Consider the following 49778-nt stretch of genomic DNA (forward strand, 5'->3'; position numbering starts at 1 on the left):
TAACTACTCCATCAGCGGCCGTCAGGAGACGTTGACCATCGGTCGGTATGGCAGTGGCGGTATCACACTGGCGGAAGCGCGGGAACTGCTGAGCGAAGCAAAGAAAATGATTGCAGCCGGCAAATCCCCGGCCAGAGAGAAAGCGCGCGACAAATCGCGGGTGAAGGATGCCGAAACATTCGGGGCGTGGGCTGAAAAATGGTTGCGCGGTTATCAGATGGCTGACTCGACACGCGACATGCGTAAATCGGTCTACAACCGTGAATTGAAAAAGCGCTTCGGCAATCAGAAATTATCTGAAATCACACATGAGGATCTCCGGGCAGTAACCGATGCCATCGTGGAAAGAGGAGCGCCAGCAACAGCCGTCCACGCCCGAGAAGTGGTATTGCAGGTTTATCGGTGGGCGATCGAGCGCGGACAGAAAGTTGAAAACCCCGCTGAAATGGTTCGCCCCAACAGTATCGCCAGATTCGAACCCCGAGACCGGGCCTTGAGTCCTGCCGAAATTGGTCTGATGTATCGGTACATGGATCGAATCGGGACCTCGCCACAATATAGAGCCGCAATCAAGCTGCTGTTATTGACCATGGTCAGAAAATCCGAGCTGTCGAACGCCACCTGGGCAGAGATCAATTTTAGCGAGGCGCTCTGGACGATCCCGAAACAGCGTATGAAGCGACGAAATCCGCATTTGGTGTTTCTGTCTCGCCAGGCACTGGACATCTTTATCGCACTGAAGACCTTTGCCGGTGGTTCTGAATTCGTGCTTCCCTCGCGGTATGATTCGGACTTGCCTATGAGTGCAGCGACTTTGAATCGCGTTCTTGCCCTGACGTATCAGGCTGCACAAAAGGATGGTGAACAGCTTGGTAAATTTGGTCCGCACGATCTGCGTCGCACAGCCAGCACCTTATTGCATGAAGCAGGCTACAACACTGATTGGATTGAAAAGTGTCTTGCCCATGAGCAGAAAGGAGTAAGGGCAATTTACAATAAAGCCGAATACCGGGAGCAACGGGCGGCGATGTTGCAAGACTGGGCTGACATGATTGACGAGTGGACTAGCGTGAAACGTTAATGGGGATTCCTGGCCGGATAGGTTGATCTTCAGACTCTTTGCGGGATTCGATCCACTTTTCCACCTCGGCCAAGTCCCAGGCGACATTGCGGCTTGTCAGCACGATTCTGCGCGGAAAGTCACCTCGTTTCTCCATATTGAAGATGGCGCGATCTGAAAGCGGAATCATAGCCAGTAATGTTTTTCGATTGATTAAAGTCTTTCTTGGTCGAGTAGGGTGTCCGTCATCCATTGCTTCTCACTCTCGCTCCGGACCGCACGTGTCAGAGTCTTAGGCTTGCCAAAAACTAAACGTTAGCACCGTGCAAATCATTTTGGCAAAAGAGAATGTTTAGCAATGTGATAAACAATTACTGCATCAGGGTGGGGTGACGGACTTAGGAGTGTTGCCGTGACAGCGTCATTCACCATATTTGCGCTGCATGCGGTCACTCGAAATTATTGTTGCTCGTGTCTCTGGGGTCGCTGGGAAAACTCAGACCACCTCCCCCTTGAAGACAATGACTCCACAGATTGTCGCTTCTTCATCCACTTCGATAATGCGATTCGGCCAATCAGGGTTGAGTGCCTTCAGGTACTGCTTGCCCTCTTCAACAATTAACTGCTTGAACGTGGCTTCATTGGATTCATCGAGTCGAACAACCACGTACTTGCCGTGGTCAGGTGAAACATTGGGGTCAACAAAAATCAGGTCGCCCTCATGAAATTTGGGTTCCATACTGCTGCCGCGAACCCTAAGCACAAAGGATTCAGGACTACAGCACACCGGGCAGGGTAAAAGTTCAGAACCGTAGGCCGGTACGAAACTTTCAGAAATCTCATACCAGTTTCCCGCTTGGACCCAGGATATCAGCGGGTGGAGACTGCGCAAATCCGGGCCGTCGTGGGCGTTGTGTTCCTCTTGTCGTGCCCCGTCCGCATGGGGGGTATCCATCCATCCTTGGTCTTTATTCATGGCCTTTTCCAGTTTTTCCGCCAGCTCATCTCCGATAGAGCGGGGCGTTCCTTTTTTGGTGGGGAGCTGGTTGCGCACCTGGCTGAGGTAGGAGCTATTGGTCCCGGCCGCGCGCGCCAACTTGGCAGCTGAGCCCGCTTCGGCAATCAGAACCTCAAGATTGTGGAGCCGGATCTGGTTAAGTTTTAGCGTCATGCGAAACACTTTAGCATGATTTTTAGCAGAGTGATAAACAAAAAGCGGTGATTGCGCGTTGTTCAATGATTCGCACGGTGCTAATGTTTCTGCGCATGGAGCTAAAGGATTTCCTCAAGATGGCAACCAAGCGGGAGCGGGCCGACGTCGCTGCGGCGTGTGGCGACTCAGTCTCCTACTTGTATCAGATTGCCGGCCAGCATCGATATGCCAGTCCATTGATGGCGACGCAAATCGAGCATTACACACGTACTGTGGCGGACCTTTCGGATGGTCGACTGGAGCCTGTGCCTCGGGCGAGCATGGTTCGACATCCAGAGATTTTCTACGGCGTCGTGCCTGAATCGGGTGCACAAGAAGCAGGTGGTAACGATGACGCCTGAGAGATCGCCATCCGTCCACGAGATCACCCGTGTAGACGTCACTCGTATCCACCATTACTCCCGCAATCCCCGCCGGCAGCAGAACCCGGAATACGATCGAATAAAGGCGTCGATCCAGGCTGAAGGCCTGGATCAACCATTGGTGCTATCACAGGAGCCGGGGGCTGCTGATTATGTGCTCCACAGTGGCGGCAATACACGGCTGAGGATACTGAAGGAGCTTTTGGACGAAACCGGCGATGAGCGATTTCGCTGGATCGATTGCGTCGTCAAGCCCTGGTCGCAGGAGTCCAATGTACTTTTTGCCCACCTCCGGGAAAACGAATTGCGCGGCGGTTTGCCTTTCATCGATAAAGCGTTGGCCGTATTCGAAGCAAAGTCTCTCCTCGAAAGCGAGATGGAGGTTGAGAGCCTGTCTCAGCGCCAACTGGAAGAGCTGTTCAGAGAGCGAGGTTTCGGGCTCAGCCACAGCATGATTTCCAAAATGGGGTATGCCGTTGAGACCTTGTGGCCATTGATGCCAAAAGCCTTAGCTGCCGGATTGGGTCGACCACAGGTGGAAAAGATCCGAGCCCTTGAACGCGCTGCCCGAGCGATCTGGGATCGTCGCCAATTGGGGGATAACACCGTCTTCGATGCGATCTTTGCCGAGTTGTGTCGCCGTCATGATGGCGCCGAATGGGACATTCAGCCACTGCGCGATGCATTGGAAAATGAGATCGCCGTGGAGTCCGAACTGAATCGCCAGGTGATTCATCTGGAGATGGAGGCACAACTATCGGGCCGCGCATTCAGCCTTCCCGCTCATACCGAAGAGGATACAGAGCCGGGGGCGGACAGGGACCCGGAACACCCGGAGCATTCTGATAGTGGGCCGCCATCGAATACGACGACATTGGAAAAGCAGCCCGCTGACATCGATTCACCGGCGAGTGGTCATGACAAAAGCAAAGACCAACCGAACATGCCGGCTGAGTTGACCTCTGCGCCGAATTCCCAAAAAGGTGGTCAGCAAAGAAATCTTGAGGTTTTGCGGAGCCAGTTGTGGGACTGCGCAGTAACCCTGGCGACATCCCACGGACTGCACGAGACAGTCATTCATCTGCCGGATCAGGGCTTGGGCTTTCTGCTGATTGATGTGCCTTCACCGGAGCTGCGGGAATCCCTTGACCAGGACATGCTGGATTTAGTGTCCGCACTCTGGTGGCAGTTGGCTGCGAGCTCAGAGTTGACCGTCGCTCCCACGGACATTGTCCTGGCCTACCTGGATAAAGACTCGCCCCTATACCAGGCCTTGGCATCCCATGATGCCGGTCTGCTCTTTGGCAGTGTCTGGACGCCTGATCCCGGCCATCTCAACAGCCAGCTCTGGCAACAATTGAACCCGCCAGACTGGCAGCGTTTGCTGCAAATGATGGAGTCCTACCGGAGCATTAAACGGTTAGCCTTCGATACCGGGGTCGAGCTTTGGGCGCAACAAGGAGGTGAAAGCGATGTCGTCCAATAAGGAAGCCGACCTCACCACCGCCGTGCTGTTGTACGCCATGCGATGTCTGGCAGAGGGGGATCAGCAGGCATTGCGCGCCATGAATTTTGGCCCCAAAGAACTGGACGCCCTGAAAGAGATGAATCTGGCCGATCTCTATCGGGCCGATGCACTGCGTGTGCACTGTCTGCAGATTGGTCTCAATCGTGATGTTTTTTGGCCGATGCTCGATCAACTGCGTCATCAGCGGGAATCTGAGGATCTGCAGCGAACATTGCTGGTCGCGGACGCACCGTTAGAGATGATGCAGCAGCTGTTTGGTGTGAGTTCTCGGGAGTACACGCGATGGCGCCGATTGTTGACGCTGGCGCCGGCCGTGGGCCGGCCTCCCGAACTGAATGAAACCGATACCCACGCGCTCTGGTATGCCTGGCAGGATAAGGTACAGGCGGATGACAAATCCACATTAACTGCAGAAGACTATCTCGACCTACAGCAACAGACAGGCATTGGATTGCGATCGATTTGGGCGCTGGTGCAGCGTTGGGAAACCTACGGTGAGGGAAGCAGTGCCGCGACATCCGGGCGGGTTGTCGAGAATGGCCCATGATGCGGATGCGCTGCGACCAGAAACTGTTGCTCTCGACGCTTTAATCAAGGCAACTGTTGCCAAGGTTCGTGCCCAGAGTGATCCATCGTTACCGGATGCCATGTTGTTCATGGGGAATTGGCATCAGGCCGTGCCGGCCATGGTCATCCAGGACCCGATGTTGGAACCCGTCGATAAACTGGTATGGATGGTTATCATGCTCCATGCCAGAGAGACTGGAGGACGAACGGCGTTTCCCGATTACGATACCATTGCGGCTAAAACTAACGTTTCCTCAACCTCCACTGTCTCTCGTGCTATTGCCATTCTGCGCTTGACGCGTTGGCTAACGCTGTGTGCCAGAGTGCGTCAAAAAAGCGGCCGTTTCACCGGCAATGTCTACAGTCTTCACGATGAACCCCTGCCTCTGGTCGATGCCCTGTACCTGGATGAGTCCTACATGGCATTCGTTACCCAATCCCAGGAGCATCATCACGCCCGCGTCCGGCGCGTGGCGCAAGCTGTGTTGGAGAGTCTGGATAAGGATATTCAGGAAGGCGAGTCGTTAGGACGGAAGGAGTCAACTATTGAGCGTCGACTGCAGGCCGCCCAACAATTGTCAGATTCCAGCGAAAACCACAGCAAAAGCGGTCGTTATTTTACTTTTCACGCCGCGACCATCGGGAAACTGAAAAATTCGTCCGAGGCCAGCGCATCAGCACAATCCGTCCAGGACCAAAATTCAAAGGCGGAGGCTAAGGAACACTACAGTAGTCGTTGTAGTAGTCATTATAAAAAAACAACTACAACAACCACTACACAAAATACAAACCATGAAGAGAAAACATTTTCTGAATCCAATCCATCAGTCCCGTCGGTGACAGAGCGAGCGCTGATCTATCCGCCGCGCTTGTCGGAGAACCAGAAACACCTGGCGGACAGGTATCTTGCCATGATCGATCTTGATGATCGGCAGTTGGTGCTCGACGAACTTCAGGGTCGTCTGGAGTCTGAGCAAAAAGGCATGAAGCCGGTTTATGACGAGCTGCGATTCTTGCATTCGCTGTGCAAGGCGGCACAACAAGGCGAATTTGTGCCCAACCTCGGGATCAAGGTGGCCGAGGCAAGACAAGATCGGGCACATCACGTACCACCGCCAGAAAACGAAGAACAGAAAACTAAAGCGGCTGAAGAGCGAGCACGAAACCAAGCCTATGGGCGTGAGCAGCTGGCCAAGTTACGAGCATCATTGAATATGGATAAATAGCGCGATCGCCCGTTATCACACACGATGTGATACCCCTCCGTCGTTACTTCCCCGCACTGTTTCCACTGGAACCATCTGATCGCAGCAACGCAAAACACTGCACCAGTCGGATGGATATTCCGTGGTGCCATTTTCCCATTCGTGGATTCATAGCACGTCAGAGTTGATCTTGAAGGGAATGACGCAAATGAATTCAGACGCAGAACAGTCACACGAGAATACAGCTGAAAATCAAAACGAGTCAGTGCCAGGCGCCCTGCAGGGTGAAGTCTGGTTGACGATTCAGACCTATCAGGCTCAGAGCCTGATCCGCGGCCGCCGTGCAGCCGATGGCAAGCCTGCCATTATGGGATTGATCGGTTTTGCAGATCGGCTGAAGTCGCTATGGCAGGCCGTCCGCTTCGACGACCCTTATGCCGACTGGTGGTTGCTCAAAGTGGAAGAGGGCGTTGCCGATATCCGCGCACAGCTGCAGGGATTGCAGCAAAGGATGGACGCCCTTATCACTGAATCCAACAGTGCTCTCGAATTCAGCGTCGCACAATCGAGTCGACCACAGCGCGTATCGTTACAGTTCGCCAATCCCTACGCCTTCCGCGCTGCACAGTTGCTGGGTGAGTACGACCGGTTGATGTGCGCAGACATGACGTTGCATTACTTAGGTCTCGACATGCCCACTGACCTCATTGAGCAGGTGTCGGGTAGTGGGCGATGGGTGCGCCGGGTGTTTGCGTTGCCCCAGGGGTATCACTGCCTGGACGTTCGTCGCTCCGATATCCGGCAAGGAACACCGGCAGCCATCAAAGCGAGAGAGCGGATGGGCGAGATTCCCCAGGACATCCTCAATGGTGAGCGGTTGCCGTCTCTGCGTCCCCTGGCATTTCAACAGCTGAATAACAACGCCATCGCAGATTCTGACGAGGGCTGAACGCCGTGGCCACCAGCACGCTTCAGCAGCTTGTCATCTCGCTCGATACGCGAATTCCACTCGAAGCGATGGTGCTTCAGCGTTTACGCCGCCTGCCTAACAGCAGACAAAACGAGTGGTTGCGGCAGCTGTTGCTGGTGGGATTTCGAAGCGAGTGTCAGGCCATCCGATCTGAGCAAGCGCTGCCGGCACACGCAATGCCTATGAGCCAGCCGTGTACATCCACCCAGATAAACGGAAGTCGCGGAGCGGGTTCCGTCCAGCCGCGAACAACCGAGACGATGCTCGATCACGCTGCGCGGTCACCTGGCAGCTCACACAACAGCGAACGCGCCAGGCTTGCTCCCCCAAACGACACCAGAAAACCCTTTACGCACCTGAGACGAGTGATCGGTGAGTAAAGACGTCTAACCCCGATATCAGGAATCGCACCATGACAGAACTGACCGATGAGAAATTTTCTGACGAAGACAAACCTCCCGTGACCACTCATCCCATGGCGGTTGGGCAGGTGGGCCTCGATGACGGCTATGCCTATACCAAAGTGGCGTTACCGGATGGTCGCCTCCTGGCGGTGCCTTCACGGGCACGCATGGGATCGGCCGGTGTCACCTGGATACGGGATGAGGAACAGAAAATTTTTGAGTACGAAACCGGTGGCAGTGTGTATTCCGTCGGTGCGGTCGATGGTGAGCCCACTCAATTCGATGAATACCCGGGCTCGGCCCTGAATCGGGTGATCGTCCAGCATGCACTGCAACAGGCGGGTTTGTCGGGCCGATCCGTCCATGTGGTGACGGGGTTGCCGGTCTCCGCCTTTTACCGCAACGATGGTCAGCAACGACGACGAGCGATCCAGGCAAAAAGGGAGGGTTTGAAATTGGCGGTTGAGCCTGTTGTTGCCAGAAAAGCATCGCAAAGGGCAGCGCAACAGGGGCTCCTAAAGGTGAGCATCGCCTTTCATGAAGTTATTCCGGAGGCGCTGGCTGCCTGGTACGACTATGTGATTGTTATGACCGATGATGATGGTGTGACGTTGGACGCGGATCGGGTCAACGCGCCCATCGCCATTGTCGATATCGGTGGCCGCACCACGGATTATGTGGTGGTCCAGGACCAGGGCATTGTGCATGGTTCCTCCGGCTCTCTGAATCGCGGCATGCTGAACGTCAAGATTCGCGTGGCGAACCGTATACAGGAACAGTTCGATATCAACGAACTGGGCGAGCAGAGTATCAGTCGGGCCGTCGATACACATCGGTTGCGCCTGCATGGCAAGGATCACGATGTCTCGGCCATGGTGGCGGAAGCAAAACGCGAGTTGGTGGAGCGACTCTATACCGAAACCCGCCGCAAGCTTGGACTCGGTGTGGAGTTGGATCGTGTACTGTTCGTCGGCGGTGGCAGTGCCGCGTTAGCCGCTGATATTGCCAACTGGTTTCCCAATCAAACCATTGCCGACCATGCCGCTTTTGCTAACGCAAGGGGCATGCTCAAGTACCTGCAGTTTGTCTGCGACGCCCCGGTGAGGGAGGGGTAACGACTTTGTACGTGGCCACTGCGGTCTCAGTGGCAAAGAAGATGTCAGCGGATTGTGCAAGTGACATCGCGGTTTTACCGTCAATCCAGTGTCAGGGCTTGCCCTGATTTTACTCACCCTGCCGGGAAATACCTTCCCGCCAGGGAATCGTGTTCTCCGGCTTTCCATTATGTTCAAGGAGAAACTGTTATGACCAGTAGACAATCTACCCCTGAAAAACCGAAGTATTTCGATCTTGATATCCACGGCATTGGTTACCTCAACCGGGTTCGCGAAGTAACACCCGAGAATGGGTTCCCCTTTCTCAGTGTCACCATCGCGGCGCTACGAGGGCCAGCCGATAACGTTCAGCACACGCATTTCGAGTGCGTGGTGGTGGGTGAAGAGGCGAAGGATCTGGTGCGTCAGCTGCTGCCTGCGGTGGAAGCTGACTTTAAAGTGCTGGTGGGTTTTCACCTCAGTGATTTGCAAGCCGAAACCTTCATCTTCAAAAACGGTGATCGAGCCGGTACGACGGGCATCAGCCTGAAGTCCCGGTTACTGCGGTTCCAGTGGATCAAAGTCGAAGGTCAGCCCTTTCCGGCGCCGACGGCTGAGACCCACAACGCCGTAGCCTGACGACCAAATCTGATCGCATCTTGTGATGCGATCAATCTTTCAACCCAGCGAGGGAGATTCTCCCTTGCCGGGCAGGTCTCCTCGACTCTTCAAGGAGACCGCTCATGGCTTCCAAACCATCACCCTCCCGGGTGATTACTAAAAACCGTTTTGCGGCCATTCGCATGGCGTCGTTGAACGATCCTGAAAAGCAATCCCTGCTGCAGCTGGCCTTTGCGATATTGCAGGACCTGCACCAGCCGGGCCTGGAGCTACCGAGCCCCAACCACACCCGTGATTACTTGCGGATGTTGTTGGCTGAACGCAAAGCGGAAGTCTTTGGTTGTGTGTACCTGGATAACCGGCATCGGGTAATCGAAGCCGCAGAGTTGTTCCAGGGAACCATTGATGGCGCCTCGGTGTACCCCCGCGTGGTGGTACAACAGGCGCTGACGCTCAACGCGGCAGCGGTGATGTTTTTTCACAATCACCCGAGTGGTGTCGCCGAGCCCAGTCACGCGGACGAAGCGATTACCCGGCGATTAAAAGATGCGCTGGCACTCGTTGACATCCGTGTACTGGATCACTTTGTGGTCACGGTGGGGGAATCAGTTTCCTTCGCCGAACGCGGATTGCTGTAACGCCATTTACTTAACCCATTGGGGAGTCTTCTTCCCCAATGGGAAGGAGGTGCTCCCTGAATTTCTTAATTCATTTCTCCAGGGAGAAACCTTATGAAAAATTCAGAGCACAAGTCGTTGGAAGATGTCTTCGGTCCTGTTGTCGCAAGTTACAGTCGTGCACAGGCTATCGAAGATGGCGTCCTGATCGATGTCACCGCTATGGCACGTGAGGCTGGCTTCAAATGGCCAGTCGCACTTACCCATACCGCTTGGTGTGATTGCGTCGCCTGGACAGAGCGGGATAACCGCTTTCAAGTGCACCAGGACGAGTCTGGCCGTTTGTGGGACGTGCTGTTTATGGCGTTCTACGCCATTCGAACGGCTACTGCTCCTGGTGATCGGTTGCTGTTCTCGTTGTACCGCGTGCCGAAAGACGGGCATTCGACAGAAGCCGGCGAGGTGAGTTTGAAACTGATGGTTGGCCCTGGTGATGCCGGTGAACCGGTCGTCACGATCATGCTGCCCAACGAAGATTAATGTCGCCGATCGAATCGGCTCCTTGCCCTGGCCACTTGGGATAAAGTGGCACCCCCATTTCATTAAAATGCCGATGCATAGTTCGTTGTTCGTTGAGAACCTTGCCAGTCGCACTTATTCGCTGATCGTGCGCCGACACTGTTTATTCACGACCTTTTCGATCCGTTGCAGCGCGGGATATTTCCCGTACAACGTTTCAAACTTTTCTCTCGTCGGCTGCAGGTGCTCCAACAGACTGACAGCAACATCCTGCACCTGGCCTTGTAGAAACCGAGCACGCAAACCGCATTGTTGCGCCAGGTCATCCCAGTGCTTTGTGGAAACGATGCCTGGATTTCTTTCATTGCCAACGGAAAATGCCAGATGATAGTCAATACGTTCAATGGCCCGAGTGCAAACGAGATCATAAAAAGGGGCTAGCTGTATTTCGCCATTGGCCCGGTATAGCAGCGAAAGGTTTTTGGCATGACCATCTGAATTACCCGCCAGGACATTGAAAATCTGCCATCGCAGTAAATACTGCAGATCGTTGGCGGGATCACTAGAGACATCCTGGACGAGCCGATAGCAATCTGCGAAGGAAGGGCCGCCATCCTCCTGATACTTGCGTTCGTGGCCGAAACCCAGCGCCTGACAGAAATCTTCCTGATGCAGTCTCGCCATCTGACCGCTACCCAACAGGTGCCGATCATAGCGCTCAATCAATGCATAGTGCGTGTCTGCAATGGATCGCAGTTGAATATTGACCACAGGCAAACCGACAGCCTCCGCCAATAGTGTCGTGAACGTCTCGTAGGCGGGCAGGTGGCGGTAATCAGACAGTTCGAACTTGAGGATATGGCTGGAAGGCGATTCTTTTTTAGGCAACCAACAGGCACCATTCTTGATCAACACAGGACACTTGTCTTGCGCTCCGGCCAGAGACAGACGGGGACGTTCGTTTTCAGTCCATGTGTAAACCTGACCACGGCGTGTCACCAGCTTGGCGAGTTCTTGTTCCGAGAGTTCGTAATACGCGTATTGTGTGGAAGGTTTCTGTTCTGCCTGGAGAATCGACAAGGCTCCGGCGCATTCACCGCCAATGGCTCTGAGCAGATCAAAATCGGTATTGGCGATCTTTAGATCGCGGATAACCTGATCACGAGCACCACCTTCCGGCAGGAGGTTGGCGAAGAAGCGGTGGGCGAGTCCCTCTTCCGGCACAAAGTCTTCCTGTCGCAATGGCAACCTATGGGAGATGGCAAATCCGCCTTGGGTAAGCCATTCCTTTTCGTAGCGGAAGCCAATCAGGCCTTGGGTGTTGCGCCACAAATAGCCAACGAGTCGCTGATCATTCCAGACGTTGAGACCATCCGGATCAAGCATGGCCTTCTCCCTCTTGTGAGGACGACGGCTTGGGCACGGCAACCCTGCGCGGCTGGATGACCACCTCCAGTCCCAGGGTGCGCAGCGCTTTTAGCACTTTGCCCAGCTCCGCAGTTTCCTTGCCACGCTCGAATTCGGATAAAAAGCGGGTGCTCAGGTTACCCAGTCCCGAGATCGTTTTCAACGTCAGTTTTCTCTGTTTCCGGTGAGCACGCACCAGCTTGCCGAGATCCTCAGCGGATCGGATTGCACCGTATTGCACCTGATCGTGAGCCATAATCTATCCAAAAAAATGAGCGTACGGTAAAAATTAGCATGCAGACGCAGCTAAATCAACAAATATTTACCGTACGGGATAAATATTAGAGTATTGGCTTGCTTGAGTAAGAATATATCCCGTACGATAAAAATTGTCGGCCGCCAGCGTACAGCCCCATGGTGGTTCCACTGTAACCGTGGGTCGAACAGATTTGTCTGTTCAACTGCCATGACAGGTCGCAGACCTGGCGTGGTGGTTGATTCGAACGAAGCCCTCGTCACTGCTTAGCGAAGCGGGGTAGTGACGAGGGCGGCGGAGCACGGAACGACAACGGATTGCGCTCGGATTGATGTGTTCCCAGCGAGTTCGCTCTAACTATACTAGCGGCCAAGAAACGTAAACAGTTCCATACGCGGCCACGGCGGTAACGTGGATGAGGATTGTCGCCCTCGCCATCAAAAATGGCAAAAACGGCAACGGCGCCAGCCGAGCTACCCTGGCGCACAGCATCAGCTGCAGCTCATCTTCAATATTTCCTCAATAGCAGGACGTTCGTCCTCGCTTCAATCTGGCTAATGCCACCTCAAACCCGGCTTGCAAGTAGCCGACTACCAACGCGCCGTTTCACCGACGGTTTCTTTCAACTCGCGGACCGATGGTTCCGCTCATTTAAAAGGAGGTGAAGTACTCACCATCGCAACTGACTCTTAGAGTCCATTGGTTTACCCGGCACCATCTTCAGCAGAAGAGCAGCCAGGTTGCCTGCGACCAGGCTTATCAGGTCGAAAGGGGAGTAGTGTCCCTTGACCCATCCGCTTCGGCGGACCCAGTCAGGCTACGAGCCTGTGGTTGGTCAGAAACACTTACCAGACTGGAAAGTACACGATGAGAGACCTGAACTACCAATTGAAACAGTTGTGCAAACGCAATCGCGATGGCAGTTACAGTACGCAAGCCAATCGCGCGCGCATACTTAACCAGATTGCCAATCAACTGCAGGAGATGGGGTATCGGCGCATGACTACCCGATCCCTAAAGCCGAAGCACGTGGACGCCCTGGTGAAACGCTGGTTCAGCGAGGGCATGGCGGCCGGTACCATCAAAAACCGTATGAATTGCCTGCGCTGGTGGGCCGCCAAGGTGGATAGGCGCAATGTTATTGCCCGATCGAATGAGTTCTACGGCATTCCCGATCGGCAGTTCGTCAGTCAACACTCCAAGGCGGTGGTTGTCGGTAACGATGCGTTGACCAGCGTTAAAGATGAGCATGTGCGAATGACTCTGGAGTTACAGCGCGCCTTCGGATTGCGCAGGGAGGAGGCGATCAAATTTATCCCAGCTTATGCCGACCAGGGTGATCACGTTCGCCTGAAAGCTACCTGGACGAAAGGGGGCAAGATGCGGATCGTGCCGGTGCTCACCCAGGAACAGCGTGCCGTCTTGAATCGTGCCCACCGACTGGTGGGATCTGGTTCCCTGATTCCACCGCAGAAAACCTACATCCAACAGTTGCGGACCTATGAACGTCATACCACTCAGGCAGGTTTATCGAAACTGCATGGCCTGCGCCATGCGTATGCCCAGTCACGCTATCAGGCGTTGACGGGTTGGGCCTGTCCTGCGGCGGGTGGACCGGTCGCAAACAGTTTGAGCATCGAGCAACGACAGCAGGACCATCAGGCACGACTCACCATCAGTCGCGAATTGGGCCACGCCCGCGAGCAGATCAGCGCTGTTTATTTAGGTCGATGAGTTTTGGCCGAGGCGTCTCATGGATAAGCACGACACTCACCGAGTGGATTAACCATTCACGCCAGAAGATCACTTGGCGATCATGATGCCATTCATCACGATCGAGGCCAAAACATGTCTTCGTTTAAACATCACGGAATCCCTCGTCTCCTAACGATACTGGTGTGCTGTTCTGGTGCTGCCGTCGGGAGCCATTCGGTAGTGGCGGCAGACCAGCCCGTCACAACGATGACCACGCTGATACAAACGGGTCGCTATTCAGTGATGGCCGCTCAGCCGACCACCGGGCAGCGGGATCTGTTATCGGTGACGAGAGCGATCACGATTCCAGGCGACATCGAAAGTGTGGGGGAGGCCTTCCACTGGATGTTGCGAGATTCCGGCTATCGCCTGGCGGCCGATGTTGTGCTGTCGGAGGAGGCGAAAGCCATGCTGGCGCTGCCACTGCCAGCGGTGCATCGTCGCTTTGAGCCCATGCCACTCCAAACCGTGATGGGACTTATGATCGGTCCTGCTTTTCACCTTATCCAGGATCCCGTTCACCGCCTCATTGCGTTCGAGCGTTGCGCGGATATTTCCGCCCCCAATGCGACGGGAGGTGCGCAGTAATGGAAGCCTTTGTCATTGCCATCGTTTTTGTTACCGCATGGTTTTGGGGTGCTGAGTCCAGGCAAGTTGATCCGGAACCGCGTGCTGAAAGCAAGGCAGTTTCGATCAGCGATCAGGTAGAGGATCGAGAATGCTCCGTGCGTATTTGTGATCAGGAGTATCAGCTGATCATTCAGCGCGATCTGACCGTGCCCGTTGATCAAAAGGTCAATGAAGATGACCATTGAGCATCACATGAGAAAACCTGCCATCGCATTAATCGGGTTCTGTCTTTGCATCACGTTGCCTGTTAACGCGGATACCCGGCAGGTAGCCGAATCACCATCTTCGAACACATTGGCGATTGAGCAATCTGCAATAGAACGTATCGACTCTCAAACGTTTCGTGCTGACCAGTGGGGATTAGATGAATCGGAATGGCAGCGTTACCAATCTTTGCTGCAGGGTATCAGGGGCAGCGTGAGTCCTGCGACCTTGTCACCCCTAGAAGTGCTGGGCATCCACGCCCGCAGTGCCGATGAACGTCGGCGCTACGCTGAGCAGTGGGCAGTGATGATGCGTGACGATGCCGAGCGCATCCTGGCGTTTCAGCGGGCTTACGACGACGCCCAGCGGCGCCTGTTCCCCAACGGTTTATTGATCGACCCCGGTGTTGTAGCGTCCACCAAGCCGGATCAAGGTCTGGCGGGAAAATTCGTGTGGCAGTCGTCGGACCGGGTGTTGTTCTTTACCGATACCCAATGCCCGACCTGCGATGCGGTGCTGGAGCGATTGGTCAGCCAGATCAAACAGTTCTCTGGCATCGATCTGTACCTGATCGATGTGTTTGCCGGTGAGGAATCCCGCATACGTGACTGGGCGGCCTCGAAACAGATCAATCCCCAATGGGTGAGCGAGCACAAGATTACCCTGAACATCGACGCCGGTGCGCTAGGTAAGGTCTCCGCACATACGGGCGTACAAGGACACGATTTGCCCGTACTGATACTGCGGCGGGATGATCACTTGATGCCCTTGCCGCTATCACGATTCTAGCGGGCGCCGGTCATGGCTAATTGGCCGATCACACTTTGCCTCATCGGTTTACTGTGGTGGTCGACGGCCGCGCAGTCGCAATCCGTGCCAGTGGGGTATCAGCAAATCGCGAGCGAATACGGCCTGCCTCCGGGTCTGCTCTACGCGGTGGCCTTGACCGAGAGCGGACAAAGCTCGCTCAGCGATGGACAGTTCCGCCCCTGGCCGTGGGCGCTCAATATTGATGGGGAAGGGCACTATTTCCCGTCGCGTCAGAGGGCATGGCTGGCGCTGGAGACGGTATTGACGGAAACCAAAACTTCGGTGGATATCGGGCTGATGCAAATCAGTTGGCGTTACCATCGTTCGGTCCTGGGCTCATCCTGGCAAGCACTGGATCCCTACCACAACCTGCGTGTGGCCGCCGCGATCCTGCGCGACTGCTTCGTCGAGCACAGCCACTGGATTCAAAGCGCCGGCTGCTATCACGCACCCAACGATCCTGCCCGGGCTGATCGATACGGTCAGCGGGTCAAGGCGCACTGGATGCGGTTGACCGATACACCACAGGAGGTTCGCTTTGAGAATCCGTAGACAACGATCGTTGCCAGTCCTCGTGCTCGGGCTGGTCATGAACTCCTCCGTATTGGCTGAGCTGGCGGTGATTTATGACAGTGGTCAGACCCGGCCCTTAGCGCCGTTACTCAGCCCACTTTTGTCAAAGAAGACTCAATCGACCGCCCCGGCTGAATCTAACGACCAGAATCTATCTTCAAAGTCCTTGCTCGGTCCGGCGACTCTCAGCAATTTATTGCCCATACGTTCACCCGGATTGGCCGCCGGCGATACCGCCGATAGCCAACTGAATCCCGAAGCCCTGGGGCGTTTGGCGCAAGGGAATCCACGCCCCTTCTTTCTCATCGGCTCGGATGCGGTGTCAGTGCAATGGCTGGCGACTCACTACGACACTCTCAAAGCCCTGGGTGCGGTGGGCATGCTGGTACAGGCCGATACCGAGGCGGATGTGCGACGGGTTGCCGAGGCGGCGCAGGGCTTATCCATCACCCTGGGCTCCGGGAGCGATCTGGCCGCCGCACTGGGTATTCATCATTACCCGGTATTGATTACCCGTGATGGCATCCGGCAATGAGCCTGCATCCGATGGAAGCGCTGTTGCGGCCTCCCGTGGAGTTGTGGTCCACCTGTACGGCGTTTGCGGCGGGTACGCTGGCCTGGCTCGCCCCCTGGGCCTTGATGATGCCACCGGGTATCGCAATGGCCACCAGCCTGACCTTTTTCGGTTTTGGCTTGTGGCGGGGCCGTCAAGCATGGCGTGTGTTGCGCTACCAGCATCACATGAAGCGGCTGCCGGATTACCACGTGCGGGCAAACCAGATCCCCGTTAGTCGCCATAAGCTGTTTTTGGGCAAAGGTTTCCGCTGGACCCAGCAACACACCCAGCGTCTGCGCGATACCCTGAAGCCCGAGGTTCAACGTTACGTTCAACCGGGCACGTTATACCAGTGGGCGCGACAAAAGGAAGTGGCCTGGGAATCGATGCCAGTCCTGTCTTTGCTGGCCAAAGCCCTGCGTAGTCGCAGCCGCTGGAACCCGCTGGCGCCATTACCGGCCGTCGGCGGCAAGCCCGCCCTGCACGCGGTTGAACCGCATGAACAACCGGTGTGGATGGATCTGGGTGAGCGGGTCGGGCACACGCTGGTGTTGGGCACCACGCGCGTCGGTAAGACACGCCTGGCGGAACTGCTGATTACCCAGGATATCCGCCGTGGCGATGTCGTCATTGTTTTCGATCCGAAAGGGGATGCCGATCTGTTGCGTCGCATCTACGCCGAGGCAAAGCGCGCCGGTCGGCTGGACGATTTTTATCTGTTCCATCTCGGCTTTCCGGAACTGTCGGCGCGTTACAACGCCATCGGGAACTTCTCCCGCATCACCGAGGTCGCGACCCGTATCGCCAATCAGTTGCCCAACGAGGGCAACTCCGCTGCCTTCAAGGAGTTCGCCTGGCGCTTCGTCAACATCATTGCGCGCGCCTTGGTGGCTCTAAAACGCCGGCCGGACTACCAGCAGATCCGTCGCTACATCAACGACATCGAGCCTTTGTTTGTGGAATACGCCGGCCACTGTGCTGGCGTTGCCGGCATCGAAGCCTGGGCGTCTCTGGTTGAAGCGCGCGCGGCGGATATCAAAGAGCGCAACCTGCCCAATGCCCTGCGTGGGCGGTCGATGGAAGCCATCGCCTGTATGCGCTTGCTGCAGGAGAAGGCCATTTACGATCCCGTCCTGGACGGGCTGATTTCCGCGTTCAAATACGACAAGACCTATTTCGACAAGATCGTCAGCTCCGTCGGCCCGCTGATGGAAAAGCTGACTACAGGTACCATTGCCGGGTTGATCTCTCCGGATTACCAGGATGAGCACGACGCGCGGCCGATCTTTGAATGGATGGATGTGGTGCGCCGCAAGGGCATCGTGTATGTGGGACTGGATGCGCTCACCGATACCACGGTGGCCAGCGCCGTGGGCAATTCCATGTTTGCGGATCTGGTGTCCGTCGCGGGGCATATCTACAAGCACGGTGTCGCGACTAAGGGTACTGATGCGTCAGACCCGGAAACCCCGCCACACTCGACCCCCACCATCTCTCTGCATGCGGATGAGTTCAACGAGTTGATCGGTGATGAATTCGTGCCACTGCTGAACAAGGCCGGCGGGGCAGGCTTTCAGGTCACAGCCTATACCCAGACCTGGTCCGACGTAGAAGCGCGAATCGGCAGCAGAGCCAAAGCGGGGCAGGTGGCCGGTAACTTCAATACCCTGCTGATGCTGCGGGTGAAAGAGCTGGATACCGCCGCCATGCTGACCGAACAGTTACCGCGGGTTGAGGTCTTCACCCTGATGAGTGTCTCCGGCGTCGATGATTCGTCGGATCCCGGTTCCGGGGTCGACTTCAAATCCCGCAACGAAGACCGGATCAGTGTCTCGGAAGTACCGATGCTGACTGCCGCGGATATGGTCACACTACCCAAGGGGCAGGCCTTCGCCCTGCTGGAAGGCGGCCAACTCTGGAAAATTCGTATCCCGCTGCCGGACGACCGCGAGGACACGGCCATGCCCGATGACTTTGAGGCGATCGCCGAGGCCATGCGCCGCAGCTATGTCACCAACGATCACTGGTACCGGGTCACCGACCACTGGTGGCACGCCGTCTCCGAGGCAGCGATCCGACCCTCAGACGCCGGTGAGCAGGCTTGAGCACGGTGGAGCCCCGCGATCCCCGACGGCCGGTTGCACAGCCGGGTACTGTATCCCGGCTGCTGACGGGCATCGCCCAGTGCCTCAAATGGCTGTTTCTCTCCCTGTTGTTCTCCATTCTGGTGGAGTGGATCGGCATGGCGTTCTGGTGGGAAGAGCAAGGACTTGGCCACAGTCGACAGATGCTGGTGAACGAATTGCAGTTCCTCGGCACCGACTTTCATCGCAGCTGGTTAACCGCCCAGCCGATGGTGTTCGCCAGTAACCTCTCGGATCGCATCTACCAGTTTGCCTTCGAGTGGACGGGGCTCGTGGATCTGATTCATTGGATCACACCGGTACCGACCGCGGAGGAAACCGGTCTGAGACCGGTGCTGCACCGGTTTTACCGCCCCGTCGCTGACTATGTGCTGGCGGGTATGCAAATCACCCAGGTCTTTGCGGTGCGACTCGCCATCCTGACGCTGGCCACGCCAGTATTTGGGCTGTTCACCCTGGTGGCGCTGGTGGATGGACTGGTGCGGCGCGACCTGCGGCGCTGGGGCGGCGGCAGGGAAAGCTCTTTCGTGTACCACTACGCCAAGAGAGCCGCCATACCGCTGATCATCATGGCCTGGGTGTTTTACCTGGCGCTGCCGTTCAGTTTGCACCCGTCCTGGATCATCCTGCCATTCGCGCTGGCCTTTGCCTTCGCCGTCACCATCACCGCCAGTACCTTTAAAAAGTACCTTTAAGACAAAGTCATTGAACCAGTTGACTGTACCGTTACAGTCTGCTAGGCTGCATTTAAGCACTGTAAAGATACAGTCTGAATGCTGTTTAGGAGGTAATTATGATCGCTCAAGCCGAACAACTGCTGCAACGTGGTTCCAGTGTCACCAGTTCACTGCTGCCGGCGATTTTCAATATCTTCAGCCAGTGGCGCCTCACTGGTGCCCAGCAGATGACGCTACTGGGCCTCAGCAATGAGAAGACCCTCTACAACTGGAAGAGCCAACCCGAGAAGGCCAAGCTGACGCGAGACCTGTTGGAACGGGCCAGCTACATTTTGGGGATCTACAAGTCCTTGCAAATCCTGTTGCCTGATCAGGTGCTGGCTGACCAGTGGCTGGCTACTCCCAACGACAACCCGCTGTTCAATGGCACGGCGCCGCTGGACCGGATACTCGCTGGTCAGGTGGTCGACCTGGCCGTGGTCAGGGATTTTCTCGATGCGGAGCGGGGTGGCTGGTGATCGCTATCGATACGCTAGCTAGTAGCGAGGTCAACGAACCGGTCTACCGGGTCATTCTGTCGCGCTATCCCCAGATACACCTGTTCGAGCGCGTCTCCAATCCCCAGGATTGGGACGTGCTCTACGCCGTCGAGTCGCTAACCAATCCCAGGTTGCGCGATGAAGTTGGCGATATTCGCCTGGTGCCGCCGGAAGACCGGGTCTATGGCGATGGCGCTTCCTGGATCATGGCGGCCTTTACCCACCCGCCAGTCGATGGGCGAGGTGGTCGCTTCAACCGGGACTTCGGTATTTATTACTGCGCTGCCGATGAAGCGGTCGCCATCGCCGAATCGTCCTACCACCGGGCGCGCTTTCTGCGGGAATCCCGAATCGACAAGACCACGCAGGAAATGCGCGTAATCCGTGCACAGCTGGGGCCGACAACTCTGCATGATGTCCGTCACCTGGTGGGAGACGGCATCTATGATCCAGAGAATTACGGCGAAGCCCAGCAGCTCGGTTACACGTTACGCGATGCAAAAAGTTTTGGTGTTCACTACCAAAGCGTGAGAGCGACAGGAGAGTGCTACGGGGTGATGCGTGCCCGAGCGCTATCCGATGCGATCCACTGGTGTTATCTGCGCTACCACTATGACCAAGGAGCGATCGTCAACGTCGAATCTCTCGATGGCAGTGGCAGAAGGTGATGGCAATGTATAAAGAACTGCTGTGGATCTTCACCCAACTCCCTGACGATTACATCGTCCTCGATACCGAAACCACCGGACTCCCTGACGAAAACGGCCCGCCGGATATCGTGACACTTGGCATCACCGTGGTGAGAAATCGAGAGATAGCGGAATCCGTCGAATTTAAAACACGGCCACAAAAACGCATTTCAGAAGAAGCGCAAAGGATACACGGCATTACTAACGAACAGGCAGCGGAGTTTGCTGCCTTTGATTCCCAGTGGAACCCGATTGCCGACTACCTGAAAGATCAGCTTATCGTCATTCACAACGCGAGTTTTGACTGGCCGATCCTGCTGGATCACGTCGCTCGATACGGTTTACCAATGCCGCCAGTTCCAGGTGTGTTTTGCAGCCAGAAAGCAGCCATTGCTTGGGCACAGGTAATGGGTTTGTCGTGCAGTCACAGAGGTCCATCGTTAGACGCGTTGACGAAAGCGGTTGGCGTTGAAGATCTCAGAGCAAAGCTAGGTGGAACTCATGGGGCGAAGATTGATAGCCAGCAGACTGCAAGAGCAATCGAGATGATGAGATTTTTGGGAAAAACGGGTTAGGTTGAATTCATCAAATTTTTACGGATGGAAATAAGTAAAAAGTTTGACTGCTGGAAAAAGTGCTCGTGGCTTGTTTATTCAGTTTGTCGAAACTCATAAAGTTGTTGTGAACAAAATAAGGGATTTTTAAATTGAAAATAGCAAGGTTAAAAATCAGAAATTTTCGTAGCATTAAAAATGCTGAACTTCTTTTTGAAGGGCATAGCCTATTATTAGGTCCAAATAATATAGGCAAGAGTACTATATGCGAGGCTATCGATTTGGTTCTAGGTCCAGATAGATTGTCTCGGTTCCCTCCTGTTGAAGAGTTTGATTTTTACAACGCACAATACTTGAAAGAGAGTGAGGTTGAAGGCGAAGAGCCTGAGTCTATACCTATTAGGGTTGAGGTAATACTCACAGGATTGAGCGATGAATTAGAGAGTCGCTGCGGTCAGCATTTGGAATTCTGGAGTAGCGAAGAGAGTCGGCTCTTGACATCTGGAGAGCTTGCAGCGGCTAACCCTCCATCTTCAGAAAAATGCTTGCGTCTCGAAACTCTCGGTAGTTACGACAGTGTTGAAGACGAATTTGAAGCGCAGACTTATTTCTCTCATAGTCCAACTGCCGAACCTGGTGAGCTGGATAAAGTAGGAAAATCCGTCAAGAGAATGTTTGGCTTTTTATACCTTCGAACTCTTAGAACCGGTTCTCGGGCGTTGAGCCTCGAACGAGGATCTTTGCTTGATATCATATTGCGGCTTGAAGGTGCCCGTGGAGGGTTATGGGAAAAGGCTATAGATCGCTTACGTAATCTTAATATTGAAAAAGACGCGGCTCATCTTGATCCGGTACTGAACTCAATAGAAGAGCGTCTGGGGAAATATATCTCTTCTGAAATTGATGGGCGTGCGACTAAATTACATGTTTCTCAGTTAACAAGAGAGCATCTTCGTAAAACAATGGCGTTTTTCTTGTCGATGTCCAAGGATCAAGCTCCCGTACCATTTCAACAGGTTGGAACAGGGACTTTAAACGTACTCGTTCTCGCTCTGTTGTCGTTTATTGCAGAATTAAAACCAAGCTCGGTGATTTTCGCGATGGAAGAGCCTGAGATTGCTCTTCCCCCACATACTCAGCGTAGAATAGCGGATTATCTGCTTCGTAATACAAGTCAAGCTTTTGTGACATCACATTCTCCGTTTGTCATTGAGAGGTTTGAACCTAATCAAACCCTACTGCTAAAAAGAGACAATGATGCTTATGTTTCTACTATGAAGATATCGGATGCGAGTGGGCTAAAAAATAAGGATTTTCAGCGCTATGCTCGAAGAGGGCTTTCAGAATGTATGTTAGGTAAAGGATCGATCGTCGTTGAGGGGCTGACAGAATTTCACTCCCTGCCTGTCATTGCCAGAATCATGGAAGAAAATAATCTAGATTTGCAGCCACTAGACATCGCCGGTGTTGTTTTCTTTGATGCTGAAACAGAAAGTAACATGTCAAAATTTGGAAAATTTTTCAAAGACCTTGGGTTAAAAACATTTTCATTTTATGACCACATAGATCGAAAGCCGGAAAAGAAGCAAGAGCTAATAGATGCTTTTGATATTGATTTTGAACATCCACATACAGGTTTTGAGGTGTTAATTGTCAATGAGGTTGGTCTCAATCGGCAGTGGGATTTTCTGAATGATCTGCGCAATTCTGGTGATAATGGCGGATTTCAAATTCCTGAAGAAAGACCAGGTGATGATGACCTAAAGCAGATCGTGAAGTCGGCTTTAAAAGGAAACAAAGGGACCGGCTGGGCTGCTCGGTTACTTGAAGGTTGCACAGCGCAAGAGCTGCCTCAAACAGCGGTGGATTTCTTAAATAAAGTGTATGAGTTATTTCCAAAACCAATAGCAAGCACTGATTCTGAAGCCGGACAGGAAGATAAGGTAAGTTTTCTTTGATGCAGGATGTAAACATGGAGATATGCCAGCTTCGCCAGGATCTTTTGAATTGTACTGGGCATGCATTGGTTTTAGGTGGGCCTGGAAGCGGGAAAACAACCATTGCATTAAAAAAGGCCGTTGCCCGGATAATTTCTGGTATGGAATCTTGGCAATCGGTATTGTTTCTGAGCTTTTCTAGAGCTGCCGTTGCTCGGGTTGGTGAAGCAATGCGTCAGCAAGTGCCAAAAGAGAAAAGAAATATGCTGAGCATGCAAACGTTCCATTCCTTCTTCTGGTCGCTAATTTCAACACACGGCTATCTCCTTGGGTCTCCCAAAAAAATCAAAATACTTTTACCTTCAGATGAAAAGGTATACTACGGCTCGATTAAAAAGAAAGACCGAAATATAAAAAATCCTGATTGGGTTGCTTGGTTGGGCGAGCGTGATCGGCTATTCAAGGAAGAAGGATTAATTGCGTTTGATCTGTTTTCGGAAAATGCGCTTTGTTTGCTTGAAAACAGTGATCATATAAGAAATTTCGTATCAAATAAGTATCCCCTCATCATTGTGGATGAGGCACAGGATACGGGGCCAGATGCTTGGAAGTGTATCGAATTACTTGCGAGGCAGAGCCAAATTGTTTGTTTGGCTGACTTAGAGCAACAAATATTTGATCACCTCCCTGGTGTTGGTCCAGAGAGAATTTTGGCAATAAGATCTACCTTGGATCCTCTGGAGATTGATTTAGGAGCTCAGAATCATCGAAGTTCAGGAACAGAGATAGCCTTGTTTGGGCAGGATATTCTTATGGGTAATGTAAGAGGTGCACCATATGCTGGAGTATCGTCTATATCCTATAACCCTAAGACTCGGGATCAAAGTAGCGTCTTGCGAATGTCACTTGGCGCTTTGCAGCGAGCAATTCGGAAAGCAACTGGTTCTTATGCGAAGAGTATAGCTGTGCTAACACACTCTGGGGCATCAGCGGCAAAAATTTCATCAGCATTGAGTTCTGGGGAGAAGCCCGTACGACACAGCCTCGCTTTCGATGAGGCTGAGGCAATTTTAAATGCGAGATTTGCTGCTTTTTTATTGGAGCCGAAATTTGAGTCCGATCGTATTCTTGATCTTGCTTGCGCTCTTGAATTGTTGGCGTCAGCAAAAAAAGCTGCAGGACGTGCATCGGCGACAAAGTGGCTGGATTGGGCTGTAAAAGCTAACGCTGGTAAAGTTTCAACTGCGGCTTTTGTTAAGAATGTGTTGGGGCTAATTGATTCGATGAGATCAAACGGATTTACCGGAGATCCAGCTAAAGATTGGAATTTTATTAAACGAGAACTTCGCAAAACACAGGACAAGGATTTGACCGAAGTAGCCAGAAATTTGGATTACTTAGTTGCGTTTAATCGAGGCCGTCGTATAAGTGCAGGTCTTGGGGCTTTGTGGGTTAGAGATGGCCAATATACTGATGCGAGAGAGGTTCTCGATACAGCTCTGGCTCAGGATCAGATTTTAAGTGGAATTGATGATCCACCTGGTATTCAGGTGATGACGATACACAAGTCAAAGGGAAAACAGTTTGATGGTGTTGTTGTGGTTCGAGAGGGTCGACACAATGGAAAAAATTTGGAGTCTTCGTTTGTGTGGTGGGGGGATGACCACCCATACCAACGTAGCCGAAAAATATTACGGGTGGCGCTTACCCGCGCGAAATTCCATGCTTTAGTTCTTGAGCCGATTTTCCCTCAGTGTCCTATTGTCGGGCCACACAGTCTATAAATTCGAAATAAGAAAGAGCTAGAAAAACCACGCCACCCACCGAATAGATTTCCCATCGTCCTTCCCAGTTAATTCTAGCACTATGCCCCGTAACAACTCACGGGAGCAGCAGTGCTATGAAACGCCATCTCTGGCTACCTTCTTTTCTGATTATAGGCTTGGTTGTCACGCCGGCGGCTTTTGCCAATGCAGACGCCGAGCGCGAGGCGCTCGCCAAAGTCATCCATGAACTCAATGCCCTCGAGTCATTAATCAAGCGTGCCGAGGCCAACGCCGAGCAGGATTCCCGTATCCGATTTCGTTATGACTGGCTGCGTCAGGACCTGAAGCAAATCAAGGACGGCATCCAGTCACACATCGACTCTCCCCGTGCTCAGCCTCGCGCATTTCCGCCATTGCGCGGCGATTACCGTCGATAGGTCTCGTCATGAACGCCGCACAACAAACAGCTTTTCAAGCCGGTTCCGGTATTACCCCAGCCATCATGCTGACGGCCATCGCGTCGATGGTGTTGGTGTTGGCGTTTGTCTGGGTGATCTGGGTGGCTTTAGGCACTTTTCGGGCGTGGCAGGAAGGACAGGCCACGCTATTTGATCTGACCTGGAGCACCCTGCGGGCAAGCATTGTGTTGATGGTTTTGGGTTTCTATTTGCGGTGAGTCGATCGAGTTGAGACCGAGAAAGTCCGGTAAGCGCAAACGGCGATGCAGCGCAGTGGGATGCGGGGATGCTTTCCCTTTTTATCAGTGTTACAGAAGAGGATATTGGTTATGGGCACATCAAATACAAAAAGCGGTTTTAGCAAAAAGTCTGTTGTTATCCGCAAGTCGCTATCTGCAGCGGTCGCGGTACTACTACCACTGCCGCTCTGGGCGGCGTTGCCGACGCCGGTTGCGCCGAGTACGGCGCCGCCAGCGGGTGACTGGATCGGCTTGATTCAGGGCTACATCAAGGATGGTGGCTTGGTGCTCGGCCTGGCCATCGCAGTGCTGGGTTTTCTCTGGATCGCCTACCTGGGCTTCGCAAAATTCAATGAAGCTCGCCAGGGCAAGGCAGAGTGGGCTGAAGTCGGTGTGCTGGGGATTGTCGGCGCGATCGTGCTGATCTTCGCCAGCTATCTGCTCACAGAAGCGGCTGGAGTGATTTAACAGCCAGCGTCAATATCAACTTGCCGTAGGAAACGCGAATGTCCAACGACCATGAAATTCTGGCGGATCGGCTCAATGCCGAGCCCGCCATCTTTAAAGGCTGCTCTTCTTCAGAGCTGGGCATGATTGTGGGGCTGGCCATTGTGATATGGCTGCCCCTCAGTCTGTTACTGGCCTGGTTGCTGGGTGCCATCACCATGGGTTTTGGTATTGCCGGTGTCGGTGTGGTGGTCACTGTGGTCACTCTTGCGACGCTGTTTCAGCGTATCAAACGCGGCCGGCCTGAAGGCTATTACCAGCAGTGGCTGCGTATTCGTCTGCAGACGATGGGGCTGAATCGCACGCCCTGGGTACTACGCAGCGGTTCCTGGGATATAGGGAGAACGCACTATGCGCCGCTACCGACTCGAAATCGATAACGTGCGGTCCCATTTGCGCTCCCTGTGGATCGTGATTGGCTTGCAAGGGATGATCATTCTCGCGCTCTGGATCGGTTGGAGCCAGGCACCCAAGCAGCTGCGTGTTTATGTGCCACCTGATCTGCGGTCGGGTGCTGTTCTGGCGGCCGAAGAAGTGCCTCCGGCCAATGTCTATGCCTTTGCGTTCTACATTTTCCAGCAGCTCAATCGCTGGCCAGAAAACGGCGCAACGGATTACGGCAGCGCAATTTTTCGGATCTCGCCCTACCTGACACCGCGCTACCGTAATGACCTGATCGCCGATATGGAACTCAAAGCCCGGCGCGGCGAGTTGGCCTACCGGGTGCGCGGTGTCCATGAGGTTCCAGGGCACGGCTACGAGGAGCGCCGCGTCGATGTGTTGTCGCCCGATGTCTGGATTGTCTGGCTGGATCTGGATCTGCTGGAGTCTGTGAAAGGCATGACCGTCAAGCAAACCACGATTCGCTACCCGATTCGGGTGGTGCGTCAGGCTATCGATCCGGAAACCAATCCCTGGGGCTTGGCACTCGATGGGTACTCTAGCGACGGCCCGCGTCGATTAACCGATGCCGAGCTGGCTGAACCCAGTGTGACTGGCGCCATTACCAATAAGGAATCAACCCAATGAATTCCCGTGATTTCTGTGCGTCATTGAGGTGGATCGCTTTGCTCAGTCTCTGTTTCCCGCTGCTGTCCTTTGCACAAGTCGATGACGCGGCATTGAGTACTCCTGAACGCGTTGTATGGAACAAAGCGCCCATCGCAATTCCATTGGTCGTTGGTGAAGAGCGCCTGGTGCATTTTCCGGATTCGGTGAGCATTGGGCTGCCGCAGTCACTGACACCGTTGCTGCGCAGCCAAAGCATCAACGGCACCCTATACCTGTTGGCTAGGCAAGCCTTTGAGCCCACCCGTGTCATGGTGCGCTCGGAAACCGACGGCCCGATCTACGTCCTCGATATTTCAGCGGTGCCAGGCGGAGCAGACAGTCGATCATTGTCGGATGTGCAGATACTGCTGGAGTCACCGCAAGATGCTGGTGCCGATCAGTCGACATCGGACAAGCGATCACAGCCTTTGGGTTATGCCGCTTTAACCCGTTATGCCGCGCAACAACTCTATGCGCCAACACGACTGATCCCCCGGCAGCCGGGCGTGGTAGCCATACCCGTGAACCCCGAACCGGTCGATCTGGTATTGGGCGGCAAGATCGAAGCCGTGCCGGTTGCTGCCTGGAAGGCGGGTTTGCGGTACGTCACTGCCGTCAAGCTGATCAATCGTACCCAAAGCCCCGTCGTGCTGGATCCACGCGAACTGCGCGGGTCATGGCTGGCGGCAACCTTTCAGCACAATCGCCTGTTACCCGCTGGCAGTGAGGCCGATACCACAGCCGTCTATCTGGTGTCGGATCGGCGCTTTGATGCGGCCTTTTGATGTGGCGCTTTGAGAGAGGATAGAAATCCACCATGTCGATGGTCACCAGTAATCGTTTGTTACCACTTCTTGCCGGTTCCGTTGTGCTGATGGCGGTGCTCGTCGCAGTGAAGTCCTGTTCCCCGAGTGACCATCAACCCCAGCTGTTGGAAGCCGTGCCACAGGCACCGAAACCGGATGCCGATACCCCGGCGGATACCATCAAGACACTGACGGCCAATGTCAGCGCCATGACTTCGGAGCTCAACGCCTTGCGCCGGGATAACACCGCACTCAAACAGGAAAACCGCGATTTGATCGAAGACCGAAAGCAGATCGAAAACAACGTGCTGTCGAGAGTGCAGACAGCCTTGGAGACAAAACGTACGGACGCCGCGTCAAGCGAAACCACGTCGGCCATCGCCGCGTTGACGGCGAGGGTGGATTCCCTGGCCAACCGCTTTGGGACATCATCGACACAGCGGTCTTCCACGGGTTCTGATATTCCGGTCGGGCTCGGCCTGGATGGTGTCAGAACATCGGCGTCGGAAGCGGAATCACTGGTGTGGGTCAACCCCCTGGAGCTTGCGCCATCGCCTGATGCTGATAAGGAGACGTTGCTTAACCGCTTCACTCGCGGCAGCCGCAATGCGTTAGATAGCGCCGGTCCGGAAGTGAAATCGCTGGTAGCGAAAGGATCCGAAGCCCTCAATACCGCTCTGCCGGTCTACACCGTGCCGCGCAATGCCACTCTGATTGGCTCCACTGGCATGACCGCCTTGGTGGGCAGGGTGCCAATTCAGGGGCAGGTGCGCGACCCCATGCCGTTCAAGGTGATTACCGGTAAAGAAAACCTGGCCGCCAATGGACTGCGCATACCCGGTATTGAGGGCATGATCTGGAGTGGAACGGCTGTTGGCGACTGGACGCTCTCCTGTGTGACCGGGAAATTGGAATCGGTGACCTTCGTGTTCGAGGACGGCACCATTCAGACCATTTCCTCTGATGAAAAGTCCAGTGGCGGCAACCAACGGGGTGGTTCCAGTGGAAGCAGCGATAGACCGCTGGGCTGGATCTCCGATGCGCGGGGCATCCCCTGTATCACGGGCGAACGCAAGACCAACGCTCCCGCATTCCTGACACAACGCATTGGTGTGATGGCCCTCGAAGCCGCCGGTGAAGCGGCAGCACAGGCCGAAACCACAACGCTGATCAATGATTCAGGCTCGGCCACCAGTGTGGTCTCCGGTGAGACCGGTAAATACGTACTGGGCAAAACCCTGAGCGGCGGTAGCGACGAAGTCGCCCAGTGGTTGCGGGAGCGTCAGGCACAGAGCTTCGATGCGGTCTTCGTGCCCGCCGGTGTCGAGCTGGCAATCCACGTTGATCATGAACTCCCCATCGATTTCCATTCCAACGGCAGGAAACTTCATCATGAAACGAATCTTTTCCAGCAAGCGACGATTATCACTGGTTCTGGTCTGGACTAGCGCTCTGATGGTCGGCTGCGCCAGCACTAAAGAGACAGTACTACCGCAGGACGGCCCGACCATGAAGTCCATTTACGATCAGCACATGGTGGATGTTCAGAAGCCAGACCACCGGCGAGTCATCGGTGGTCAGCCGTTACCGCAATCTGGTATCGACCACTACCAGGGCTTTGTGCGAGAGGCTGCTAATGAAATCGACACGGTATTTCCTCGTCTGCCGAATCCTACGCTGGTGATGTATATCTTTCCCCACCTGTCGGGCAGTGAGCGCACCCCGGTACCAGGTTATGTCACCACATTTCCCTTTTATGAAAAGGTGGAGTACGCCTTACCGGGAGAAGTGCCGGGGGAAGTGCCTGGTGAATCGTCCGCAACGGCCAATCACTCGACGTTGGATCAGTAGGAACGCTTGATGCCAAAACATAAACCTAACCTTCCCGAGGGTTCGCCCTTAACCACTGCCGCGGTCAAACAACACTATACCCGCCCGCCGTCGTTTACCGATTTGCTGCCCTGGATGGAATACATTCCCGAGAGTAAAGCTTTTCTGTTAGAGGATGGGGTCAGCCTCGGCGCGCTGTTCGAGGTGCAGCCGGTCGGTTGTGAGGCAAGGACGCCAGCCTTTATGACGCAGCTGCGTGACGCCATTCAAACGGCAATCAACGAGGCCATTCCCGAGCGCGACGACGCACCTTGGGTACTACAGATCTATGTCCAGGACGAGCCCAGGCTAACCCAATTCAATGAGTCGTTGGCCCGTTATCCGTCGCCGGTGGTTCGTGCTTCGGATTACTCTCAACATTACCAGTCGGTGATGTCGAAGCACCTGCAAGCGATTTCCCGACCGGGTGGGTTGTTTGACGATACCACCGTCACCGGTTCGCGTTGGCAGGGGCAGCAACGGCGGATCCGCGTTGTGCTCTACCGCCGTTTGAAAAGCAACGGCAAAATGCCACCCGCTGTTGAAGTGGAGGAGGCGCTCAATGACGTGGCCACCAAATGGATCGCCTCACTGACCTCTGCCGGAATCAACGCCCAACGGGTCAATGGTCAGGCGTTTTATCATTGGTTGCTGAGCTGGTTCAATCCCAATCCACCGCTGGCAGACGGTAATCCAGAATCAATGCTGCAGTTGGCACCCTATCCGGGCGATGACAATTTACCCTTCGGCTATGACTTTGCCGAACAGCTGACCCTGTCGATGCCCCGTTCCGACGAGACAACAGCGACTTGGCTCTTCGATAACTTGCCTCATACGGTGGTGACCATTCAAAGTCTGCGGCGGGCGCCAGATATAGGGCACTTCACGGCGGAACGCCAGGCCGGGGATCAGGTGTATTCGCTGTTCGATCGTTTACCCGAGCACACCATCATGGCGATAACTCTCACGCTCAAACCGCAAGACACTACCCGCAATCACATTGCCCAGATCAAGCGTGCTTCGGTAGGCGATTCCGCTGAGGCGTCGATCACCCGGGAAGATGCGGAACACGTGGAGCGGGAAATGGCGCAGGGGAACAAGCTGTATCCCGTGAGCATGGCCTTCTATGTGCGCGGAGATAATCAAAAGGCGCTACGGAACAATTTGAATCGTCTCCACGCGCTGCTTTTGCCCAATGGTCTGCAGCCCATTGCCCAGGAAGCTGACCTGCTGTCGCTCGACAGTTACATCCGTAACCTGCCCATGGCCCACGACGCCGACCTGGACAAATCCCGCCGACGCTCGCGCCTGATCTTCTCCCGGCATATTGCCAATTTGGTACCGTTCTACGGTCGTTCCCGTGGCACCGGTCATCCCGGCCTGGTGTTCTACAACCGGGGTGCCGAACCGCTGGTCTTCGATCCGCTGCACCGGGATGACCGCAAGAAGAACGCCCACATGCTGATCCTGGGGCCGACGGGGGCGGGTAAGTCAGCACTGCTGGTGTATCTGTTGCAGCAGATGATGGCACGACACCGACCACGGATTTTTATCATCGAGGCAGGGGCTTCGTTTTCGTTGCTGGGGCAACATTTTGCGCACCACGGTCTGTCAGTGAACCAGATCACCCTGAACCCCAATGTCGATGTCAGCCTGCCGCCCTTTGCCGATGCGCTTCGACTGCTGGATCGGCGCCATGCGTTTAATCCGCTTAGTGTCGATGAATCCACAATGGAGGAGACCTTAGACGAAGATGATGAGATCGAGGAGGAAGGGGGCGGGCGCGATATTCTCGGCGAAATGGAGATTGCTGCACGCATCATGATCACCGGTGGCGATGAACGCGAAGACGCGCGATTGACCCGGGCTGACCGACTGCTGATCCGCAATGCCATCTTCCTTGCTGCAAAAACCGTTAAAGAGACCAGTCGTACCCAGGTGATTACCCAGGATGTGGTCAATGCCTTCCAGACCATCGCCACCAACCAGGAATTGCCCGAACACCGGCGTAATCGAGCCCTGGAAATGGGGGACGGTATGGCGCTGTTCTGTTCGGGTCTGGCGGGCCACTTCTTCAATCGGCCGGGACAGTCCTGGCCGGAGGCTGATGTCACCATCCTCGAAATGGGCATGTTGGCCAGAGAGGGCTACGAGGATCAGCTCACCGTTGCCTACCTGTCCATGATGAGCCATATCAACGACCTGGTGGAACGCCATCAACACGACGATCGACCCACGCTGGTGGTCACCGACGAAGGCCATATCATTACCACCAATCCCTTGCTGGCGCGCTATGTGGTCAAGATCACCAAAATGTGGCGCAAGCTCGGTGCCTGGTTCTGGATCGCCACCCAGAATCTGGAAGACTTTCCGGACGCCAGCCGCAAGATGCTCAACATGATGGAGTGGTGGCTGTGCCTGGTCATGCCGAAAGAGGAGGTGGAGCAGATCGCCCGCTTCAAGGATCTCAATGACGAACAGCGCAACCTGCTGCTGTCTGCCCGCAAAGAGCCGGGAAAATACGTGGAGGGAGTCGTTCTGGCCGACAAGGTCGAAGCGCTGTTCCGCAATGTACCGCCAGCCTTGTCGCTCGCCCTGGCCATGACCGAAAAGCATGAGAAGGCTGAACGTGCAGCGATTATGCGTGAGAAGAACTGCTCGGAGCTGGAGGCGGTTTACGAAATTGCCCGGCGCATTGAGCAGTCTCGTTAACAGAATTAGTGCTTGTCAGAAACATCGACGCTCCGTGTCTGAATTATCGGTTTATCCAACATCGTCAATCCTTCAGCATGAATGCTCTGTCAAAGATATGTGGATCTGGATGGCCGCCAGTGAATATTGCAAGAGCTCATCTCATTCTTTCGATCGTTCTAACAGGGATGCTCTGTGAGCCGGTTTTGGCTGACGCAGCATCAAGTTCGATCGAGGTGTTTACCGATTCAATGAACCCTGTTGCGAATAATGCGGACGGTATAACGGTGTACTACATAGACCGTATTGATCGACTTCAGCAAGAACTCTCCAAAGATCTGCCAGTGAATCCCGAAGCCGCAAAACAGACAGCCCTTCGTCGCTTTCAGCGTATGGACAATAAACTCAGCCATGAATTGGAAAACGCTGCTAACGGCCTGGTGCAGGCGGTGCAGTATGGCATTGATCGCTATCCGGCCATTGTCTTCGATGGCAATGCGGTGGTTTACGGCATCACTGACATTCGAGCGGCAACACAACGGTATCGGCAGTGGCAGGCCGGGGAGGCTCGACCATGATGCGCGCTATCCGCCGTAGTGGATTCGTCCTGCTGATGTGGATGCCCCTTATTAGCAATGCTGGAACCATCTCCACCACGGAAATCGTTTCCCAGACCACGAGTGCCGCGCTCAGCTGTATGCGCTGGATGCCGGTGGGGATGTGCTTTTGGCTGCGCTGTTCCATTTACGAATGCGATGTCGAGACCTCAATCAAAGTTGGCCATTACCAGCCGGATGCGGTGGTGAGCAGTTACAACGAACTCGGTAGCAATCCCTGGACGGAGATCCGCAACATTCTTGGAGCCGCCCAAAGTTCCGCCGCGACAGGACTGCTCGGCAGTTTGCTGGCCGTGCCCATCGAGAGCGCTGGGAATCGAACGGAAGGTGGGCAGGGCAACAAGGATCACCGCAATCTGATCTTTCGGGAGACCGATGTCATCGGCCATCCTTTAGGTTCGCTGTCGGGTGTCCTGGCGGGTACCGGCTATTTGTGTGAATCGGAAACCACCTCCTTTTATCCCTATTTCATGTCGAGTCTGGATGCGCTCTCCTGGCGTATGGAAGTCCCGGAGATGTTCTATCCAGCGAGTCTGATACCCGGCATGCGGGAAATCGGCACCTGGCCTCTGCAGACCTGGGGTGGTGTCTACCCCAGAACAGGCTGGACCACACAGGCAGAGGAGCCCAAGGCCGCGGCAATCAATGCGCAGCGAGCCGGGGATATCGTGACCCGGAACGGTCAGCCGCACATTTACGATCAGATCGAACCGTCTTCCAGCTCCGACCAGCGGATTTGGTCGCCGGGTCCATTGGTTGAAGACGATCCTGCCACCGGTGAGTGGCAGATGTTGCTCCCCAAAGCAGAATCAAGCTGCGCTGTTTTTGGCACCAACGATCTCGCCAGCGCCAATGGTTGGGGTGGTGGCCGTGTGGACGAGGAGGGTGATTACGCCTGGAACCTGTGGAGGCCTTATCAGTGCTGTGAAAAAGAAGGTCAGTTTTTTCTGTTCGACATCAACTGGATCGATTACCCGCCATGATCAAACACAACCCTATTCACTGTCTGCTGATCGCTTTGGCCGTCGCTATTGTCCCCGACAGCTATGCCGCTCAGGCGCCCACAGAAGATGGGCTGTGGTATTACGAGATCGGTGGCGCTGAACCGGTCTCGGTACCGGCGAACCCCGCCGTGGTCTCCACGACGTTGGGAGGCTCTGCCCAACTGGGACTCGGCTACAGCTGCGGCAAGTTCGATCCGGTGGTGGCGGTCACCAATACCCTGAACGACATCGGCTCCGGCGTCGACAACATGATGAACGCCATGACGGCAGCGGCCACCAGCGCCATAGCGTCGTTACCTGCACTCATTCTGCAGCGAGCCAACCCCGGCCTGTACGATCTCTTCCAGAATGCCCTGATCAAGGCCGAAGAAACCATGCAGCTGGCCACCAAATCCTGCGAGCAGATGGAGGCCGAGATTGCCCAAGGCAAGAACCCCTACGCCGATCTGATCACTCTATCCAAAGGCAACGACTGGAAGGTGCAAATGGGTATAGGCGGCAATGATGCCGTCACCGCCAAAGATACGGTGGAATCCTCTAACGGCGATAACGGTGTGCCCTGGATCGGCGGGCAGGCCGGAGGAACCGGCCAGCCAGTGCTGGAGTTCACCGGTGATATCGTCGAGGCTGGTTACAACATCAATATGAATCGCGCCGTGACTGACACCAGCCCGGTACCGGCCGCATCGGCCACCCGTCTGTCGGAAATCTGGGGGTCGCCGGCCGAAGCCCGGGACTGGACCGTGGATGTGGTGGGCGAGAATATCGTTACTACTTGCGATACCTGCCGCAAGGACAGCATTCCCGGTACGGGCCTGCTGCCGAAGCTCTATCAGGAATCCGCCACCGTCACCACCGAGATCCAGAACCTGGTCAGTGGCGCGACACCACTCACTCTGACTAACCTGGAGCAGATCACCGCACCCGGCGTTGCCATTACCCGCCAGGTGATCGAAGCGATCCGCGAGATGCCGGCCTCAGAGCAGAGCCTGATCATGGGCCGCCTGGTATCCGAGATCAGCACCGCGCGCACGGTCGAGAAGGCACTGTACGCCCGACGTCTGCTGCTGTCGGGGCGGCAGGTCCCTGAGGTCTACGCCACCGAAGTGGCCCGCGAGCATGCCGACAACTCCATCGCCGAGCTCGATAAAGAAATCGAAAACCTGCTGTTTGAAACCCGTGTGCGCAAGGAAGTGGTGTCCGACACCGTTGCCACATTACTGGAGCGAGCAGCTGCCAAACGGCAGAGTTCACTTACCGTACCGGAAGTCCCCACCCTGGATCCCAATCCGTTGCGAGGTGGCCGTGTTCAATAACTTCCGGTCAAGGCGAAAAAACTTTCTGCTATTCACCACCATGGCCGTGTTGCTGACAGCGCTGGTGGGGTATTTCCTGATGCACCGATTACAAACGGATTCCGTGCAATCCGTTCAACAGAGCATCGATGCCTGGCGGACGATACTGACAGCCCTGCGCTGGACAGTGATCGCTGTCGTCGCTATTGGCTGGAATCATCTGGTTGTGTGGCTGACTGATACGGAGATCCTGAGCCAGGCCAAAACAACCCGACTAACAGGCTTACGCTGGCGCGCCGTCACTTGGCTGGTTTTGCTCGAATTGGTGTTAGGGCAAGGTGCGTTGGTCAATGCCATTGGCTTGATGGTTAGAGCTTGATCATTGGAGCAGGGCAATGAGTGTCGATAGCTATCTGGAGCTCTTTACTTCCCTCTTCGGCTGGACCTTCTACGGCATTCTGTGGGATGTGCTGGTCAGTACCGGCATCGTCTATCTCCCGTTTCTGGGCATCCTGATCGACAACTGGCGCGAACCGGCGCAGGGCGGTGAGGTGGGCCATGCCAGTGGCCTCTCACTGCGGCGCATGGAGATCGAGCTGTTCATTGCGCTGTTGGTAGTCGTGCTGGCCGGGCAACCCGCTACCCTCACACCACTCAATGCCGGTACCTTGTCCTACTCGCCGCCGCCGACCTTGCTGAATCCAACGCCAACAACCGCGACCGTAGCGGCCCCACAGAGCACCTATGGCACGACCGGGTTCACGGGTTCTGCCGCAACAGTCAATGTTCCCGTCTGGTGGTACGGCGTGATCGCCCTCAGCTCCGGCCTGAATCACGCGATTGTCCAAGGCCTCCCAACCGTGGCGGATATGCGCACATTCGAGCAACAAGCACACCTGGCCACCATTGCCGATCCGCGACTCCGGCAGGAGGTGAGCGATTTCTTCAGCCAGTGCTATATCCCGGCCCGCTCCAAATACCAGGCTGAACGACCAAACACGGCGGCCATTAATGGCATTCTCACCACCTACGGTGCCGATGATCCCGACTGGATGGGCGCACACGTCTACCGGGAAACTGCAGGCTATTACGACACACTGCGCCCGGCCAACCAAATTACCGGCTGGGCTTACAGCGCGGCCAGGGATACGGAATACGATCCGGCGACTCCGCCAGCCTGGGGCAAACCTTACTGCAAACAGTGGTGGGAGGATGGGGCCATCGGCTTACGTGAAAAGCTGATCAACGAGGCGGAAGCCACCTCTGCCGGTTTTTCCGGACTGGTGGTCGCTATCGCGCCGGCACTGGCCAGCGAACAACAAAATGACGCCGTCGCCAAAACCGTACTCACCAATGCGCCGCCCTCCTGGTCGAGCAACGAACTGATCGCCAATAATGCCTCCGGCTCGGGTTTGTTCAATACGGCAGGAAATATTGTCAAAGGCGGCCTGGCGACCGGTGGTGTGGTCACCGCATCGGCCCTGTTTTCCGTCACCATGACCGCCGTGCTGCAATCATTGCCCATGGTGCAGGCCATTATGCTGCTGGGCATCTATGCCCTGTTACCGCTGGTGGTGGTTATGTCCCGCTACTCGATTACCATGATGGTGGTGGGCGGCATGGCCATCTTCACCATCAAGTTCTGGACAGTGCTCTGGTACCTGGCCATGTGGGTGGATCAGAACCTGATTCTGTCCATGTACCCGGACGTCAATGTGTTCCTGCAGATCTTTGCCAACCCCGGCGAACACGATGCCAAGCGTATGCTGTTGAATATGATCACAACCAGTCTCTATCTGGGATTGCCGCTGCTGTGGAGTGGGATGATGGCGTGGGCGGGGGTGAAAGTGGGGCGGTCAATTGATGCTGCGACGAGCCCGATTAAGGCTCCCGCGCAGGACGCGGGAAACCAGGGAGGAAGTATCGGGAAAATGGCGCTAACCAAGGGCAAGAAGCGTTAGTCCTTTTCGTACCAGCCAGCGGCATCAGTGCCGTCGTCGAGTTTGCCGGTTCGGTAATTCAGTACGCCTCCACGAACAGAGTCTGAGCTTGTTTTCTCAGAGTCCGTTTCGGCGCTTTCAGCGAAAAACCCAAGAACATCGCGCAGAAAATGGCCGATGGTAGCTACGACCGCGAACATGGCCAGTAATACTCTGCGAGGACGGGATTTTTCGGCTGTTGAGGTCATGATTCCTCCTCAAATTCCGCTGAGTTGAAGCGCAGGACGTTGCAATTTTCCTTGACCGTGCGTTGCATGGATTCGTCGAATCCGTCCTGGCTGGTCGCTTCAATCTCAACAGATATTTTGACATTTACGCCAAGTTTGGCGGTGAACTGCTGTACGACTTCATCAATGATTGTAGCAAAGTCCATTTTGGCTTTGACCGGATCAAGCGAGATGGTTCCGTAAAACTGCTTTTTGGTTGCGGTTGGCGCAGGTGTACCAGTACCGCCTGTTGAACCAGGCGTTGGCGACGGTGTTACTGTGCTGCCACTTCCGCCAATGGATGTTGTCGAGCCTCCTGGTTCACCACCCATACCGCCAGGATCCGGCGTGGGCTGTGGCGGCTGAGCTGTGCTCTCGCGGTAGGCTACCGCAGCTTCGCGATCGATGAGAAGCGAGGATTCATCCAGAGTGGCGATCGAACCGCGTCCGAAGGTAAAGCCCAGGTAACGGTCACCTTCCTTCCCCGAGGCAAAAGCGAAGAAGTCATCTGTCTCAACGCCCTGGTTGATGGCATTGCGGAATACACTGTCATTGACCAGTCGTGGCAGGTAGAGATAGTGGCAGCAGTCCTGCCAGACCTTTAGCGCGCCAACATCTTTCGCATCGCCCTTCAGATACCACTGGTTCAGTATATTGCGGAGATGGATAGGCGACCACTCGTAGATCATCCATTCCTCTTCACGCAGTCTCTCTTCGATAGCCTGAATCAGACTGGGTGCTGTGGGGGATACCGAAACCACTTCCCAGTTCAGCGTCGGCTTACCTTTTACAAACTCCTCAACGGGGGCAATCAACCACTTGTAGGTTTCCCGCACCAGTTGCGACAGGGATTGTTCAGCGCCATCGCGATTGCGTTTGGCCTGATTCAGGTGGGAGAGATCCTGATTCAAATTGCCATTTTCAATGTCGGTGACAATGGATTTCCACGCCAGGAAGATACGTGCCTGTTCCTTGAGCCGGCTGACCACATCGTAATCCGGCGCCAGGAAGATCAAACGGTTCTGTTTTTGCCGGGGCTGGTCGCCACGGTTGCGCAGAATCTCTTCCGCGGCCGTAAATGCCTGATTGGTCTCACTGCGACTATAGGCGGCATTGGTCGGCAGCACCACCAGGCGAGGGCCCGTGCCATAGTCATCCGGCACATCGACAGACGGCGTGAAGACATGCACGCCACCAAACTGGTGATTGCGCCCAAACACCTGGGTAACGCGGGTTTTCAGCATGGGCAGCAACTCATCGCGCTCGCTGATGTTCTGTTTGCGGCTTTCCATCTCTCGGCGCAGGTTGGGTTTGGTATCCAGCCAGTACCGGTCCTTGTCGGAATAGAGGTAATGCAGGCGATCCCGCAAGCGTTTAAGCACGTCCTCGAATACACCAATGGTTTGTCCGGGTTGCACGGTACCCAGCAAGATACGTTCGACCTGAACGCCACGAATCATCTGATCCGTAGTGGATGGTGCACTGCCAAGGAAAATAGTTCGCGCAGTCCGACGGGCCGCCTGGACACCACCAAACAGCGTGTGGTGGCCATCGATATCGTGGGGGGCAGAACGGGTACCATCCACCTCGCGCTCAATGACCGGTTCCCAGCCTTGCGGCAGGTAGTGGATGCTCTTGTTGCGCACATTGCTGTCTTCCAGCGGCAGCGAGCCGGGCATGATCAGCGCATCTTTGTTGTCCGAGTTCCACAGGCGATGAATGACGATCGCCATGTACTGCAACACACCCCGAGTGCGCTGGAATTTCTCCAGCGTGGACCAGTCCTCGTAGAGACGGTCAAAAATCTCCGGGTGGATCGGATACGAACGGCACAGACGCTCGAAGTATTCGTTGGACTGAGTTTCGACCGGAAATTTCTCGGCATTGTTGCGATAGAAGTCGGAGAACTGACGGCTGATACCTTCCACCTCGGCGCGTTCGCCGGGAGTCTCAAATAGGCGGCGTCGCACAATCTCGAAAGCTTCCTCGGTACCCACCGGCTTCCAGACCGACTCCACCCGTGCAAAGTATTTCTCCAGGGAGTTAAGCGCCCGCTGGCCCATGGTGCCACCCACTTCCAATTCCGATTCAGGCAGTGAGGCTAATAGAATGGCATTGGGTACCGCCTTCAGCGCTTCGGTGAGCGCCTGAACAAAGCTGATGTTACTGTCGAAGGTTCCAGCCTTGTATTGTTTGCCCAACTCCAGTTGGCGGATAAAGGCGACCAGCTCGTCAATCAGAATCACGCAGGGGGCAGCCTTGCGGATCAAGTCGGTCAGCACCTCTTTGCCAGGGGATGTGCCATCGGCGTCGCTGTCGGCAACCATCCGAAAGCCTTCTTCACCGAGCAGCTGAAAGGCGAGCTCACCCCAGAGAGTGTTAACCGCAATACCGCTGTAATTGCGTGGCTGGCTGGGGGATAGCTTGATGCCGTCAATGACAGCAACCTTGGCGTGGGGGAGGCTTTGAATGCCTGCTTCATCCAACACCGGCGGAATGCCGTGGAGCTTTTCCGTGCCGACCTTACGGGATGCCAAGTGGTACACAGCCAGAAGGGTATGGGTTTTACCGCCACCAAAGGCGGTTTGCAGTTGAATAACCGGATCGCCACCGTGGCCGGCCAGACGCTGTGCGACAGAGATCAGCAGCAGGCGCATGCCCTCGGTAATGAATGTGCGGGAGAAAAACTTCTCCGCATCCTGATACTCATCCGTTGCCGTACCATTGGCTACTTGAGTGATGTCGGCAGCAAACTCCGACTGCTTAAAGGTGCCTTCCAGTACGTCCTTATGGGGGCGGGCAATCTCTCGCCAAGGTTTCAAGCTCATGGTTACTCCTTACAAATCCAGTCCGAGTTCGGTTTGCGATCCACTGTGGCCTACCTCGTGAGAGGCGGTGACAATGGCGTGCCAGGAACCGATTAATTCGTTATAGGCGCGAGCCTCTTCTGCCCACTTTTTGCGTTCGCACAGTGTGTAGAGGTGGTAGGAAAGCTGACGAATGGATTCGCCTTTTTCTGGCATTTTGGCCAGCAGCTCACCGGCAGAGGACTCCCCCTGATTGTTCAGGCTGCGAATCATCTGGTGGCAGGCTTCCCAGATGGGCGTGCGGCTGTCGGTGGTTGGGTCCCAATCTGCCTTGTAATTGGCCCATTTAAGCAGGCGCACTTTACCGCCACCGGATTCCAGTACGCCGGCTTCGCGCACACCTTCCACACTGGTGCCCTTGGCGCGTGAGAGTGTGTCGGCCTCGCCGAAGGGGCCGTTTCCCCAGCCGTATTGTTCAAACCAACTGGAGCAGAACTGGGTGTCGGCATCGAAGCTACCGGAATCCGGGCTCAGGTACTCGGTAATGGCGCGGTTAATCAGCACCAGGGCGTCGTGAACACTCATGCGGGAGCCGTCCTGGTTGAGCACGGCTTCGTATTTGGAGTAGATGGCCATACCGGGGCCAATGGCAGACTGGGCCAAATCTACTGGTGCGATAGGTGTTTGGCCACTCTCGCCGCCGATCATGGTTTCCAGTGCCTCGGGCATCTCTTCCCGTAGTTGCCGCTGGAAGTCGCGACGAGAGATGGATTCGGCGTTGGTTTCGCGTTTGCGACAGACCAAAACGATAGATGACGCCAAAGCGTTAGAACTATTGTCCCGAGCTCGACCTGGCTTTTCTGTTCTAACAGGCCAAGTTCCATCGATAGAGAAACCTGCCTGGATCACCGCTTCCAGAAAAGTTACCCATCCAGTGCTTAACGTGTCGTTTTCTTTTGTGTCGGATTGTTTGAAAGCGTAGTAAATAGATACCGGAAAAGCTGGGTGGGCTTTCTCCGAAAGATTATGGATAGCTCGCGTCATACCTTCCATAAAGAAATTTTCAGCTTTTACCCTTCCACCATGCCGAGCTGGTGTTGCCACTAACTCTTCAGCTTTTGGTACCGCGATTGAACCAAATAATGCGGGATAAATTTCCCTCAAAGAACGCCGCATCCAGACATAAAAGAAATCAGACAGGTCGGCGTAACCAATATTGTCGTAATAAGGAGGATCTGTAGAGATAATTTTATCACTACTTAAATCCTGTTGAGCAGCATCTGATTGCTTTGCTATCCCTGGTGTTCCTGAACCCAAAGCCTCAAATCCCTTAATCATTCGCTCAAACAAATTATGAAAACTACCAGAAGATTGGCAAAAAATATTGCTCTCTGCAAAATCCCACGTCATAGAGATTGCTTGCCTAGAAAATACGCTTCTCATTTGGGTGTTAGCTGAATTCCACCCGCAAATTGTGGCGCCATGATTAGCAACTTGCTCAATTAAAAATGCAAGATAAACACTAATCGCTTCGCCATAAGCCGTTGCTCCTGATCCACCTTGATCAAGGCCAAGATGATTGTCGTCCATACCTGATTTGATTGAATCTCGAATAGCTTTGCTACGGGCTTCTCCCACTAACTCGGAAAAAGCACTTAATGCAGTTAGTTGCCGTGGCGTAAACAAGTCACTCCATTTTTTCATCCCATAGTTGCCAACGCGAAAACCTAAGGCCTTTTCGAAAAATTCAACATCGGGCTTCCATTTGGGTTCGACAATTGCTGCTTCGGACTGATCTGTTAGCGGTGAAAGATAAACCCGACCTTTCTGTCCTTCTACGACAATCGCCATAAGCTTCTGGCCCATTCGACCATTTTGGGCTTCATATTTAATATGTTTGGCCGATATTGGCGAGCCAGACACAAGGCATCTGAAATCGGCTCCTCTGTCTCCGGACTTGGTGCCATTCTTGGTATCCGTAGGGTATTCACCTAAATGTACGCAGAAGCGATACTGATCTCCCTCTATCACTGGTTCTACATAAGCTTCCTTTCCCTTTTTGCTTGAAAGTATAAAACTTGATGCGAGAGGCACATCCACATGATTAAAAGCCGGATTGGGACTCTTAACCGTTCTGGCCCAAAGCCAGGCGATTACGGTCAACTCCTCACCTTCATAGGCTTTCAGGTCGGGGCGTTCGGCGACCATCTTAGAAGTGATCTTGGTCTTTGGGTACAGGTGGCCAATGCGCTTAAAGGCCTCCTCGCGCATCCAGTGGCCGTAGCGACGCACGTCTTCAGCCAAGCCTCGGGCACCAGACCAGTCATCCGCATAACTGTTTGTGTATTTCTCACCTTCGGGCAGTGGGCCGACGGGTTTCTGTCCGGCAAATTTGGGTGGAATCTCGATCATCGCCTTGTTGATCATGACCGCAACGGGATTCAGGTCGCTTGCGTAACTTTCTAAGCCCAGGCGCTGTGCTTCTAAGGGAATGGCACCACCGCCGGCAAAGGGATCATGGAATGCAGGTAGTCTGTCTGGGTCAAACAGCTCAGCCGCCCGCGGATGGTTGCGGTTCAAATGACAAGTCTCGCGCCAGCTCTCCCAGATCGCTGCGCGAGCCCGGTTTAGCACCTCTTCGTTATTGGTGTTTTCCCACTTCACCAAATCACGAATGATCTGGAACAGCTTTTCGCGCTTGATCTCCGCTTCTTTCTTGTTGACGCCGTAACCGATTTCCCGCTGGTAACCGGGGTCGTTTACCATCTGAGAAAATAAAACTGCACGGGCCGCCGCTAACGGACGACGTGCCCACCACAAGTGCAGGGTGCTGGGGTGGCCGTGACGAATAGATTTTTCCCGCGCCGCGGCAACATTGATGTCATCCAGAGGCAGTGCAACCTCAATCAGCTTTTTGGGTGTTTTTATTGTGGTCATCGTTAAACCTTAAATTGTCTTCTCTGGTGAGGCTGCCTTGGACAGCAAATCACCCAAATCGTAATTAATACTGGCCACGCCAAAGTCGGGCTCAGAATTAAACGGGTTGCGGACATAGTGCGGGCCCTCAAAGTTGTCGCCGTCGACAATCACGATGGCCAGCAGGAACTTATCCGCCTGGTTCAGCGCATAGATGATTTCGTTGCGGCTGACCGTGATGGTGCTCTGGCCCTTGGCACGGCCCTTGACTTCAATGTGGCGATCCTGCTTGAGCGAGCCATTCGGATTGGCCGGTGGACGCGCGGTGACGTCCCAGCCGCATTTTTCGGCTGAGACATCTTTTATCTCGTGACCAAACCCTTGCTCCACGGTTATAACCGCCTCCATGGCGACTCTCTCGATGCGGGAGCGGGCAGCGGCATCGGCACAGAAGGTGGTCTCGCCTTTACGTTGGGCAAGTAAACCCTGCGGAATCACCAGCGCACCACCAATTACCACTGGGGTGCTGGACACTACGGCCTTCAGGGATTCCAGTTCGCGTTTGCGTTGGTTGAGGCGTTCAGTCAGTTCATCCACGCGGCGGCGCGCCATCTCTGGCTGCATGCGCGGTTGCTTACCGGCAGAGACATCGTCACTGAGTTTGATGTAGCGGTCAGACCAGTAGTTGATCTCTTTAACCAGGCGCTCGTTGACTGCAGCCAGCACTTTGTCGGCCTGCCGTTCGCGCCGGGTTTTGACCTCCTGGTAGTGCTCTGGCACCAGGTGTTGCGAGGCGTGGTTGAGGGCCAGGCCTTCCAGGTCGGTGCTGATCCAGGGGGCATTGAGGATGTCCTGCACCAGTTTCAGGTCGTAGTCATCGATGGGTTGCAGGTCGAGGTGGGGCGCCCAGCCGGCGTGGTAAGCCTTACCCTGTTGGTCGATTTCGACGAACTGCAGGCGACGAGAGGCTATGTTGGATTGGTCGCCATGCTTTTCCGACTGGGGTTCGCGAACGCTGTGATCCACCATAAAGAGGATGCGCGGTTCTACGCCGTCATTGTTGGGGTCCACCAGTACCGCGCCTTGCTTCAGTTTGCTGCGGTGGGCTGAGAGGATCAGGTCTGTGGTGGCATGCATCAGTGGGTGGCCGGGGTGTACGAGGTCGGCCATGGGCTTACCATGGACTCGTACTAAATCCTTCTCGAAGCAGATGCGTTCGTACTTCTTCAGTACGGGTGTGCGACTTTCTCCTATGACACGGTCGCGTTCACGAATGGCTGCTGGCACATGGCGCACCTCGTAGCGCCCGGCTTCGCGGGGGCGCATTTCGCCGGTGAGGTTCTGGAAAGCTTCCGTAAAGAAAGCGCGGATGAAATAGGGCTGCAGCTTGCGTGCCTCGGCCTTTTCCATCTCCTCCTTCACGGCATACAGGTCTTCCAGACTCATGTGTTGCTCAACCAGGGCGTTGCGGCGCAAGATCTCTTTCAGGTGTTCGGTATCCAGCGCACCATCGATCACCTGGTGCAGTTTGGCCTTGACCTCTGGTGACTCCCCGTAGCGAATGGCTTCGACCAACAGCTCTTTTAATGAGCGATTTTCGAAGGCTTCGCCGAGGATGTCGAATACCTTGCCGCCGAGTGCCTGCTTCTCCACTTCGAGTTTCTCGAACAGCCTCTGAAAGACTTCGCCTTCACGGGTCTCCTTGGCAATCAGGTTCCACAGGTGGCAGACCTCGGTCTGGCCGATCCGGTGAATGCGGCCAAAGCGCTGTTCGAGTCGATTGGGATTCCACGGCAGGTCGTAATTGACCATCAGATTGGCGTTTTGCAGGTTCACACCTTCGCCGGCGGCGTCGGTGGCCACCAACACCTGCACATCGCGATTGTTGCGGAATTCTTCCTGCGCTTTGCGCCGATCGTCACGGTTGGTGCCGCCGTGGATAGTAATGACTGCCTCCGGCCTGCCTAGCATGCCACCGATGCGGCCCACCAGATAATTCAGGGTATCCTTGTGCTCGGTGAAGATGATCAGCTTGCGGCGGCTGCCCGACTCATTGTACATCTCAGGCCGATCCTGAAGCAGGTGGGAGAGTTCTTCCCATTTTTTGTCGTTACCGGATTGCACAACGCCCAGCGCCTGGTATTCCAGATCCTTGAGGATCAGGATTTCCGCCTCCAGTTCGGGAATGGTCTCGGCTGCGGTTGCCTGGTCGACCACCTGGTCGGCATAGAGTTCGTACTCTTCGGCGCTCAGTTCTTCATCCAGCTCATCGAAATTGTCCGGCAGATCGAATTGGCGATTGACGGTATACTCGCCGAGCGTTGCGGCCACACCATTCTGAACACTGTGGCCGCGCACAACCAGTTTCATCTCTTCCAGGCGGGATTCGAGGCGCTTGCGGCGGCGCTGGAGGGACTGATAAATAGCCTCGGGGCTGGAAGCAAGGCGGCGCTGGAGCATGGTTAATGCAAATCCAACATTTCCCTTCCTTTTACCATCCAGATTGTCGGCCCGATTCATTTCGTTACGAACGTAATCGGTTACGGCAGCGTAGAGCGCGGCTTCGGCATCCGACAGCTCATAGTTGGCGCTGTAAGCGCAACGTTCCGGAAACAGTGGGGTACCATCGAACTTGAGCAGCTCCTCCTTGACCATACGGCGCATCATGTCGGAGACATCCACCTTGTGAGCGCCTTCTCGGAATTTGCCGTAGAAGCGGTCACCGTCCAGCAGGGAGAGCCAGATCTGGAAATCTTCTTCCTTGCCGTTGTGGGGGGTAGCTGTCATCAACAAGAAGTGGCGGGTGATGGAGCCGAGCAATTCACCCAGCAGAAAGCGTTTGGTTTTATTGACCTTGTTGCCAAAGTAATTGGCGGAAAGCTTGTGGGCTTCGTCGACGATAATCAGGTCCCACTCGGTGTTCTTGAGCTTTTCCTGATACTCCTCGTTGCGTGACAGCTGATCGAGGCGGCAGATCAATTGGTCCTGCTCGTCGAAGTAGTTGCCCGAGGCGCATTGCTCCTGCTTTTCACGGCTAAAGATCTCAAACACAACGCCGAATTTTTCCAGCAATTCATCCTGCCACTGCTCGGTGAGGCCGCCGGGCGAAACGATCAGGATGCGTTTGGCGTCCGCCCGCATCAGCAGTTCGCGAATCAGCAGGCCGGCCATAATGGTTTTGCCGGCACCGGGATCATCGGCCAGCACGTAACGCAATGGCTGGCGAGGGAGCATGGATTCGTAGACGGCGGATATCTGGTGTGGCAGCGGCTCCACATTGGAGGTGTGGACAGCCATCATCGGGTCAAACAATGCCGCTTGGGATATGCGGAAGGCTTCGAGTCCGAGCTTGAACTCGGCACCGGGGGCGTCGAAGGCCCAGGGGCGACCGGACTGAGCCAGTTCAAGGCGGGCCTCATCGGAGCGGAACAGCATCTGCTCGGCCAGGCGGCCCTGGCTGTCTTTGTAGTAGACGGTAATGGCGCTATCGCCTACAGGTTCTACCTGGACGATGCGCACAACCTCTTCGCCCTGTATGCCTCGAACTTGAGCGTCTTTTTTGATGTCTTCGAGCTTAATCATGCGCCTTCCTTGGTGATCTGGTCGCTCTGGCTGTAACCGGGCGCGATAACGAGGTTGTCAACGCCATACAGCGCCTGCCTGTTTTTTAGCCAGAGGTGGTATTCAGGGCCATCCATGCTGTGTTTTTCTGAGCAGTCGACGTTCCAGCGCCGGAGGACGTAACCGGCCACGGCAGCCCGAACATTGACCTTCAATACCCCATTCTCCATCGCGTAATCCGTTTCGATGGTCTTGGGGTGCTTTAGTTTGGGGTGAGGGACGATTTCCAGCTCCACGATGCGATTCCACTGGATGTCGTGTTCCCGGTTTTCGTGCTCCTTAATAGGCCCGCCAAGGATTTCAGGGTCGGAGATACGGGTAATAACAAAGTCGGAGAATCTTGAGCGTTTCCTGTCGTAGCCACGGATGTGCCAACGCAGACCGTTATCAACCAACACAAATGGCACGACCTCGCGCGTGCTGCGGCCGCTGCTGAGGGAGCGATACACCAGGCTGACCACTTTCTGCTGATGGATGGCTCTGGTCAGTACGGACAGGGTCTCCAAATCTGGGTTATTGAGCTGTGCCGGGGTCTCGCAGGCAATCAGTGCCTTATGCTTCCCGACAAAGTCATCCCCAAATCCGTGGGCCAGAGCCGCCAAGGCCTGGCTGGGGGAGTAATCGAACAGGGGTTCAAAGGAGGGTGCCCGGATGTAGATCTTGGCTTTGGTGTCGTATTCCAGGTTCTCCGGGGCCAGATCCTTGTATAGCGTAATGTCCCTGGTGGCAGCGGCCTCCTTTATGCCAAAGCGGGCCACCAGATCGCTGCGCCCGATAGCTCCCAAGAAACAGGCTTTGAAATCAATGTGCGACAGCCGCTCTCGCTGTGCCTGGTTGATATCCTTTGGGATGGGGTTGGGCATGTGTTTGTCCAGTGTGGCTCGGGTCGGATCGAGAAGGCTCCTATAATATTAAAGATATGAAAATAATGTCAATATGATTTGTTGACATCATCAAAATGATCATGATTTAATTCTGGGCATTGGGAGTGGTGTTTAGCAGGGCGCTAAATGCCATGTTACTGACTTGAGAATGAGAATATGGGTTTCACCGAAGTCAAACTTGACCGCATTTACCAAAGGACAGAAGGGCGCTGCCATATTTGCCGAAACCAGTTGAGCTTACTCAATTATGGAACGCTCGGGAAGCGAGGGGCCTGGGAGGTTGAGCACTCCAAGCCGAAGTCAAAAGGCGGCACTGATCATATGAATAACCTCTATGCAGCCTGCATTCCATGCAATCGGAAAAAGGGCAACTCCTCGAACACATCCGCTCGATCTGTAAACGGCTACAGGTGTGCGCCGCTTTCCAAGGTCAAGCGGGGTGAAAATACGGTAGCGGGTGGAGTTGTGGGGGCGCTTGCCTTCCTGCTGGTGCCGCCGCACTTGCGGTTGGCGGCTGTGGTCGTTGGCGGGGTTGTTGGTGCGGTGGTGGGTAAATCATACGAGCCGGACTGAAGGATTCTGACATGTGGCATGACAATGAGACTACGGTTGACTATGTCAACTTCCGGCTGGTAGCCAAGGCTTGTGCTGAGCTCGTTCGGGACGCAGGAGGCGAGCCAATATCCATCGGAATATCTGGTGGTTGGGGCATGGGTAAATCCTCCCTCGTTCGAATGGTCGCGTCGGAATTATCGCTTGACCAGGATTCCAGCAAGAAAGCCGATGGACAGGGTGGTACAAGGTATATCGTTGTTACCTTCAACCCGTGGCTCTATCAAGGTTTTGAAGACGCCCGAACGGCACTGCTGCAAACCGTAGGGGACGCGGTTCTCAAGGAAGCCGAGAAGGATGCTGGTCTGTTTGAGAAGGCCAAGTCGCTTGTTAAGCGAATTAATCTCCTGCGCCTGGCTCAGCTCGGAGGAGAGACGGCTGCGACTATCATCACCGGAGTGCCTGTCGGTCTCATTGGGAAGGTGGTGGAGTCTGGCACAGAGGCGTTTAGGAATAAGTCTGTTCAGGAAGGGCATGCTGCAGTACAGGAAGCACAAACTGCTACAAAAGGCCTGTTGAATGAAGCCCAGCCCATTTCTCTCCCCAAAGAAATCCAGTCATTTCGTGATGCGCTGGAAAATCTTCTCGAAGAGCTAGGGATCACGCTGGTCGTCTTTGTCGACGATCTCGATAGGTGTTTGCCGAAAACTGCAATTTCCACGCTGGAGGCAATTCGTTTACTGCTGTTTTTGCGACGAAGTGCTTTTGTCATCGCAGCTGATGATGTCTTCATCCGCGGTGCTGTACGGGTGCATTTTGCGGGTACTGGCCTGGATGACGATATCGCAACTAATTACTTCGATAAGCTTATTCAAGTGCCACTGCGTGTACCAAGACTTGGTCCCAATGAGACCAAAGCCTATACCGCATTATTGTTCTTGGAGCGCGCTCATCGCAATGGTCAGCTTGACGCTGAAAACTTTGATTCTGCGAAATCCAGTGTCGAGACGCGATTGAGAGAAACATGGACCGGGAAGTCCGTAGATCTGACGTTTTTGGAAAGTCTCGCCCCGCAAGGGAGTTCTGAGCTTCTGGGTTTGATGGGGTTGGCTGAGCGGTTGGCTCCGCTGCTATTCAGTGCAAGTACGGTTCAAGCTAATCCGAGGTTGGTCAAACGTTTTCTCAACACTGTATTCCTGCGCAAGACCCTGGCTAAACCTCAAAATATCGACGTGGATGTCCAGGTTTTAGCGAAGTGGCACCTTCTTGAGCGGTGCGATGAATCAATCGCGAATGCGCTTGCAGAAAGGGTTTCTGCTGAGAACGAAGGCAAAGTTGAAATTCTTCGCGAGGCAGAGGAAGTTGCGAAAGAGGAGGATCAAAAGCTTCCCACGCTCTTTGGCGACAAAGAGTTTGCGCGTGAGTGGCTCAGGCTCGAACCGCCTCTTGGCGACATGGACTTGAGGCCTATATTGCATCTAAGCCGCGACAGCACGATCAGGGATTTTGGCGCGGATGAGCTAAATGCCGCTGGCAAGGCGCTGCGTGATTCGCTGGTTTCCGCTCGAACATCAAATGATGCATTAAAACAGCAGATTC

48 protein-coding genes are annotated in these 49778 nt (G+C 54.8%); 39 read left to right on the forward strand and 9 right to left on the reverse strand.

The genetic code is table 11. The features are described from left to right. Positions 1–1081 (forward strand): tyrosine-type recombinase/integrase (locus ACQY5R_RS15930; protein WP_428610088.1); only part of this gene is annotated, 1081 nt, incomplete at its 5' end. Here the strand turns inward: ACQY5R_RS15930 and ACQY5R_RS15935 are convergent. Both ACQY5R_RS15935 and ACQY5R_RS15940 read right to left on the reverse strand, forming a co-directional pair. Further along, positions 1065–1313, reverse strand: a complete 249-nt coding sequence (locus ACQY5R_RS15935; RefSeq protein WP_041366655.1) for a helix-turn-helix transcriptional regulator — start codon at positions 1311–1313, stop codon at positions 1065–1067. The genes ACQY5R_RS15930 and ACQY5R_RS15935 overlap by 17 nt on opposite strands. Before the next feature lie 243 nt (positions 1314–1556). Then, positions 1557–2297, reverse strand: a complete 741-nt coding sequence (locus ACQY5R_RS15940) for a LexA family protein (protein ID WP_428610090.1) — start codon at positions 2295–2297, stop codon at positions 1557–1559. Positions 2298–2314: 17 nt separating this feature from the next. On the opposite strand from ACQY5R_RS15940, the gene ACQY5R_RS15945 reads away from it, so the two are divergent. The 9 genes from ACQY5R_RS15945 to ACQY5R_RS15985 all read left to right on the forward strand — a co-directional run bounded on the left by ACQY5R_RS15945 (position 2315) and on the right by ACQY5R_RS15985 (position 10181). After that, positions 2315–2614 (forward strand): hypothetical protein, encoded by a 300-nt coding sequence (locus tag ACQY5R_RS15945; RefSeq protein ID WP_027948960.1) that lies wholly within the window; start codon positions 2315–2317, stop codon positions 2612–2614. Then, complete coding sequence (locus ACQY5R_RS15950) at positions 2604–4121, forward strand: ParB family protein (protein WP_428610091.1); 1518 nt, start codon at positions 2604–2606, stop codon at positions 4119–4121. The genes ACQY5R_RS15945 and ACQY5R_RS15950 overlap by 11 nt, the downstream gene beginning before the upstream one ends. Next, positions 4108–4710: a DUF2857 domain-containing protein gene (locus ACQY5R_RS15955; protein ID WP_428610092.1), complete on the forward strand. Its 603-nt coding sequence runs from the start codon at positions 4108–4110 to the stop codon at positions 4708–4710. The genes ACQY5R_RS15950 and ACQY5R_RS15955 overlap by 14 nt, the downstream gene beginning before the upstream one ends. After that, positions 4700–5956, forward strand: a complete 1257-nt coding sequence (locus tag ACQY5R_RS15960; RefSeq protein WP_428610093.1) for an STY4528 family pathogenicity island replication protein — start codon at positions 4700–4702, stop codon at positions 5954–5956. The genes ACQY5R_RS15955 and ACQY5R_RS15960 overlap by 11 nt, the downstream gene beginning before the upstream one ends. Positions 5957–6143: 187 nt before the next feature. Further along, the gene (locus ACQY5R_RS15965; protein WP_014704089.1) at positions 6144–6884 is read left to right on the forward strand and encodes a PFL_4669 family integrating conjugative element protein; all 741 of its coding nucleotides are present in this window, start codon (positions 6144–6146) and stop codon (positions 6882–6884) included. A gap of 433 nt (positions 6885–7317) precedes the next feature. Continuing rightward, entirely contained in the window at positions 7318–8424 is a 1107-nt protein-coding gene (parM, locus tag ACQY5R_RS15970) for a ParM/StbA family protein (protein WP_014704090.1), read from the forward strand. A 189-nt stretch (positions 8425–8613) separates the two neighbouring features. Beyond that, entirely contained in the window at positions 8614–9042 is a 429-nt protein-coding gene (locus ACQY5R_RS15975; protein ID WP_014704091.1) for a DUF3577 domain-containing protein, read from the forward strand. A gap of 104 nt (positions 9043–9146) precedes the next feature. Continuing rightward, positions 9147–9662 (forward strand): JAB domain-containing protein, encoded by a 516-nt coding sequence (locus tag ACQY5R_RS15980; RefSeq protein ID WP_353681753.1) that lies wholly within the window; start codon positions 9147–9149, stop codon positions 9660–9662. Positions 9663–9755: 93 nt separating this feature from the next. After that, entirely contained in the window at positions 9756–10181 is a 426-nt protein-coding gene (locus tag ACQY5R_RS15985; protein ID WP_035230335.1) for a DUF6573 family protein, read from the forward strand. 114 nt (positions 10182–10295) lie between these two features. Here ACQY5R_RS15985 and ACQY5R_RS15990 read toward each other — a convergent pair whose 3' ends face one another. Both ACQY5R_RS15990 and ACQY5R_RS15995 read right to left on the reverse strand, forming a co-directional pair. Beyond that, positions 10296–11546 (reverse strand): type II toxin-antitoxin system HipA family toxin, encoded by a 1251-nt coding sequence (locus ACQY5R_RS15990; RefSeq protein WP_286983959.1) that lies wholly within the window; start codon positions 11544–11546, stop codon positions 10296–10298. Further along, positions 11539–11823, reverse strand: a complete 285-nt coding sequence (locus ACQY5R_RS15995) for a helix-turn-helix domain-containing protein (RefSeq protein ID WP_428610096.1) — start codon at positions 11821–11823, stop codon at positions 11539–11541. Before ACQY5R_RS15995 ends, ACQY5R_RS15990 begins: the two co-directional genes overlap by 8 nt. Before the next feature lie 867 nt (positions 11824–12690). On the opposite strand from ACQY5R_RS15995, the gene ACQY5R_RS16000 reads away from it, so the two are divergent. The 27 genes from ACQY5R_RS16000 to ACQY5R_RS16130 all read left to right on the forward strand — a co-directional run bounded on the left by ACQY5R_RS16000 (position 12691) and on the right by ACQY5R_RS16130 (position 37154). After that, positions 12691–13557: a phage integrase N-terminal domain-containing protein gene (locus tag ACQY5R_RS16000; protein ID WP_027948952.1), complete on the forward strand. Its 867-nt coding sequence runs from the start codon at positions 12691–12693 to the stop codon at positions 13555–13557. A gap of 201 nt (positions 13558–13758) precedes the next feature. Beyond that, complete coding sequence (locus ACQY5R_RS16005; RefSeq protein WP_035526475.1) at positions 13759–14166, forward strand: PilL N-terminal domain-containing protein; 408 nt, start codon at positions 13759–13761, stop codon at positions 14164–14166. Beyond that, entirely contained in the window at positions 14166–14393 is a 228-nt protein-coding gene (locus tag ACQY5R_RS16010; RefSeq protein ID WP_027948950.1) for a hypothetical protein, read from the forward strand. The genes ACQY5R_RS16005 and ACQY5R_RS16010 overlap by 1 nt, the downstream gene beginning before the upstream one ends. 7 nt (positions 14394–14400) lie before the next feature. Continuing rightward, on the forward strand, positions 14401–15201 hold the full coding sequence (locus ACQY5R_RS16015) for a TIGR03759 family integrating conjugative element protein (RefSeq protein WP_348431037.1): 801 nt from the start codon (positions 14401–14403) through the stop codon (positions 15199–15201). A 90-nt stretch (positions 15202–15291) separates the two neighbouring features. Continuing rightward, positions 15292–15774, forward strand: a complete 483-nt coding sequence (locus ACQY5R_RS16020) for a lytic transglycosylase domain-containing protein (RefSeq protein ID WP_428610099.1) — start codon at positions 15292–15294, stop codon at positions 15772–15774. 37 nt (positions 15775–15811) lie between these two features. Next, a complete protein-coding gene (locus ACQY5R_RS16025) occupies positions 15812–16330 on the forward strand; it encodes an integrating conjugative element protein (protein ID WP_428610100.1) in 519 nt (172 codons plus the stop codon). Then, complete coding sequence (gene traD, locus ACQY5R_RS16030) at positions 16327–18456, forward strand: type IV conjugative transfer system coupling protein TraD (RefSeq protein ID WP_428610102.1); 2130 nt, start codon at positions 16327–16329, stop codon at positions 18454–18456. Before ACQY5R_RS16025 ends, traD begins: the two co-directional genes overlap by 4 nt. A gap of 5 nt (positions 18457–18461) precedes the next feature. Then, positions 18462–19190 (forward strand): TIGR03747 family integrating conjugative element membrane protein, encoded by a 729-nt coding sequence (locus ACQY5R_RS16035; RefSeq protein ID WP_428610136.1) that lies wholly within the window; start codon positions 18462–18464, stop codon positions 19188–19190. Between the two features lie 98 nt (positions 19191–19288). Further along, a complete protein-coding gene (locus tag ACQY5R_RS16040) occupies positions 19289–19690 on the forward strand; it encodes an MbcA/ParS/Xre antitoxin family protein (protein ID WP_035230319.1) in 402 nt (133 codons plus the stop codon). After that, positions 19687–20379 carry an RES family NAD+ phosphorylase gene (locus ACQY5R_RS16045; RefSeq protein WP_428610104.1) on the forward strand — a complete coding sequence of 231 codons (693 nt, stop codon included), beginning with the start codon at positions 19687–19689 and terminating at the stop codon, positions 20377–20379. The genes ACQY5R_RS16040 and ACQY5R_RS16045 overlap by 4 nt, the downstream gene beginning before the upstream one ends. 5 nt (positions 20380–20384) lie before the next feature. Then, a complete protein-coding gene (locus ACQY5R_RS16050; protein ID WP_428610106.1) occupies positions 20385–20975 on the forward strand; it encodes an exonuclease domain-containing protein in 591 nt (196 codons plus the stop codon). Between the two features lie 131 nt (positions 20976–21106). Next, complete coding sequence (locus ACQY5R_RS16055; protein WP_428610107.1) at positions 21107–22912, forward strand: ATP-dependent nuclease; 1806 nt, start codon at positions 21107–21109, stop codon at positions 22910–22912. Further along, a complete protein-coding gene (locus tag ACQY5R_RS16060) occupies positions 22912–24675 on the forward strand; it encodes a UvrD-helicase domain-containing protein (protein ID WP_428610109.1) in 1764 nt (587 codons plus the stop codon). Before ACQY5R_RS16055 ends, ACQY5R_RS16060 begins: the two co-directional genes overlap by 1 nt. Positions 24676–24791: 116 nt before the next feature. Continuing rightward, positions 24792–25094: an RAQPRD family integrative conjugative element protein gene (locus ACQY5R_RS16065; RefSeq protein ID WP_428610110.1), complete on the forward strand. Its 303-nt coding sequence runs from the start codon at positions 24792–24794 to the stop codon at positions 25092–25094. 8 nt (positions 25095–25102) lie between these two features. Next, entirely contained in the window at positions 25103–25333 is a 231-nt protein-coding gene (locus ACQY5R_RS16070) for a TIGR03758 family integrating conjugative element protein (RefSeq protein WP_428610111.1), read from the forward strand. Positions 25334–25444: 111 nt separating this feature from the next. Then, positions 25445–25822 carry a TIGR03745 family integrating conjugative element membrane protein gene (locus ACQY5R_RS16075; RefSeq protein WP_428610112.1) on the forward strand — a complete coding sequence of 126 codons (378 nt, stop codon included), beginning with the start codon at positions 25445–25447 and terminating at the stop codon, positions 25820–25822. A 38-nt stretch (positions 25823–25860) separates the two neighbouring features. Beyond that, positions 25861–26241: a TIGR03750 family conjugal transfer protein gene (locus ACQY5R_RS16080; protein WP_428610113.1), complete on the forward strand. Its 381-nt coding sequence runs from the start codon at positions 25861–25863 to the stop codon at positions 26239–26241. Further along, positions 26213–26890 (forward strand): PFL_4703 family integrating conjugative element protein, encoded by a 678-nt coding sequence (locus tag ACQY5R_RS16085; RefSeq protein WP_428610114.1) that lies wholly within the window; start codon positions 26213–26215, stop codon positions 26888–26890. Before ACQY5R_RS16080 ends, ACQY5R_RS16085 begins: the two co-directional genes overlap by 29 nt. Next, positions 26887–27696, forward strand: coding sequence for a TIGR03749 family integrating conjugative element protein (locus tag ACQY5R_RS16090; protein ID WP_428610115.1), 810 nt, complete (start codon positions 26887–26889; stop codon positions 27694–27696). The genes ACQY5R_RS16085 and ACQY5R_RS16090 overlap by 4 nt, the downstream gene beginning before the upstream one ends. A gap of 32 nt (positions 27697–27728) precedes the next feature. Beyond that, positions 27729–29165, forward strand: a complete 1437-nt coding sequence (locus ACQY5R_RS16095) for a TIGR03752 family integrating conjugative element protein (protein ID WP_428610116.1) — start codon at positions 27729–27731, stop codon at positions 29163–29165. Between the two features lie 7 nt (positions 29166–29172). Then, positions 29173–29568, forward strand: a complete 396-nt coding sequence (locus ACQY5R_RS16100) for a TIGR03751 family conjugal transfer lipoprotein (RefSeq protein ID WP_083839454.1) — start codon at positions 29173–29175, stop codon at positions 29566–29568. A 9-nt stretch (positions 29569–29577) separates the two neighbouring features. Then, on the forward strand, positions 29578–32298 hold the full coding sequence (locus ACQY5R_RS16105) for a conjugative transfer ATPase (RefSeq protein ID WP_428610117.1): 2721 nt from the start codon (positions 29578–29580) through the stop codon (positions 32296–32298). A 119-nt stretch (positions 32299–32417) separates the two neighbouring features. Next, positions 32418–32855, forward strand: coding sequence for a TIGR03757 family integrating conjugative element protein (locus ACQY5R_RS16110; protein WP_428610119.1), 438 nt, complete (start codon positions 32418–32420; stop codon positions 32853–32855). Beyond that, on the forward strand, positions 32852–33877 hold the full coding sequence (locus ACQY5R_RS16115; protein ID WP_428610120.1) for a TIGR03756 family integrating conjugative element protein: 1026 nt from the start codon (positions 32852–32854) through the stop codon (positions 33875–33877). The genes ACQY5R_RS16110 and ACQY5R_RS16115 overlap by 4 nt, the downstream gene beginning before the upstream one ends. Further along, positions 33874–35214 carry an integrating conjugative element protein gene (locus ACQY5R_RS16120; protein WP_428610121.1) on the forward strand — a complete coding sequence of 447 codons (1341 nt, stop codon included), beginning with the start codon at positions 33874–33876 and terminating at the stop codon, positions 35212–35214. Before ACQY5R_RS16115 ends, ACQY5R_RS16120 begins: the two co-directional genes overlap by 4 nt. After that, positions 35204–35572: a hypothetical protein gene (locus ACQY5R_RS16125; RefSeq protein ID WP_428610122.1), complete on the forward strand. Its 369-nt coding sequence runs from the start codon at positions 35204–35206 to the stop codon at positions 35570–35572. Before ACQY5R_RS16120 ends, ACQY5R_RS16125 begins: the two co-directional genes overlap by 11 nt. Before the next feature lie 16 nt (positions 35573–35588). Further along, positions 35589–37154, forward strand: a complete 1566-nt coding sequence (locus ACQY5R_RS16130; protein ID WP_428610123.1) for a conjugal transfer protein TraG N-terminal domain-containing protein — start codon at positions 35589–35591, stop codon at positions 37152–37154. Here the strand turns inward: ACQY5R_RS16130 and ACQY5R_RS16135 are convergent. The 5 genes from ACQY5R_RS16135 to ACQY5R_RS16155 are packed head-to-tail and all read right to left on the reverse strand — an operon-like array spanning position 37151 to position 47606. Next, positions 37151–37381, reverse strand: coding sequence for a hypothetical protein (locus tag ACQY5R_RS16135; RefSeq protein WP_428610124.1), 231 nt, complete (start codon positions 37379–37381; stop codon positions 37151–37153). The two genes, ACQY5R_RS16130 and ACQY5R_RS16135, sit on opposite strands and share 4 nt — an antisense overlap. After that, the gene (locus ACQY5R_RS16140; protein ID WP_428610126.1) at positions 37378–40227 is read right to left on the reverse strand and encodes an ATP-binding protein; all 2850 of its coding nucleotides are present in this window, start codon (positions 40225–40227) and stop codon (positions 37378–37380) included. Before ACQY5R_RS16140 ends, ACQY5R_RS16135 begins: the two co-directional genes overlap by 4 nt. A gap of 9 nt (positions 40228–40236) precedes the next feature. Further along, positions 40237–43143 carry a DUF1156 domain-containing protein gene (locus tag ACQY5R_RS16145; protein ID WP_428610128.1) on the reverse strand — a complete coding sequence of 969 codons (2907 nt, stop codon included), beginning with the start codon at positions 43141–43143 and terminating at the stop codon, positions 40237–40239. A gap of 9 nt (positions 43144–43152) precedes the next feature. Beyond that, a complete protein-coding gene (locus ACQY5R_RS16150) occupies positions 43153–46704 on the reverse strand; it encodes a helicase-related protein (protein WP_428610130.1) in 3552 nt (1183 codons plus the stop codon). Next, entirely contained in the window at positions 46701–47606 is a 906-nt protein-coding gene (locus ACQY5R_RS16155; protein WP_428610132.1) for a helix-turn-helix transcriptional regulator, read from the reverse strand. Before ACQY5R_RS16155 ends, ACQY5R_RS16150 begins: the two co-directional genes overlap by 4 nt. 177 nt (positions 47607–47783) lie before the next feature. Between ACQY5R_RS16155 and ACQY5R_RS16160 the strand changes: the two genes are divergently transcribed. Then, complete coding sequence (locus ACQY5R_RS16160; RefSeq protein WP_428610133.1) at positions 47784–48200, forward strand: HNH endonuclease; 417 nt, start codon at positions 47784–47786, stop codon at positions 48198–48200. A gap of 11 nt (positions 48201–48211) precedes the next feature. Next, positions 48212–49778, forward strand: a 1567-nt coding sequence (locus tag ACQY5R_RS16165; RefSeq protein WP_428610135.1) for a P-loop NTPase fold protein, incomplete at its 3' end; no start/stop codon positions are given.

Source organism: Sedimenticola sp., from assembly GCF_050289425.1.
Taxonomy (GTDB): Bacteria; Pseudomonadota; Gammaproteobacteria; order Chromatiales; family Chromatiaceae; genus Sedimenticola.

Excerpts from the sequence above, each read along its gene's own strand:
- ACQY5R_RS15935 (WP_041366655.1), bottom strand. The coding sequence starts at position 1,313 with ATGGATGACGGACACCCTACTCGACCAAGAAAGACTTTAATCAATCGA.
- ACQY5R_RS15945 (WP_027948960.1), top strand. The coding sequence starts at position 2,315 with ATGTTTCTGCGCATGGAGCTAAAGGATTTCCTCAAGATGGCAACCAAG.
- ACQY5R_RS15950 (WP_428610091.1), top strand. The coding sequence starts at position 2,604 with ATGACGCCTGAGAGATCGCCATCCGTCCACGAGATCACCCGTGTAGAC.
- ACQY5R_RS15955 (WP_428610092.1), top strand. The coding sequence starts at position 4,108 with ATGTCGTCCAATAAGGAAGCCGACCTCACCACCGCCGTGCTGTTGTAC.
- ACQY5R_RS15960 (WP_428610093.1), top strand. The coding sequence starts at position 4,700 with ATGGCCCATGATGCGGATGCGCTGCGACCAGAAACTGTTGCTCTCGAC.
- ACQY5R_RS15965 (WP_014704089.1), top strand. The coding sequence starts at position 6,144 with ATGAATTCAGACGCAGAACAGTCACACGAGAATACAGCTGAAAATCAA.
- parM (WP_014704090.1), top strand. The coding sequence starts at position 7,318 with ATGACAGAACTGACCGATGAGAAATTTTCTGACGAAGACAAACCTCCC.
- ACQY5R_RS15975 (WP_014704091.1), top strand. The coding sequence starts at position 8,614 with ATGACCAGTAGACAATCTACCCCTGAAAAACCGAAGTATTTCGATCTT.
- ACQY5R_RS15980 (WP_353681753.1), top strand. The coding sequence starts at position 9,147 with ATGGCTTCCAAACCATCACCCTCCCGGGTGATTACTAAAAACCGTTTT.
- ACQY5R_RS15985 (WP_035230335.1), top strand. The coding sequence starts at position 9,756 with ATGAAAAATTCAGAGCACAAGTCGTTGGAAGATGTCTTCGGTCCTGTT.
- ACQY5R_RS15990 (WP_286983959.1), bottom strand. The coding sequence starts at position 11,546 with ATGCTTGATCCGGATGGTCTCAACGTCTGGAATGATCAGCGACTCGTT.
- ACQY5R_RS15995 (WP_428610096.1), bottom strand. The coding sequence starts at position 11,823 with ATGGCTCACGATCAGGTGCAATACGGTGCAATCCGATCCGCTGAGGAT.
- ACQY5R_RS16000 (WP_027948952.1), top strand. The coding sequence starts at position 12,691 with ATGAGAGACCTGAACTACCAATTGAAACAGTTGTGCAAACGCAATCGC.
- ACQY5R_RS16010 (WP_027948950.1), top strand. The coding sequence starts at position 14,166 with ATGGAAGCCTTTGTCATTGCCATCGTTTTTGTTACCGCATGGTTTTGG.
- ACQY5R_RS16015 (WP_348431037.1), top strand. The coding sequence starts at position 14,401 with ATGAGAAAACCTGCCATCGCATTAATCGGGTTCTGTCTTTGCATCACG.
- ACQY5R_RS16025 (WP_428610100.1), top strand. The coding sequence starts at position 15,812 with ATGAACTCCTCCGTATTGGCTGAGCTGGCGGTGATTTATGACAGTGGT.
- traD (WP_428610102.1), top strand. The coding sequence starts at position 16,327 with ATGAGCCTGCATCCGATGGAAGCGCTGTTGCGGCCTCCCGTGGAGTTG.
- ACQY5R_RS16040 (WP_035230319.1), top strand. The coding sequence starts at position 19,289 with ATGATCGCTCAAGCCGAACAACTGCTGCAACGTGGTTCCAGTGTCACC.
- ACQY5R_RS16050 (WP_428610106.1), top strand. The coding sequence starts at position 20,385 with ATGTATAAAGAACTGCTGTGGATCTTCACCCAACTCCCTGACGATTAC.
- ACQY5R_RS16060 (WP_428610109.1), top strand. The coding sequence starts at position 22,912 with ATGCAGGATGTAAACATGGAGATATGCCAGCTTCGCCAGGATCTTTTG.
- ACQY5R_RS16065 (WP_428610110.1), top strand. The coding sequence starts at position 24,792 with ATGAAACGCCATCTCTGGCTACCTTCTTTTCTGATTATAGGCTTGGTT.
- ACQY5R_RS16070 (WP_428610111.1), top strand. The coding sequence starts at position 25,103 with ATGAACGCCGCACAACAAACAGCTTTTCAAGCCGGTTCCGGTATTACC.
- ACQY5R_RS16075 (WP_428610112.1), top strand. The coding sequence starts at position 25,445 with ATGGGCACATCAAATACAAAAAGCGGTTTTAGCAAAAAGTCTGTTGTT.
- ACQY5R_RS16080 (WP_428610113.1), top strand. The coding sequence starts at position 25,861 with ATGTCCAACGACCATGAAATTCTGGCGGATCGGCTCAATGCCGAGCCC.
- ACQY5R_RS16085 (WP_428610114.1), top strand. The coding sequence starts at position 26,213 with ATGCGCCGCTACCGACTCGAAATCGATAACGTGCGGTCCCATTTGCGC.
- ACQY5R_RS16090 (WP_428610115.1), top strand. The coding sequence starts at position 26,887 with ATGAATTCCCGTGATTTCTGTGCGTCATTGAGGTGGATCGCTTTGCTC.
- ACQY5R_RS16095 (WP_428610116.1), top strand. The coding sequence starts at position 27,729 with ATGTCGATGGTCACCAGTAATCGTTTGTTACCACTTCTTGCCGGTTCC.
- ACQY5R_RS16100 (WP_083839454.1), top strand. The coding sequence starts at position 29,173 with ATGGTCGGCTGCGCCAGCACTAAAGAGACAGTACTACCGCAGGACGGC.
- ACQY5R_RS16105 (WP_428610117.1), top strand. The coding sequence starts at position 29,578 with ATGCCAAAACATAAACCTAACCTTCCCGAGGGTTCGCCCTTAACCACT.
- ACQY5R_RS16115 (WP_428610120.1), top strand. The coding sequence starts at position 32,852 with ATGATGCGCGCTATCCGCCGTAGTGGATTCGTCCTGCTGATGTGGATG.
- ACQY5R_RS16120 (WP_428610121.1), top strand. The coding sequence starts at position 33,874 with ATGATCAAACACAACCCTATTCACTGTCTGCTGATCGCTTTGGCCGTC.
- ACQY5R_RS16130 (WP_428610123.1), top strand. The coding sequence starts at position 35,589 with ATGAGTGTCGATAGCTATCTGGAGCTCTTTACTTCCCTCTTCGGCTGG.
- ACQY5R_RS16135 (WP_428610124.1), bottom strand. The coding sequence starts at position 37,381 with ATGACCTCAACAGCCGAAAAATCCCGTCCTCGCAGAGTATTACTGGCC.
- ACQY5R_RS16140 (WP_428610126.1), bottom strand. The coding sequence starts at position 40,227 with ATGAGCTTGAAACCTTGGCGAGAGATTGCCCGCCCCCATAAGGACGTA.
- ACQY5R_RS16145 (WP_428610128.1), bottom strand. The coding sequence starts at position 43,143 with ATGACCACAATAAAAACACCCAAAAAGCTGATTGAGGTTGCACTGCCT.
- ACQY5R_RS16150 (WP_428610130.1), bottom strand. The coding sequence starts at position 46,704 with ATGATTAAGCTCGAAGACATCAAAAAAGACGCTCAAGTTCGAGGCATA.
- ACQY5R_RS16155 (WP_428610132.1), bottom strand. The coding sequence starts at position 47,606 with ATGCCCAACCCCATCCCAAAGGATATCAACCAGGCACAGCGAGAGCGG.
- ACQY5R_RS16160 (WP_428610133.1), top strand. The coding sequence starts at position 47,784 with ATGGGTTTCACCGAAGTCAAACTTGACCGCATTTACCAAAGGACAGAA.